Annotated in this window: 42 protein-coding genes and 1 tRNA gene; 40 read left to right on the top strand and 3 right to left on the bottom strand. The window is 63.4% G+C overall.

Annotation, left to right across the window (positions count from 1 at the left end; all coding sequences use genetic code 11):
• Positions 1-376, bottom strand: a 376-nt coding sequence (locus tag COLINT_RS06825) for a pyruvate kinase (protein WP_006723722.1), incomplete at its 3' end; no start/stop codon positions are given.
• A gap of 331 nt (positions 377-707) precedes the next feature.
• Here COLINT_RS06825 and COLINT_RS06820 point away from each other — a divergent pair.
• From COLINT_RS06820 to COLINT_RS06725, 20 genes are all read left to right on the top strand, one after another.
• On the top strand, positions 708-3,386 hold the full coding sequence (locus tag COLINT_RS06820) for a cation-translocating P-type ATPase (RefSeq protein WP_006723721.1): 2,679 nt from the start codon (positions 708-710) through the stop codon (positions 3,384-3,386).
• Between the two features lie 3 nt (positions 3,387-3,389).
• Complete coding sequence (gene rsgA, locus COLINT_RS06815) at positions 3,390-4,538, top strand: ribosome small subunit-dependent GTPase A (protein WP_006723720.1); 1,149 nt, start codon at positions 3,390-3,392, stop codon at positions 4,536-4,538.
• 404 nt (positions 4,539-4,942) lie between these two features.
• Positions 4,943-5,623: an SAF domain-containing protein gene (locus COLINT_RS06810; RefSeq protein WP_006723719.1), complete on the top strand. Its 681-nt coding sequence runs from the start codon at positions 4,943-4,945 to the stop codon at positions 5,621-5,623.
• Positions 5,624-5,631: 8 nt separating this feature from the next.
• Positions 5,632-7,113 carry a nucleotide-binding protein gene (locus COLINT_RS06805; protein ID WP_169302879.1) on the top strand — a complete coding sequence of 494 codons (1,482 nt, stop codon included), beginning with the start codon at positions 5,632-5,634 and terminating at the stop codon, positions 7,111-7,113.
• Entirely contained in the window at positions 7,110-8,477 is a 1,368-nt protein-coding gene (locus tag COLINT_RS06800; protein ID WP_039910689.1) for a CpaF family protein, read from the top strand. Before COLINT_RS06805 ends, COLINT_RS06800 begins: the two co-directional genes overlap by 4 nt.
• Positions 8,441-9,184, top strand: a complete 744-nt coding sequence (locus tag COLINT_RS06795; protein ID WP_006723716.1) for a type II secretion system F family protein — start codon at positions 8,441-8,443, stop codon at positions 9,182-9,184. The genes COLINT_RS06800 and COLINT_RS06795 overlap by 37 nt, the downstream gene beginning before the upstream one ends.
• A gap of 260 nt (positions 9,185-9,444) precedes the next feature.
• Positions 9,445-9,879: a type II secretion system F family protein gene (locus tag COLINT_RS06790; RefSeq protein WP_226803360.1), complete on the top strand. Its 435-nt coding sequence runs from the start codon at positions 9,445-9,447 to the stop codon at positions 9,877-9,879.
• Positions 9,880-9,989: 110 nt separating this feature from the next.
• Positions 9,990-10,175, top strand: a complete 186-nt coding sequence (locus COLINT_RS06785) for a Flp family type IVb pilin (protein ID WP_050750582.1) — start codon at positions 9,990-9,992, stop codon at positions 10,173-10,175.
• Between the two features lie 11 nt (positions 10,176-10,186).
• Positions 10,187-10,735: a hypothetical protein gene (locus tag COLINT_RS06780; protein ID WP_039910687.1), complete on the top strand. Its 549-nt coding sequence runs from the start codon at positions 10,187-10,189 to the stop codon at positions 10,733-10,735.
• 162 nt (positions 10,736-10,897) lie between these two features.
• The gene (locus COLINT_RS06775) at positions 10,898-11,416 is read left to right on the top strand and encodes a TadE/TadG family type IV pilus assembly protein (protein ID WP_006723711.1); all 519 of its coding nucleotides are present in this window, start codon (positions 10,898-10,900) and stop codon (positions 11,414-11,416) included.
• Between the two features lie 58 nt (positions 11,417-11,474).
• On the top strand, positions 11,475-13,544 hold the full coding sequence (locus tag COLINT_RS06770) for a hypothetical protein (RefSeq protein ID WP_006723710.1): 2,070 nt from the start codon (positions 11,475-11,477) through the stop codon (positions 13,542-13,544).
• Entirely contained in the window at positions 13,492-13,986 is a 495-nt protein-coding gene (locus COLINT_RS06765; RefSeq protein WP_006723709.1) for a hypothetical protein, read from the top strand. The genes COLINT_RS06770 and COLINT_RS06765 overlap by 53 nt, the downstream gene beginning before the upstream one ends.
• The gene (locus tag COLINT_RS08205) at positions 13,986-14,342 is read left to right on the top strand and encodes a DUF192 domain-containing protein (protein WP_006723708.1); all 357 of its coding nucleotides are present in this window, start codon (positions 13,986-13,988) and stop codon (positions 14,340-14,342) included. Before COLINT_RS06765 ends, COLINT_RS08205 begins: the two co-directional genes overlap by 1 nt.
• Positions 14,343-14,467: 125 nt before the next feature.
• Positions 14,468-14,540: transfer RNA gene (locus COLINT_RS06755), tRNA-Phe, on the top strand.
• Positions 14,541-14,687: 147 nt separating this feature from the next.
• Positions 14,688-15,752 carry a glycoside hydrolase family 5 protein gene (locus tag COLINT_RS06750; protein ID WP_006723707.1) on the top strand — a complete coding sequence of 355 codons (1,065 nt, stop codon included), beginning with the start codon at positions 14,688-14,690 and terminating at the stop codon, positions 15,750-15,752.
• Positions 15,753-15,755: 3 nt separating this feature from the next.
• Positions 15,756-16,679: a 16S rRNA (cytidine(1402)-2'-O)-methyltransferase gene (rsmI, locus tag COLINT_RS06745; protein ID WP_006723706.1), complete on the top strand. Its 924-nt coding sequence runs from the start codon at positions 15,756-15,758 to the stop codon at positions 16,677-16,679.
• Positions 16,680-16,760: 81 nt separating this feature from the next.
• Positions 16,761-18,362 carry a methionine--tRNA ligase gene (gene metG, locus COLINT_RS06740; RefSeq protein WP_039910686.1) on the top strand — a complete coding sequence of 534 codons (1,602 nt, stop codon included), beginning with the start codon at positions 16,761-16,763 and terminating at the stop codon, positions 18,360-18,362.
• 142 nt (positions 18,363-18,504) lie between these two features.
• A complete protein-coding gene (gene rsmA, locus COLINT_RS06735) occupies positions 18,505-19,389 on the top strand; it encodes a 16S rRNA (adenine(1518)-N(6)/adenine(1519)-N(6))-dimethyltransferase RsmA (RefSeq protein ID WP_039910685.1) in 885 nt (294 codons plus the stop codon).
• A gap of 5 nt (positions 19,390-19,394) precedes the next feature.
• A complete protein-coding gene (locus tag COLINT_RS06730; RefSeq protein WP_233418404.1) occupies positions 19,395-20,333 on the top strand; it encodes a TatD family hydrolase in 939 nt (312 codons plus the stop codon).
• Complete coding sequence (locus tag COLINT_RS06725; protein ID WP_006723702.1) at positions 20,326-20,685, top strand: hypothetical protein; 360 nt, start codon at positions 20,326-20,328, stop codon at positions 20,683-20,685. The genes COLINT_RS06730 and COLINT_RS06725 overlap by 8 nt, the downstream gene beginning before the upstream one ends.
• Positions 20,686-20,780: 95 nt before the next feature.
• Here the strand turns inward: COLINT_RS06725 and COLINT_RS06720 are convergent, their stop codons facing one another.
• Positions 20,781-22,130: a D-alanyl-D-alanine carboxypeptidase family protein gene (locus tag COLINT_RS06720; protein WP_006723701.1), complete on the bottom strand. Its 1,350-nt coding sequence runs from the start codon at positions 22,128-22,130 to the stop codon at positions 20,781-20,783.
• A gap of 381 nt (positions 22,131-22,511) precedes the next feature.
• On the opposite strand from COLINT_RS06720, the gene COLINT_RS06715 reads away from it, so the two are divergent.
• From COLINT_RS06715 to COLINT_RS06675, 8 genes are all read left to right on the top strand, one after another.
• A complete protein-coding gene (locus COLINT_RS06715) occupies positions 22,512-23,225 on the top strand; it encodes a response regulator transcription factor (protein WP_039910684.1) in 714 nt (237 codons plus the stop codon).
• Between the two features lie 84 nt (positions 23,226-23,309).
• The gene (locus COLINT_RS06710; protein ID WP_006723699.1) at positions 23,310-24,686 is read left to right on the top strand and encodes a sensor histidine kinase; all 1,377 of its coding nucleotides are present in this window, start codon (positions 23,310-23,312) and stop codon (positions 24,684-24,686) included.
• 173 nt (positions 24,687-24,859) lie between these two features.
• A complete protein-coding gene (pstB, locus tag COLINT_RS06700) occupies positions 24,860-25,753 on the top strand; it encodes a phosphate ABC transporter ATP-binding protein PstB (RefSeq protein ID WP_006723698.1) in 894 nt (297 codons plus the stop codon).
• 148 nt (positions 25,754-25,901) lie between these two features.
• On the top strand, positions 25,902-26,615 hold the full coding sequence (locus tag COLINT_RS06695) for a response regulator transcription factor (protein WP_006723696.1): 714 nt from the start codon (positions 25,902-25,904) through the stop codon (positions 26,613-26,615).
• Positions 26,616-26,647: 32 nt separating this feature from the next.
• A complete protein-coding gene (locus COLINT_RS06690) occupies positions 26,648-28,039 on the top strand; it encodes a sensor histidine kinase (RefSeq protein ID WP_233418402.1) in 1,392 nt (463 codons plus the stop codon).
• Positions 28,040-28,216: 177 nt separating this feature from the next.
• Positions 28,217-28,897, top strand: a complete 681-nt coding sequence (locus COLINT_RS06685; RefSeq protein ID WP_039910681.1) for a transaldolase family protein — start codon at positions 28,217-28,219, stop codon at positions 28,895-28,897.
• A 193-nt stretch (positions 28,898-29,090) separates the two neighbouring features.
• Positions 29,091-29,912, top strand: a complete 822-nt coding sequence (locus tag COLINT_RS06680; RefSeq protein ID WP_039910680.1) for a transketolase — start codon at positions 29,091-29,093, stop codon at positions 29,910-29,912.
• A 4-nt stretch (positions 29,913-29,916) separates the two neighbouring features.
• The gene (locus COLINT_RS06675) at positions 29,917-30,858 is read left to right on the top strand and encodes a transketolase family protein (protein ID WP_006723692.1); all 942 of its coding nucleotides are present in this window, start codon (positions 29,917-29,919) and stop codon (positions 30,856-30,858) included.
• 237 nt (positions 30,859-31,095) lie between these two features.
• On the opposite strand, the gene COLINT_RS06670 is transcribed toward COLINT_RS06675, so the two are convergent.
• Positions 31,096-32,061: a PDDEXK family nuclease gene (locus tag COLINT_RS06670; RefSeq protein WP_050750576.1), complete on the bottom strand. Its 966-nt coding sequence runs from the start codon at positions 32,059-32,061 to the stop codon at positions 31,096-31,098.
• A gap of 471 nt (positions 32,062-32,532) precedes the next feature.
• On the opposite strand from COLINT_RS06670, the gene htpG reads away from it, so the two are divergent.
• The 12 genes from htpG to COLINT_RS06605 form a co-directional block, all read left to right on the top strand.
• Positions 32,533-34,557 carry a molecular chaperone HtpG gene (gene htpG / locus COLINT_RS06665; protein WP_006723687.1) on the top strand — a complete coding sequence of 675 codons (2,025 nt, stop codon included), beginning with the start codon at positions 32,533-32,535 and terminating at the stop codon, positions 34,555-34,557.
• 225 nt (positions 34,558-34,782) lie between these two features.
• Complete coding sequence (locus tag COLINT_RS06660; RefSeq protein ID WP_006723686.1) at positions 34,783-37,344, top strand: YhgE/Pip domain-containing protein; 2,562 nt, start codon at positions 34,783-34,785, stop codon at positions 37,342-37,344.
• Positions 37,345-39,555, top strand: a complete 2,211-nt coding sequence (locus tag COLINT_RS06655; protein WP_006723685.1) for a YhgE/Pip domain-containing protein — start codon at positions 37,345-37,347, stop codon at positions 39,553-39,555.
• Positions 39,556-40,482: 927 nt separating this feature from the next.
• On the top strand, positions 40,483-41,787 hold the full coding sequence (locus COLINT_RS06645; RefSeq protein WP_039910679.1) for an aminotransferase class I/II-fold pyridoxal phosphate-dependent enzyme: 1,305 nt from the start codon (positions 40,483-40,485) through the stop codon (positions 41,785-41,787).
• The gene (locus COLINT_RS06640; RefSeq protein WP_006723681.1) at positions 41,788-42,585 is read left to right on the top strand and encodes a tetratricopeptide repeat protein; all 798 of its coding nucleotides are present in this window, start codon (positions 41,788-41,790) and stop codon (positions 42,583-42,585) included.
• Between the two features lie 39 nt (positions 42,586-42,624).
• Positions 42,625-42,939 carry an STAS domain-containing protein gene (locus COLINT_RS06635; RefSeq protein ID WP_039910744.1) on the top strand — a complete coding sequence of 105 codons (315 nt, stop codon included), beginning with the start codon at positions 42,625-42,627 and terminating at the stop codon, positions 42,937-42,939.
• A gap of 124 nt (positions 42,940-43,063) precedes the next feature.
• Positions 43,064-43,636, top strand: coding sequence for a Sec-independent protein translocase subunit TatA/TatB (locus tag COLINT_RS06630; RefSeq protein ID WP_039910678.1), 573 nt, complete (start codon positions 43,064-43,066; stop codon positions 43,634-43,636).
• Positions 43,636-44,430: a twin-arginine translocase subunit TatC gene (tatC, locus tag COLINT_RS06625; RefSeq protein WP_006723678.1), complete on the top strand. Its 795-nt coding sequence runs from the start codon at positions 43,636-43,638 to the stop codon at positions 44,428-44,430. Before COLINT_RS06630 ends, tatC begins: the two co-directional genes overlap by 1 nt.
• Before the next feature lie 467 nt (positions 44,431-44,897).
• Positions 44,898-47,480 (top strand): DNA topoisomerase I, encoded by a 2,583-nt coding sequence (locus COLINT_RS06620; protein ID WP_006723677.1) that lies wholly within the window; start codon positions 44,898-44,900, stop codon positions 47,478-47,480.
• A gap of 3 nt (positions 47,481-47,483) precedes the next feature.
• Positions 47,484-48,164, top strand: coding sequence for a dTMP kinase (tmk, locus tag COLINT_RS06615; RefSeq protein ID WP_006723676.1), 681 nt, complete (start codon positions 47,484-47,486; stop codon positions 48,162-48,164).
• 2 nt (positions 48,165-48,166) lie between these two features.
• A complete protein-coding gene (locus COLINT_RS06610) occupies positions 48,167-49,312 on the top strand; it encodes a DNA polymerase III subunit (protein WP_006723675.1) in 1,146 nt (381 codons plus the stop codon).
• Positions 49,303-50,463 (top strand): PSP1 domain-containing protein (locus tag COLINT_RS06605; RefSeq protein ID WP_006723674.1); only part of this gene is annotated, 1,161 nt, incomplete at its 3' end. The genes COLINT_RS06610 and COLINT_RS06605, both read left to right, overlap by 10 nt.

Genomic DNA, 50,463 nt, shown 5'->3' with positions numbered 1-50,463 from the left:
TCTCAGCCTCAGACGGGAGCTTCTCGTAGTCGAGGGAGATGTGGGAGGCGTTGCCGAGCCAGTCCTCGCTGGTGGGCTGGGCGGTGACGGTGATCTTGTCGCCGGCGTGGACCTCGACCTTGGCGTGGCCCTCGAGCAGGCCGGTGCGGACCTCGGGGCCCTTGGTGTCGAGCAGGATGCCGACGGGCTTGCCGACCTTGGCGGCGCAGCGGCGCACACGCTCGATGCGGCCCTGATGCTCCTCATAGGAGCCATGGGAGAAGTTGAAGCGGGCGACGTTCATGCCCGCCTTCAGCATCTCGCAGATAGTCTCGTCGTTGTCACAGGCAGGGCCCATGGTACAAACGATCTTGGTGCGCTTCAGTTTCTGCTGCATTCAGACCTCCATCTGATGTCAGTGATAGGCGTTGTGGGCGAATACGTATGCAAGAGTCATTATAGGAAAACCTGCGCCGCTTATCGACATGAATCAACCGTGTGCCGATTCAATTCATATTGAACTTGCTTCGAGCACTGCCTATCGTTCCGGTATGTGTGCATTGCGCCGAATCGCGTCCCCAGCTGGCATGGGGCCCGACAGCTTGGGTACCATATCGACCATTGACAAGCCCTTGCCCAGATTCCGGGAATTATAATCGGGTGTCAGACTGTTGGATTGGGGCGCGGCGCGCCTGCGTCCCGCTTGGCATACTCCGGGAGGGGTTAGATTGAAAGAGTACTTGGCTTCGGCTGAGGAGGTGCTCGAGGAGCAGTCCACGAGTGCCGCTTCCGGCCTGACGGCCGCTGAGGCGCAGTCGCGCCTGGCGAGCGTGGGCCCGAACAAGCTTGATGAGGAAGAGAAGACTCCCATGTGGAAGCGCTTCTTCGAGCAGATGGGCGACCCGATGGTCATCATGCTGCTCGTTGCGGCCGCCATCTCCGTCATCACCGGCTTCATCCAGGGCGAGCCCGAGTGGGCGGACGCCGCCATCATCCTGTCCGTCGTCATCCTGAACTCCGTCCTCGGCGTGATCCAGGAGGCCAAGTCCGAGCAGGCCCTCGAGGCGCTGCAGGAGATGTCCGCGGCCCAGTCCAAGGTCATCCGCGACGGCAAGATGGTCCATATGGCGAGCTCCGAGCTCGTCCCCGGCGACGTGGTCCTGCTCGAGGCCGGCGACTCCGTGCCTGCGGACTGCCGCGTGATCGAGAGCGCCTCCATGAAGATCGAGGAGGCCGCTCTTACCGGCGAGTCCGTCCCGGTCGAGAAGCACGCCGACGTCATCTCCCTCGCCGAGGGCACCGACGATGTGCCGCTGGGTGACCGTAAGAACATGTGCTACATGGGCTCCACCGTCGTGTACGGCCGTGGCCGTGCCGTCGTGGTGGGCACCGGCATGAACACCGAGATGGGCAAGATCGCCTCCGCGCTCACCAGTGCCAAGAAGGAGCTCACCCCGCTCCAGATGAAGCTCAACGAGCTTTCCGGCATCCTGACCAAACTCGTGCTCGCCATCTGCGTGATCATCTTCGCCGTGGATATCGTTCGCCACTTCGGCGAGCTGGGCTCCAACCCGGCCATGATGCTCGACACCTTCATGGTTGCCGTGTCCCTGGCCGTCGCCGCCATCCCCGAGGGCCTGGTCGCCGTCGTGACCATCGTTCTCTCCATGGGCGTCACCAAGATGTCCCGTCGCCAGGCCATCATCCGCAAGATGACCGCCGTCGAGACCCTCGGCTGCACCCAGATCATCTGCTCCGATAAGACCGGCACCCTCACCCAGAACAAGATGACCGTCGTCAAGCACGAGCTCGCCGCCGACGAGGACAAGTTCCTTGCAGGCATGGCCCTGTGCTCCGACGCCAAGTACGACGCCGAGAAGGGCGAGGCCGTGGGCGAGCCCACCGAGTGCGCCCTCGTCAACGACGCCGCCAAGGCTGGCATGACCGACCTCGACTCGCAGCGTCCGCGCATCGGCGAGGCCCCGTTCGATTCCGGCCGCAAGATGATGTCCGTCGTGGTCAAGGACGTCGATGGCGACTACGAGCAGTTCACCAAGGGCGCTCCCGACGTCGTCATCGGCCTGTGCACCCATGTGTACGACAACGGCCAGGTCGTGGAGCTCACCGACGAGCGCCGCGAGCAGATTCTCGCCGCCAACAAGGCCATGGCCGACCAGGCCCTGCGCGTCCTGGCCCTTGCCAACCGCACCTACGCCGAGGCCCCGACCGACTTCTCCCCTGAGGCCCTCGAGCACGATCTGGTGTTTTGCGGCCTGTCCGGCATGATCGACCCGGTCCGCCCCGAGGTCACCGCGGCCATCGTGGAGGCCAAGGAGGCCGGTATCCGTCCGGTCATGATCACCGGCGACCACATCGATACCGCCGTCGCCATCGCCAAGGACCTGGGCATCGTCGAGGACGCTTCCCAGGCCATCACCGGCGCCGAGCTCGACAAGATCTCCGATGAGGACTTCAAGACCCGCGTCACCGAGATTTCCGTCTACGCCCGCGTCCAGCCCGAGCACAAGGCCCGCATCGTCGACGCTTGGAAGAGCTTGGGCAACATCGTCGCCATGACCGGCGACGGCGTGAACGATGCTCCGTCCATCAAGCGCGCCGACATCGGCGTGGGCATGGGCATCACCGGTACCGACGTCACCAAGAACGTCGCCGACATGGTCCTTGCCGACGATAACTTCGCCACCATCATCAACGCGGTGGAGGAAGGCCGTCGTATCTACGACAACATCCGCAAGGTCATCCAGTTCCTGCTGTCTGCCAACATCGCCGAGGTTCTCTCGGTGTTCGTGGCGACGCTGATCGGCTTCACCATCTTCCAGCCGGTCCAGCTGCTGTGGATCAACCTCATCACCGACTCCCTGCCCGCGCTCGCGCTCGGTATGGAAGAGGCCGAGGGCGACGTCATGAAGCGCAAGCCGCGCAAGGCCTCCGACGGCGTTTTCGCTGGCGGCATGGGCATCGACATCGCCTTCCAGGGCGTCATCATCACCATCCTGGTGCTCGCGTCCTTCTTCGCCGGTATGTACTTCCACAACGGCGCCATCGAGCTGTCCATGCTCACCGACGGCATCGCCGACCCGGAGGGCGTCACCATGGCCTTCATCACCCTGTCCATGGTCGAGATCTTCCACTCCTTCAACATGCGCAGCCGCCGCGCCTCCATCTTCTCCATGAAGACGCAGAACAAGTGGCTGTGGGGCGCTGCCGCTCTGGCCGTCGTGCTGACGGTCGTGCCCGTCGAGGTCGACTTCCTGGCTGAGGTCTTCGGCTTCATGACCCTCGACCCGATCGCCCTGTTCACGGCCCTCGGCCTGGCCTTCCTGATCATCCCGCTGATGGAGATCTACAAGGCCGTTATGCGCCGCGTCGAGAAGAACCAGGACTAACGCGTGGCTGACGTCTTGGATCATATTCCGAGCTTTGGGGACCTGCGTGTCGATGACACGCAGGTCTCTGCGTTTGAAGCGGCGCGCTCGGAGCTTGCGGGGACGCTCGATATCCCCCTGGAAGAGATTGAGTTGGGCGCGGTCGTGCGTCTGGACCGCGGTTTTCCCATGATCGCCACGCGCAGCGGGGTCCTGTTGCGTGCCGAGCATGCGGTGGACTTCGCCAAGGGCAAACCGGGTAAGCGCGGCAAGCGCTCGAAGCGCGCCGCCGATGCCGAGGTAGCCTCTTCTGCCGGCGTGGACGGCATGTTGCCGAGCGTGGGCGACGTCGTGGCGGTCCGCGTGACCTCCGGTCACGATATGGGCGTTATCTTGCACGTTTTGCCTCGCCGGACGAGCTTTGAGCGCTGGCGCGGGAAAAACCGCGGGGAGCGTCAGGTGCTCGCCGCGAACGTCGACGTGATCTTCATCGTGCAGCCGCTGGGCGCCGAGCGCGATACCCTGCCGCTCATGCGCGACCGCGTCGCCCGCTCGCTTGTGCTCGCACGAGATTGCGGGGCCGACCCCGTCGTGGTGCTCACCAAGGTCGACCGTTGCGAGCCCGCCGAAGTGGCCAACGTGTGTGGCGCCCTGCGTCGCCTGGCAGGTACGGGTGTGCGCGTTATCGCGACGTCCTCGCTCACCGGCGAGGGCCTGGACGAGGTCCGCTCTTGCATCCCGCAGGGGAGCGTGGGCATGATTTTGGGCGAGTCCGGTGCGGGTAAGTCAACGCTGTTGAACACCCTGCTCGGCTCCGAGGCATTGGAGACCAACGCCGTGCGCGAGCGCGATGACGCCGGTCGGCATACCACGGTCGCCCGCATCATGGTGGCCCTCCCCGAGCCTTGCGGCGTGATCGCCGATTGCCCGGGCCTTCGATCGCTGCCTTTGGTGGGCCACGAGCGCGGTCTCGCTCGGAGCTTCCCCGAAATCGTCGAGGCTTCTCGTGCCTGCCGCTTCAACGACTGCACGCACCTCCACGAGCCGGGCTGCGCCGTCCGCGAGGGTGTGGAGTGTGGTGAGATCGAACAGTCGCGTTTGGATGCGTTTCTTTCGCTCGCCCGGGAGATGAGAGTGAGCGCGCAGAGCCTCGACCCCGATATCCGCCTATAGGACAATCGTCCGTGCGGATGTGCGATGAGTCTTCTGTCGTATGAGGCACCGCCGGAGATGGGGCAGGGGCGTGGTTGACGCGCCGGCGACCTACGTGGTTGTGCCTTTGGCCTGGGAAACGTCGAGCGGTCCCTTGTGACCAACGTCGTGCAACTTCAGTCGTACAACTTCATATGCCTGTTGCAACCGCCTGCCTCGTGCAGGCGGTTTGCTTTTCCACAGCCCTTTTCGGCAACGGACCGAAATCTGCCCTCATCCTGTCCGGTGCGGGCAGATTGCGAACAGCTACAAGCACAGATGACCAGGCACTTTCCCAAGTCGATCCAGGCTCCTTGCCGTGTCGCGTCGACAATCGAATCACGGCACGTGTGCGGTGCCGATTGAACTGAGGCGAGGGGGTTTGGGTGAAAAGGACCGTGAGGTTGGGGCTGAGCGCGGTGATGGGTTTGAGTGCCGCGCTGCTCGCATGGTCGGCGGTCGCCGGGGCGCATGCGGAAGCCGAGCAGGCATCGAGACGGGCGCTTGAGCGTTACGGAGGCGATGTGACGCGAGTGTGCGTTGCCCTGAGGGAGATCGAGCCCGGTGACGAGATCTCCGAGGGCAATGTGAAGGTCGTCGAATGGGTTTCGTCTCTCATGCCGGAGGATGCGCTGACGTCGATGGGTGATGCGTCCGGGCTAGTTGCGACGGCCCGCATTCCCGCCCACACCCCGCTCGCCAAGGCCCACTTCCTGCGTGATGAGAGGGTCGTGCAGGTGCCGCGCGGCACAGTGGCGATTTCGGTGGCAAGTGACGCGGAACACGCCGTGGGCGGCTCGCTCGCCCGCGGGGACGAGGTCGATGTCTATGTTGCAGACGCTTCGGTTGCGGATCGCCTGACGCGCGCCGAAGTGCTCGATACGAGTGTCTTGGCTGATGGCGGTGGCGATTTGAGCTGGGTGACGCTGGCGGTGGATGCGTCGGCTGTACGTGACGTCCTGGCGGCGACCACGCGCGGTGAAGTGACCTTGGTGTTGCCGGGGGCGTCGGCATCGCGGGAGGCGGCTCGATCCGAAAGGGCGAATAACGAGGGAAGCGAAGGGTGATGGACGTTATGTGGCTGATATGGGACGGAGGCGGCGCGGCCGCGCGCGTTCGCGAGGAAGTTCGTCTGCGCTGCCCCGACGCGCGCACCGTGTGCATCGATGATGCTGATGTGCTCGTCGAGCTTGCGCACGGACTGGGTGATGGCGTTCGGATTGCGTTGGGGGCGAGTCCCGGGAACGCTTCGGACTTGCTGCACGTCATACGTGCGGTGCGAGGCGGTTCGGCGGGGCATGCAGCGCCCGCGGTGCTCGCATGTATCGACGGGATGGACGCCGGACTCGTCTCAGAGCTCTTCGATGCCGGTGCACAGGAGGTCATCGCGACGGACGCGTCGTTGACCGGAAGCGCGGACGCGCGCGGTCAAGATGCGGAAGCGGCGCACATGGATATCGGAACGGAAGTCGCGACGCGTGGCACGGTCGCGTCCGAACGCGATGGCCTGGTTCCGGATGATCCATTCGTGCCCATGGGATATGGGGGCGATGAAGTCCCCCCGTGGAGTACGGAGACGTGGGATGCGCTGGATGAGCCGGATGGGGATGCCGTTGCCTGCATCGGCGACGTTGCGGAGCAGACCGGGGATATCGTCGATTTGGGAGATGTTGTCCGACGCGTGCGTGAGCGGGAAGTGGCCGATCACGGCGGTCCCCGTGCACCAGTAATCGCGGTCGTATCGGGTCAAGGTGGGGCGGGTAAGACGACGCTGGTGGCGGCAATGGCCGCCTGTGCGGCCCGCGCCGGCTTGCGGGCCGCCGTGATAGACGTTGACCTGATGTTTGGCGATTTGCCGTCGGTTCTGGGCGTCGATGCGTTCAGGGGCCTCGAGGGCATCGAAGCGCACGCTATGGACGGCGAGCTCGCTGAGGAGGACATCGAATCATGCGCGATGCGCGTGGGGCCGGGGCTCACCCTGTGGGGACCACTTATCGAACCGGAACGCGCGGAGCTGTACGGGGCACCGGTCGAGCGGCTCATCATCGTCCTGCGCAAGGTCGCAGACGTGATTTTCATCGACACCTCGACGCATTGGGGCGATGCTGTCGCGGCCGTGGTTGCTCTTTGTGATCGCTGCTTAGTCGTGGGCAGTGCGGGTGCGAATGCCGGTGCGTCTGCCACCCGGGTGGTTGGACTGGCCACGCGCCTGGGCGTTCCCGCGACTCGCATGACGAGTGTGTTCAATCGCCTGGGGTCCCCGGGTTGTGCGGAAGAGGATGCGTTGCGTTTCGAGATGGGGGCATCACTTGCGTCTCGTGCTCGTATTTCCTTTGGGGGCGAGGAGGTTGCCGGCCTCATCGGGTTCGGCCGATTGGATTCGCTTGTGGCTGGTGAGGGGCCGTTTTCCCATGATGTGCGCGATTTGACGGCGCGGGTGCTGACCGAGCTCGGGTGTTCCTTCGATGAGCGGCTCATGGGGCCGGCCCCTGATGATCATGAGTGGAGGCCGCGTTTCAGGCTTCCGTGGCGGCGCAAGGCCGGTGAGCATCGATGAGCGTATACGGGCGCATGCGTGCTCGAGGCGGGGGTGTCTCCTCCGGTCGCGGTGCGGCTTCGGTGGGGGCTCGTGCACGATCGGTCGGCGGCGTGATGTCCGAGGCGCGGGTGCGGGCGAAGCATGCGGTTATGGAGCGGGTGGGCTATGTCGAGGTTGCGCGCATCGTGCGTGCCGGGTCGGCTGCACAGGCGCGGATGGAGTTGCGCCCCGCACTCGAGGCGGCTCTGAATGCCGACGTGTCGCTCGGGTTGGGTTTCGACGAGCGGAATGCGCTCATCGCCGATGTGCTTGACGACATGACCGGCTTGGGGCCTCTGCAGGCGCTGCTCGAGGACGATTCGGTAACCGAAATCATGGTCAACGGTCTCGACCGGACGTATATCGAGCGAGGGGGCGTGCTCTGCCCGCTGGGCAGGATATTCGAATCTGAGGAGCAGATCAGGATTACCATCGACCGCATCATCTCTCCGTTGGGACGTCGAGTCGATGAGCGGAGCCCGATGGTCAACGCCCGTCTGCCCAACGGGTTTCGCGTGAACGCGGTTATCCCGCCCATAGCCATCGATGGGCCCACGATGACGATTCGCAAGTTTTCCGACCGCATTAGCACGCTGGCGCATCTGGTCGATTTGGGGTCGATCCCGGATTGGTACGCGCATCTGTTGGGATATGCGGTGCGGTGCAGGATGGATTTGGCGGTGGCGGGCGGAACGGGCTCGGGCAAGACGACGCTGCTCAACGCATTGTCGTGCGAAATATCGCAAGCGGAGCGAATCGTGACGATCGAGGATTCCGCCGAACTCAAGTTCTCCCGGCATCCGCATGTCGTGCGGCTCGAAGCGCGCGAGGCGTCGATCGAGGGGGCGGGTGAGGTGGCAATTCACGATCTGGTGGTAAACGCCTTGCGCATGCGCCCCGATCGGATCGTGGTGGGCGAGGTGCGCAATCGGGAGGCGATCGACATGCTCGAGGCGATGAGCACAGGTCACGATGGGTCGCTTACCACTTTGCATGCGGGAAGCGCACAAGAGGCGATTGTGCGACTCACATTGCTCGCCCGTTACGGAATCGACCTGCAGAGCGAGTTGATTGAGGAGCAGATCGCGATGGCCTTGGACGGCGTGGTCATGTCGGTGAGGAAGCCGGGCGGTAGGCGGTTCGTCTCATCATTCACCGGTGTGTCGCGCGCGGAGGGCGGTGGTGTGGCATTGACCGAGTACGTGTCGTTCGATCCGGCGAAGGAGGCATGGACCCTGATTGACGAGCCCCCGTTTATCGAGGAGGCGGTTCGGTCGGGTTTGCTCGATGAGGGGGAGGTGCGGGAATGGAGGTCGTCATGTCGGTCGGCATCGGCTTGCTAAGCGCCGCGAGCTCCCTGCTGATTCTCTCTGGTGACGGGGAGCTCAGAAGTGATTGGGATGAGCTCGGGCGCACCCGAGACCGGACGGTCACATGGGCGCGCGGTATGAGGGCCTCGATTGTCGGGCGCGCGGAAGAGCGCGGGCTAGCTCTGCCCGGTTCGCGCAAGAAGCGAGAGCGATTGGAGGGCGCGATGGTCGAGGCGTTCGGAGCGCTTGCTGCGTCCATGGCATCGGGGCTCTCGCTTGCGCAGGCGATGCGGTACGTGGGCTCTCATGCGCAAGAACCCGTTCGCACGGAGTTCTTGCGTGCCGAGGCCCAAGTCGCGTGTGGTGCCGGGATGACCGAGGCGCTTGACGAGTTGGTTGAGCGTCTTCACGCGCCGGGATTGGATTTCGTGACGCTTGCACTCAAGGTTTCGCGGCGTACGGGCGCACCGCTGTCTGATGTTCTCGGGGAGGCGACGCGTTTGGTGAGGGAGCGTGTGGAGCTGCGTCGAAAGCTGGATGTGAGGACGGCCCAGGTGCGCATGTCTGCGCGATTGGTGGCGGGGATGCCCGTTGCCATGGTCGCGTTCCTCGCGGCGGCCTCATCCGATTTTAGGGAGGGGATTGCGACGGTTCCCGGTGCGGCCTCGATAGCGGTCGCCCTTCTTTTGGATGGAATTGCCTGGTCGATCATCAAGGTGGTCATGAGGTCTATTTGCTGAGGGGCGGATGCAAGGGGAGTGTGTTGATGGAGTTTGCTGAGTTGGTGGAAATATGGGTTGCGGATACGCCTGACGCCGCTATTGCGGTGATCGGCCCCGGCGTGTTGTGTGGGCTTGCGGCGTGGTTGGGGTCGGAGGACGGGGCACTCGAAATGGCTCGCGCGTGCTGTGCCCACGTGCGTGTCGTTGGGGGATTGGCATTTCGAAAGATGCGTGCTCTCGCTCTCGAGATGCTGCGCCCGCGGAGCCGAGGGATCGGCATGGGCGAGGTGGCGGAGATGACGGACATCGTGAGGCTCGGGTTGAGCGCGGGCCTGTCTTTCGATGCGTCGCTCTCCCTGTATTGCGAGGGACGGTCGGGTGAACTCGCCCAGCTGATGGAGAAGGCGCTGTTTTGTTGGCAGGTGGGAGTGACCTCGAGGGACGAGGCCCTCGACCGCGTTGCGCAGGATGCCGGGGTGCGTGCGCTCGGATCGTTTGCCGCCGCGGTGTCCCAGGCGCTCGAGCTCGGCGCTCCGCTTGCGGAGACCCTGGAGGGCCAGGGACGTGAAATGCGCGCTGCGCACCGGGCGCACGTAGAGCGCGAGATCGAGCGCGCGCCCGTGAAGCTGCTCATTCCGACGGGCACGTTGATTCTGCCCGCATTGTTGTTGTCGATAGTCGGCCCGCTGCTCGCGGCTGCCGACATGGTGTGAAGGAGGATGCCATGGTCAAGCTCGCGGTATTTGTTGAGGAAGCACTGAGGGAGGCGCGGGAGGCGGCTCTCGGCATTGCGGCTGCATGCCCGCTGCTGTCCTATGGCCCGATGCGGGCCGTCTCTGGTGACAGGCCGGTCCGCCAGATCCTGCGCGAGGAGAGCGGCCAGGGTACGACCGAGTACGCAATCCTCGTCGGAGTGCTGGTGGTGATAGCGATTCTGGCGATCGTGGCGTTTCGAGACAAGGTCAGCTCGTTGTGGGAGGCGATTTCGCAGGGGATCAACAGCCTGTGAGGGGGAGACGCGTGGACTGGCGCCTGGCGGCGCTTCCTTTGGCGCTCACAGTGCTTTCGACCGCTTTTGTGTTCGCGACGCAGTGCGTGGTGAGCGAACGCGGGCGTTTGGAATCTGCAGAGGAGCGGGGATCTCTTCGCGATGCGGTTGTCGAGGACGCTCGCGCAAATGCGGGGAGTTCGGTTGAGGTGGCGATGGATGGCCTGATGACGGGTTTGGGCCCAGTGATGTCCGGACATGTGCGAGCCAGCTCTCTCGGTGGGTTTTTGGACGATCTCCACGCATGGCAGAAGGACGCGGTGCGCATGGGCGACGGGCCTTGCGCGTCGGTGGAGTTTGAGGAACGCGCTTCGCTGCCTGCACTTGCGGAGGACGTTCTCAAGACATATGCGCGCACGAGGACAGCTTCCCTTGTTGCGAGTGGCTATTTGGACCTGAAGGGGAACGTGTGGGGAGCGGTGCTGAGGGAAGGGACGACGTGGTGCGATGTGCTGCTGGTCACTACGGAGGACGATGCGGTCAGTCGCGTTCGGGTGACGCGCGTGTTGCCCGAGCGTTGATGCCGAGCGTGCGAGGCATCGTCAGAGAAAGAGCCGCACAGGGGACGGTGGAGTATGCATTGACGGTGCTCGCCCTGCTCGCCCTGATTTTGGGTATGGCGGCGTTATGGAGAGTGGCTGAACGGGGGTGGCTTGCCGACGCCGCCGTAAAGGCGGCATCGCATGGACTCGAAGGGGATGGCTATGTCGATATCGCACTGTATTGAGCTGTTCTTGGAATCTCGGGCACAGGCGACGGTCGAGGGCGCATTGGTGTTCCCGGCTTTACTCACGTTGCTGTTGCTGGCGTTGCAGCCGGTGTGCCTGTTGTATACGCGTTCCGTTATGGAGTCCGCCGCATCTGAGACGGCCCGGCTCATGGTTTCGGGCTCGGATGAGGTGGAGGTGTACGAACGCTTTGCATACAGGCGCCTGGCTGCTGTGCCGGATTTGGCGATCTTTCATGCAGGGGGACCGCGTTCTTGGGATATCGAGTGCGTTCCGGCTTTGAGCACGGGCGGTTCGGTTGAAGTCGCAATCGTCGGGCATGTGACTCCGCTTCCCGTGATCGGGGCGTTTGCCCGCGCGTTTGGGGAGCGGGAGGATCATGGCGATGTGCGGATGGAGGTGCGCGTTGCGTATGAGGGAAGGCCCTCGTGGGTTGAGGGCGATTATGCGGACTGGATTTCGGTGTGGGAATAGGCGGCGGCGAGGGCGTTGTGGAGCCGGGATCCTTCCTCCTCCAGGGAAAAGAGTGGGAATGGACTTGTTTATCGAGGACGGCGCCTATACGACTGTGGCGTCCGCCTGTGCGATGCTCGTGGTTCTTTCCCTACTCTTTTCGTCGTCTTTGGCGATATGGAGCGCATCTCGGGCGGGCGATGTCCAGGTTGGTGCCGACGCGACCGCGTTGGCCGGAGAGAACGTTGTGAGCTCTTATCACACCGCGGCGACGGTTCTGGACGCATGTGCGCTGAGCTTGGGGCTCGCCGGGTTCACGATGACGGGAGCGGGGATGGTTGGGCTGTTTGTTCCGGGCGGACAGGGGCTCGCTCGGGAGACGCTGGATGCCGCCATGCGCGTGTTCGATATGCGGGATTCCTTCATATCGTCGGCCTCGAGCGGGTTGAAGCGGGTCGAGGGGTCGCTGCCGTTTTTAATCGCGGCGAATGCCGCGCGTGCCTGCGATGCACAAGGATCGGAAAGCGTTGGGTATCGAGGCACCGCCTTTGCGGTTCCGACCACGTCCGCATCGGAGTTTCCGGCGATGGAGGGGGAGGGGATCGACACAGAGGGCCTGGAGCAGGCGTGCGGCGGCCTCGAGGAAACGGCAGCCGAGCTCGAGCGGATCTCGGAGGAGGCTGCGACAAGGAAGGAAGAGGCGTGGCTGGCGGATTGCGGTGCTCCTGGACGAAACATGCAGGAGCGCGCGGGGAGCCTTTCAGGGTTGTCGGCTGCTGAGAATCCCGATTTCGCCTCGAGCATCACGTGGAATCCCGAGTGTGCGCTAGCGCGCGCCCGTGCTTATTACCGTTGGAGGTGCGAGAACGATAAGCCCGAGGGAAGCAGCGTGGAGGCGCGTGCGGATGCGGCGGCCCGTCGCGCATTCTATCGATATGCGCTCGGGCATCTCGACGGCGCCCGCGTGGTTGACGACGGGGAGGAGGCGTACACCACGCTCGAATTTCTGCCGCGCAATAGCGATGAAGTGAGGGGGACGTTGCTTTACACCGAGGAGGCGTGGCCGACGAGCATGGAAGCGCACGGGAGAACGTTGCACTTCGATGAATCGTGTCCAGGCGCTCGAGGGGCTCTTAGGGCGCCCGCCTCTCTCGCCTCACTGGACAATGGGGCGATTTTGGAGTGCCCGACGTGCTGTTTCGGGGTCGATGATCTTGGCCGGGCGCCTGCCGCGTCGACGTCGATCGACAACGGGTTCGAATATCACCTGCGGGCGTTTACGAAAGCACTCCGGGAATATCTCGAAGCGAAGGGTCGCCAAAATGAGGCCGAGGCGGCTGCGCGTGGGGATGCCGAGCGGGCGGCAGATGCATTCGATCGGGCCATGGCGACGCTTGAGGGGAAGCGCCCACGCATTGCACCCCCGGGCCGTTTCGGGTGCGTCTCCTTCGTATTGTCTTCGGAGTATGCGACGCCCGATGCGCTTGAGACATCGTTTGCCGCCAGTCCTGATGTATCACGGCGAGGTGCCATGGCGGCTGCGGTTCTCGCTACGGATGGGATCTCCGAAGGCGGTGGCGTACTGTCCGGGTTCTTCTCGTCGCTTCAAGAGCGTGTTGGATCCGACGGAGTGGTCGGACTGATGGACGGGGTTCTGGACCTGTGGGGAAAGTTGCTGGTTTCTTATGGGGACGCTGGTCGGGGGCTGGAAGAGGCATTTGACGAGCTCATGCGAGGCCTTGATAGCCAGGGGCTGGGTTCTGTTGGGAGCTGGCTGGGCGATCGGTTGACGGGCGTGGTGCGTGCACTTGACATGCAGCCGGTTGACATGCGACCTCGCAAGCCGGTCCTTGTTGACAGCTCAGACGTGCTCGCACGCTCCGATGTACCGGCCCTGGTGGATGGTCAGACCGCATTGCGCGAGCTGTCGAAGGTCGATCTCGATTTCGAAGGAATGGCACGGGCTGTTGGCTATGACCTGGGGGAGCGGATGACCTCGCTTGAAATCATCTTGGCCGAAGTGCGGCTGCCAAGCGGAAGGGTCGTGCCCATTACGCTGCGGGTACGCGATCTGTTGGAAGGAAGGGGGATGGGGAATGTCGGCACGGAAGGGGGTCGTGTGCGAAGAAGGGGCCCAGGCGACAGTTGAGCTTGCGGTGGTGGCGCCGGTTCTTGTCGTGTTGGCGTTGATCTCCTACAACATGATGGTCTTCGTATCCGCAACGGCGAGATTTGACCGCGTGGCTCCCGATATCGTCTTGGCGCACGGAAGCTCTCCGCCGGCATCTGAATCCGATGCGGGGGCGGGGACGTGGGGTGTGGCCGATGCCGTGGCAGGGGAGCTGGAGCGTGCGATGGAAGGCTATGAGGTGGAGATCGAGGTGGAGGTTTCCGAGGGAGGCCGGGGTGGGCTCGATGGCTCAGGGGTACTCGGGCTTGTGGGCCCGCTGAGAGACGTTACCTGCGTGATGCGATACCGACCATGGCCTCAGGGGTGGTCGATTGCGGGTGTCGAACTCGGTGCACCGCTATTCATGGAGCATGAGCGGTGCGTGACGATCGATCCGTGGCGTTCGGGGGTGATTGTGTGATGGTGCCGATGGATGTGGGCTCATTCGACTTCCATGCGGTGGAGAGGGCAATCGAGGCGCTGGGATGGTCGGGCGAGGTGAGATGGGCCTGCACATTTTTCGATCGCCTTTGGGGTTTTGGCCGTTCCGATTTCAGCGGGGAAGGGAGCGAATCGTGTGTGCTGGTGTTTCCGCATTGCGGGTCCGTGCATACCTGCGGCATGAGATTCGACCTTGATATCGCCTTTGCCGATGGTGACGGCAGAATCGCGAAGTGCGTCGAAGGTGTGGACGGGTGGCGTGTTGTCAGCTGCCCCGGAGCGCGGTTTGCGCTGGAGCGCCGGTCGCCCGTGCGTGAAGTGAGTCGGATGAGCTGAATGGCGGGTGCAAAGGGGCATTGGTTGCGTGGCGGAAAGGGATTGCCCAAACTATTTTCAAAAGTTGCTTGACCGAGTTTTTCAATTTGGTATAGTAATCACCGCTGTCAGCGACAGTATGACTTGGCTCGGTAGCTCAGTTGGTAGAGCAGAGGACTGAAAATCCTCGTGTCAGGGGTTCGATTCCCTTCCGCGCCACCCTCGTCATTGAAGAGACCTCCTGGAAACAGGAGGTCTTTTTTGTATCAGTTCCACGCCCGTCCGATCGCGACGAGTTGGCTTGGGGTATTAGGATTGTATTGCGGCGACTCTTGCCGCGTCGACCGAGACTCGAGGGGAGCACCGATGTCAGACAGGATCCGCGGTGTCAATTTGTCCGGCTGGTTCATCTTGGAACCATGGGTCACACCGTCGTTATTTGCCGCCACCGGCGCTTCAAATGACGGGGAGCTCCAGCAGGTGCTGGGTGCGGTCGCCTATAACGAGCGCGTCCGTGAGCACTATGAGACCTTTATCTCCGAAGCTGATTTCAAGCGTATGTCCGCCATGGGCCTCAACGCGGCGCGCATCCCCTTGCCGTGGCACGTTTTTGGTTCGCAGACCGATCGCGAGTCCTATATTTCTTGTATCGACTACATCGACCGCGCATTGGAGTGGGCGGAGAAGTACGAGATGCGCGTCCTGCTCGATTTGGCGACCGTTCCCGGTGGGCAGGGCGACGCGAATGGGTCTTCCGTGACCCCCGATATCGTCGGCGATTGGCACTCGTCTGTGAGCGGCCGCGCCGTCGCGCTCGAGACGCTCGAGCGCTTGGCGGAGCGCTATGGCGAGCGGGACGGCTTGCTCGGTATTGAGTTGCTCGACTCGCCCGTGATGAGCGTCCGCAAAAACCTGTTCACTGTGACCGAGGGCATTCCCAGCCATTACCTACGCAATTTCTATCGCGATGCGTATGAGGCGATTCGCCGTCACATGCCCTCTCGCAAGGTCATCGTCTTTTCGGATTCTGGCCATCCTGGCGCCTGGAAGCGCTTCATGGCCGGCGACCGATACCAGAACGTCGTGATGGATTTGCACCTATATCACTTCCGCGACGAGACCGCGCAAGACATCACCACTCCGAGGGGCCTTGCCGCTGCGCTTGGGCGCAACAAGGATTTGATTCGCCGAGCGACCGATCTTGGGTTCCCGGTGTTCGTCGGCGAGTGGTCGGGCGCTGCGGTGCTGGCCGGATCTTCCCTGACACCCGAGGGACGCCGTGCGTATGAGCGCGTGTTCGTCTCCAATCAGCTCGCGACATTCGACGATGCGGACGGATGGTTCTTCCAAACCTGGAAGACGGAGCGCCGCATTGCGGCATGGGATGCCCGTGTGGCCTTGGCGCCGCTCGAGCGTGCGATGATGGAGTAGCGGATGACGGAGAACAACACGGAGCGCCTTGTCGCCGGCGCGGAGGGCGTGCTCTCCATGGTCGGCACCCCGATCGGCAATCTGGGAGATCTTGCCCCGCGGGCGGCGCAGGCTTTTCGCGACGCAGATGTGATTTGCTGCGAGGACACGCGCGTGACCTCGAAGCTCCTGGCATATCTGGGTATTTCAAAGCCGCTTGTTCGCTGTGACGAGAACGTGATCGCGCGGCGCGCTCCCGAGCTCGTGGATCGGCTGCTCGCCGGTGAGCGTATCGCCTTTGCCTCGGATGCCGGCATGCCGAGCGTTTCTGATCCCGGCCAGGTTCTGGTCGACGCGGCTCGCGAGGCGGGCGCGCGTGTCGAAGTCCTGCCGGGCCCGTCCGCGTGTGTGACGGCGCTCGTGCTTTCCGGTATTCCGTGCGACCAGTTTTTCTTCGAGGGCTTTTTGCCGCGCAAACATGGAGAACGGGTAAAGCGTCTGCGTCGCCTCGCATCCATCCCCGGCGCGTTGCTGTTCTACGAGTCCCCGCATCGGGCTGAGGCGTCCCTCGAGGCGATCGCCGAGGTGTTTCCGGGGCGCGTGGTTGCGTTGTGCCGTGAGCTCACCAAGCTTCACGAGGAAGTTTTGCGTGATGAGGCGCCGGTTCTGCTCGAGCGGCTGCGCGAGCGTGGCGAGCTCAAGGGCGAGATGGTCATCGTGGTGGCACCACCGAGTGAGGAGGAGCTGGAGCGCCTTCAGGCCGTTCTTTCGTCTGGTGTCGATGAGGGCGCTGCCGCCAATCCCGAGGAGCTGTTGCGTTCGGATATCGCCGAGGGCCTCGCCGCCGGCGATTCGGCAAACGCGCTGGCCAAGCGCTTGGCGCAGAAGTACTCGCGCAAGAAACGCGACGTGTACAACTTGGTGCTCGAAGCGCAGCAAGAGGCATAAAGGCCGGGTGGCGGTTCATGCGCCCAACCTGCTAATATGAAGCATTGCATCAAAACCAAAGAGGGAAGGAAGCCGCGCGTCATGAGCTCGAAGCCGTCCTACTACATCACCACACCCATCTACTACGTGAACGCCGACCCGCACCTGGGCACCGCGTACTCTACGATCATCGCCGACGTCCAGGCGCGCTACCGCCGTGCCGCCGGCTACAACGTCAAATTTCTCACCGGCATGGACGAGCACGGCCAGAAGGTCGCCGAGGCCGCCGAAAAGCACGGTATGACCCCGCAGGAGTGGTGCGACTCTCAGGCTCCTCACTTCCATGAGCTGTGGGAGGAGCTGGAGATCTCGAACGACGACTTCATCCGCACCACCGAGCCCCGCCAGAAGCGCGCCGTGCAGTACCTGTGGGAGCGCATGCAGGAGGCCGGCTACATCTACAAGGGCAGCTACGATGGCTGGTACTGCGTGCCGGATGAGACCTTCTTCACCGAGACCCAGGTCGACAAGGCCGACGAGGCCCGCGGCACCAAGGGCGAGCACCTCTGCCCCGACTGCGATCGCCCGCTCGAGCGCGTCAAGGAGGAGAGCTGGTTCTTCAAGCTCTCCGCGTTCCAGGACAAGCTGCTCGCGCTCTATGACGAGCATCCCGATTTCGTCCAGCCCGATTTTCGCATGAACGAGGTTCGCTCCTTTGTCGAGGGCGGTCTGAACGACCTGTCCGTCTCCCGCACTTCCTTCGACTGGGGCATTGAGGTTCCCTTCGACGACGAGCATGTCACCTACGTGTGGTTCGACGCGCTCATCAACTACATGACCGCCGTGGGCTATGGCGCCGAGGGCGACGAGGCCGCTGCCGACTTCGCCTACCGCTGGCCCGCTCAGACTCACATCGTGGGTAAGGACATCATTCGTTTCCACTGCGTGATCTGGCCCGCCATGCTCATGGCGCTGGGCGAGGCCCTTCCCGAGCATGTTTTTGCCCATGGCTTCCTTACCGTCAAGAACGAGGAGACCGGCAAGGCCGAGAAGATGTCCAAGTCCCGCGGCAACGCCATCGCCCCGCGCGAGGTCATCGAGAAGCTCGGCGTCGAGGGCTATCGCTACTACTTCATGACCGACGTCACCCCCGGTACCGACGGCGCCATCAGCTTCGGCCGTATGGAGCAGGTCTATAACGCCGATCTGGCCAACAGCTGGGGCAACCTCATCTCGCGTTCGACCAACATGTGCATCAAGTACTTTGAGGGCGCCACGCCCGAGCGCGCCGCCGATGCCGCCGGCTACGCCGAGAACCCGCTGGCCTCGGCCGCCGAGGGCATCTTCGAGCGCTATGCCGCCAAGATGGAGGCATTCGCCTACGGGGATGCAGCCAAGGAGATCATGGACCTGATCCATGCCGCCAACCACTACATCGAGGATTCCGAGCCCTGGACGCTGGCCAAGGATCCGGCTAAGGCCGGCGAGCTCGCCAACGTGATTTGGAACCTGCTGGAGGCTATCCGCATTTCTGCCCACCTGCTCATGCCGCTCATGCCGAGCACCAGCGCCGAGGCCCTGCGCCGCATCGGCTGTGAGGGTGAGGCCGCGACTGACGACATGGACGCATCTTGCGTCTGGGGCCAGCTGGCCGCTGGCCTGCCGGTCGAGAAGGGCGAGGCCCTCTTCCCCCGTCTGGGTTAATGAACCCGACCGACCACCTGAGGCGCCCGACCTTGCCGCCTGATCGCCGCTTGCGTGCCTTATGCACGCTGCGCCCCTCTTACGGCAATCTCGGGCACTTTGGGCGGTCGGTTTCTTTGCTGAGCTTTTGAATGGAGCGCGTATGACCACATCCCCGCTTGCGAACCCCACGGCAACGCGCGAGATGCTCGAAGCGTTCGGCCTGGCGACCAAGCACCGCTTGGGTCAGAACTTCCTTATCGACAATCATGTCATCGAGCGCATTATGGCGTTGGCTGAGCTCACGGGCTCCGAGCGCGTGCTCGAGGTGGGGCCGGGCATTGGCACGTTGACGCTCGCACTTGTGCAGGAAGCTGCCCGCGTGACGTCCATCGAGATGGACACCGAACTCGAGCCGGTTCTCTCGGCGCACGCCATGGACCACTCCAACTTCCGTTTCATCATGGGGGACGCGCTCGCGGTGCCGCCTGTGGCGATCGCCGAGGCGCTGGACGGCGAGCCCGAGCTGCTCGTGGCGAACCTGCCCTACAACGTGGCTGCCACGATCATCCTGCAGTTCTTCCAGACCATGCCGTCGCTTCGCCGTGCCGTTGTCATGGTTCAAAAGGAGGTTGCCGATCGTATCGCCGCGGCGCCGGGGACCAAGGCCTATGGCGCTTACACGGTGAAGCTCTCGCTGTACGGCGAGGTCACGGGGCGCTTCGAGGTTCCTCCACGCTGCTTTATGCCTGCGCCGCATGTGGACTCCGCTGTTGTGAGAATCGACCGCGTGGATGTTTCTGATGCCGAGGGCGAGGGAGCGGCCCCCGCCGATGCAGCAGCCGTGGCGCGTGTGGTCGATGCTGCCTTCGCGCAGCGCCGCAAGACCATCCGCAACTCCATGAGCTCGAACGGCTTTGACAAAGACGCGCTCGACGCCGCCTTCGAAGCGTGCGGAATCTCGCCGACCGCCCGAGCCGAGGCGCTTACCACGGAAGATTTCATCGCGCTCGCCGCCTCGCTGACGAGCGCGCCGAGCGGGGAGTGAGGCTCGTGGCGATCTCGTTCACCAAGAAGAACAAGGTGTTCACGCTGCCGCCAGTGCATGCGCCTCTGTTCGACACCCATGCTCACCTGCGATCGTTTTGGGGTGAGGATAAAGATCCCGTCGAAGTGCTCGTCCGCGCGCACGAATCGGGCGTGCGCGAGTTGATGACCATCTTCGACCCCATCGCTGATAAATCGGAGGAGACTCCCGACGCCCTGGCGTTCTCCCGTTGGTTGCATGGGGTGATCGATGCCGCCGCCGATCGTGGTGCCGAGGTACGCGTTCGCTACTTGGTGGGCGTCCATCCCTACGGGACGCTCGATTATGCCGACGAGTTGCATGCACAGGTCGCAGCCGCGCTGGATGACCCTCTGTGCGCGGGTATCGGTGAGATCGGCCTGGATTATCACTTTGATGCAGATGACCAGATCGAGGCGGCTCCGCACGCTGCGCAGATGAACGTCATGGCGCGTCAGCTCTCGCTTGCCGTCGAGCGCAACGTTCCTGTTGAGCTGCATCTGCGCAACGACTACGGCGATGAGGCTCGCACGGCCCATGCCGATGCGATCTCCGTGCTCGAGCGCGTGGGCGTGCCCACCGCGGGCTGCGTGCTGCATTGCTTTGGCGAGGATCGAGCGACTATGGAGCGTTTTCTTGCGCTTGGGTGCCATATCGCCTTCGGCGGTGCCGCGACGTTCAAACGCAACGACGCCGTGCGGGAGGCGTTCGCCGCTTGTCCGCTTGACCGCCTGCTGTTGGAGACCGATTGCCCCTATATGGCGCCCGAACCCATTCGCGGCCTGGAGTGCGAGCCGGCGATGATTGCCCAGACTGCCGATGTCCTCATATATGACCGCGCCGACCGCACGGGCGAGTTGCCCGACGCGGTCGCCACCGCGATTTGGAATACCTCGAACGCCCTATTTGGAGGTCGCCATGAGTAGGAAATCGAAACGCGATATGACCCCCGAGGAGCTCGCCGAGCTCAAGGCAGAGGACGAGCGCGCGATGGAAGTCGCCCGGGAGCTGCGTGCCCGCCGCGAGGCGGTGCAGGGCCCGGCGCCCATCGATCGGGATATCCACGCCTCCTTGCCGCTCACGCGCGTGTTCTACCCGCTGCTTGGTTGCACAATCGTGGCGTTCATGGTGTCGCGATTCGCGGCGAGCATGGGGATGCCGGAGCTCGAAACGGTGACGAGCACGGCCGCCACGCTGTTGTTCCTCACCTCGTTCATCGTGTGGTTCGTCTCGCGTCATCAGGCCAAGAAGCTCACGAGGGAAGCGCGCGGCGAGTAAGTTCGCTTGCCGAATCTTCTTCATGCACGGGCCGGCCGGGGATGTTCGTTCCCTGGCCGGCCCGCTTGTTGAAAGGTATGGGCGCCGTTGCCCTGTTACGCGTTCCATCCGTCGATGGAGAGCGGGTCAGGCATGGTGGCGTATATGCGCTCCTCAGCTGTGGGCGGCTTGCCCTCGAAGAGGCGCACGAGGCGATCGAGTTGGACGGCAAGCCACTCGAGAAGATTGGGGGGTTCGAGTTCGTTGGTCGTTGTGAGCTCGACGGACCCGATGGTCTCGCCGTTTTGGGTGTAGGTGACCGACCCCGCGGCAGTTCCCGCCGCGTGTTTGCCGCGGAGCTCGTCGACTTCGACCTTCTGTTCGATGGGTCCGCCGAGCGTGAATACGCGCGCGGCTGCGTCTGCGTCGGCGAAGGTGAGGTCCATGAGTTTATCGGACCAATCGACGCAGGCCGCCTCGGCGGCCAGGGGCACGCCCCCGACCTGCTTGGGGCTGGTGGCAAAGGGAAGGTTGGCAAAGTGCCCATAGTACCAGTTCGCGAGGGTCAGCGTATCGTTGAAGCGCCCCTCGTCGCCCTTTGACCCGAAGAGCGCGATATACACCTCGCCCTCGGGCTCGCGCGAGAACGTGCACACGAAGCACTCGCCCGCCTCGTAGGTGCTGCCTGTCTTGCCTCCAAGGTTGCCATCGCGCCCGAGGATCTTGTTGCGCACGGTGAGGGGCAAGGAACGCGCGCTGCCGTCGGCTGAGGTGACGTGCATCTCGGTGGCGTCGCTGCAGGCAAAGGAGCGGAAGGCCTCATTGTGCCATGCTTCGGCCCAGATGCGCGTGACGTCGTGCGCGGTGCTGTGCAGATTGCCGACCCAGGCGCCGAAGTCGAGGCCGTGGGGGTTCTCGAACAGCGTATCGGTGCAGCCGAGTTGGGCGGCGCGGTCGTTCATGGCCTTGATGAAGGTCCCGTACGGGTCGGCGCTGGCGGGGTCGATCTTGCCGCCGACGTGCGTGGCGATGGCGGTGGCCACGTCGTTGCCGCTCATGACCATGAGGCCGGTAAGCGCCTGTTCGAGCGTGAGGGTGTCGCCTTCTTTGAGGCCCACGCAGGATTCGCCCACCGTCGCGGCGGCGTGATCGACGGTGAGGGTCTCGGATGGATCGCAGTGGTCGAGTGCGACGAGCGCGGTCATGACCTTGGTGGTCGAGGCGATCTTGATGGGGGAATCGGCTTCGCGCTCGTAATACACGGATCCATCGGGGCGCATGATGATGGCGTGGGTTGCCAAGATGTCGGGCATCTCCTCGATGGCGAGCCCGCGCTCTTGCGCCGAAGTTCCTAGGACCAGGTCGGTCAAGAGGGCATCGGCGTATGCGGGTTCGACGAGGATTGCGAATAGGACGAATGCGGCGGTGAGGACTGTCCCGAGCGCGGCTGGAAGAGCTTTGTTCATGTGTTCCTTCTGTCTGGGGAATTGAATGCAGTATACGCCTCGTGCCGTTGGGACATCGTTTCGAGTCATGTGGTGCCTCGATTTTTACGACTGTGGTCAAAAACTTAATCCATACAGTATGTGGGGCTGTATGCGAGTGACTTGGGACGTCGATTTGCGGGGTGCCGCGTTGCATAAGGGGGCGGAGTTGCGCCTTTGCGGCCGCGGCGAACGCAAGTTGAGAGCTCAGGGTTCGTCACCTTAAGACAGTGCGACTGTATGAAGTTGAATTATGACCATCCATTCGATGAGAGAGTACTTATCTTATGCTTAACGCGGTTGCAAGGAGGTGCGTCGGCGTGGTCTTTTCGCCATAATGGACGAGACGGAAAGGAGCACATCGTGGATACGCCTCGTATTCTCGTCGTGGACGACGAGAAGACCATCACCGACCTCGTGGGGATTTACCTGCGTAATGAGGGATTCGATGTGACGCTGGCGTATAACGGCGCCGATGCCGCCCGTCTCATCTTGGAGCGGGAGTTCGATCTCGCCGTGCTCGATATCATGCTTCCCGATGTAGACGGCTTCGAGTTGCTCCGCACCATCCGCACCGAGCGCACCTATCCCGTCATCATGCTCACCGCCCGCGACAGCCAGTCCGATAAGATCGAGGGCCTTACCCTTGGCGCGGACGACTACATGGTCAAGCCCTTCCGCCCGCTCGAGCTCGTGGCGCGTTGCAAGGCGCAGTTGCGCAGGTACACGCGGTACGGTAGCCGCGAGCAAGCGGCCCCCGTTGAGGATGCGGGTCCGATCATCTCCTTCAACGGGCTCGAGATCAATCGCGATGCCCGCACGGTCACCGTGGACGAGAAGTCCGTGCGCTGCACTCCGCTCGAATACTCCATTTTGCTGTACCTCGCTGAGCATCGCGGCCATGTGGTGCCAGTCGAGGAGCTGTTCCGGGCTGTGTGGGACGAGGAATTCATGGCGGGTTCGAACAACACCGTCATGGTGCACATCCGCCACCTGCGCGAAAAGCTGGGGGATGACGCCCAGAACCCGCGCTTCATCAAGAACATCTGGGGCGTCGGGTACACCATCGAGAAGTGAGTTCCGATTGGGGGCTACCGCTTCGCGGATAATCGTCGTGCCCGTATCCCGAGACATCTCAAAATCGAGGCGAAAGCAGGGTAGATGAACACTGAGAAAAAGAGATCGGCGCACCAGCAGCACGCGCCGGTGAACCCCATGACGGGGCTGCCCAATGACCGTTCGGAAGCGCCGCGACAGGCGGGCGCCGCGGATGCCCCCAATATCGATGCCTCGGCTGCCCCTGCTGTCGGAGAGCGCTTCTTCACGACCTCGAACGATTCGATCGACGAGGTCATCGCCAAGCTGCGAATCCTGCTCGACAGCCGCCTGCTTTCCTTGGTCGTGTTGGTGCTTCTCTCATTTGCGGTCATCGCGCGTGAGAGCTTTATCGCGTTCCTCATCGCGATTGTCGTGGGCTACATGCTTACGGACCGCTTTGTGACGGTCCGCCGCGCGGTGACGCTCGGCGGCTCCGCTTGGTTCTCCGTGATTTTCTTCGGATCCCTGCTCACGGCTCGTGCACGACCGTTGTTTGTCGATATAGATTACCTGTTCATGTTCTGCGGCTTCTTGCTTGCATGCGCGGTGTGCGGCGTCTTCTTTGTGGGGCGTGCGCTGTATTATGCCGGCTACGACCGCGGGCAGGCTGCCGCGGATCGAGTCATCGCCGGCCACCTTGTTGACCGCCTGATCGACAACCCGCAGGATGTGGATAACCTCGACGGAACCTTCCTGGAGGTGGAGGGTGCGATCAGCCGCGTGCGCGACCAGGAGCGCCAGGTCGCCGACGCCCTGCGCGATGAGGCGCGCCGCAAGGACGATTTGGTCACCTACCTCGCCCACGATCTCAAGACGCCGCTCGCCAGCGTGGTGGGTTACCTCTCCCTGTTGCAGGAGGCTCCCGACCTGCCTGTGGAGCAGCGCTCTCGCTTCACCGGCATCGCGCTCGACAAGGCGCATCGCCTCGACGCGCTCATCGAGGAATTCTTCGACATTACGCGTTTCGACTTCCACGACATCGTGCTCACGCGTGGCTACGTGGACCTTTCCCTGCTTCTCGCGCAGGTTGCGGACGAGTTCTATCCCACCCTCGCCGAACAGGGCAAGCACGTCGAGGTCGACGCGCCGCTGAATCTCACGGTCCTCGTCGACGGCGACAAGATGGCCCGCGTTTTCAACAACGTGATGAAGAATGCGATCGCCTACAGTTACGAGGGCTCGACGATCCACATCGAAGCCGTGCGCGGGGAGGGCTCGGTGACCGTGCGCTTCGAGAACCAGGGCGACCCGATTCCCGCCGCCAAGCTTGGGACGATTTTCGAGAAGTTCTATCGCCTCGATGCGGCGCGCGCGACCAACCGCGGCGGCGCCGGCCTGGGCCTCGCCATCGCCAAGGAGATCGTGACCGCACATGGCGGAACCATTGCGTGCGAGTCCACCCCCGAGTGCACCGTGTTCACCATCGTCGTGCCCGCGTGACAAAAGCCCAATTGCGAAACCTCAATTTGGGGACTGTCCCTCAAATGAGGGGTTGCTTTGTCAGCGTTTGATATGCCGGCGCCGTTTGATGAGTTCGGGCTTACACGCACCTTACATGTGGTTCACGGGTGCCTGAAGTGCGGGTCGTACCATGCTGAGAGCTATGAGCAAGAATGCGAGGAGGCTCGAAGGTGGACTACACGCCCGAGGATAGCGCCCAGACGATGGCGCGCGCGGCCGAGGAGGCTGCCTTGCGCGAGCGGGGTGACGTGCCCATGGTCCCCGCCGGTGCGGGGAGCGAGGTCGCCCCTGTGCACAAGACGCGTATCTCCGTCGAGAACGTGAACCTGTACTATGGCGACCATCATGCGCTGAAGGACGTTTCGATCGATATTCCCGAGCGCGAGATCACCTCGTTCATCGGGCCGTCCGGCTGCGGCAAGTCGACCTTGCTGCGTTGCCTGAACCGTATGAACGATTACGTGAAGGACTGCCGTGTCGAGGGCTCCATCAAGCTCGACGGCCGTGACATTTACGCCGATTACAACACCACGCTGCTGCGCCAGCGCGTGGGCATGGTGTTCCAGCATCCCAATCCGTTCCCCATGAGCATCTACGACAACGTCGCCTACGGACCGCGCGGCGCCGGCGTGAAGAGCCGCAGCGAGCTCGATGCGCTGGTGGAGGATTCCCTGCGTCGCGCCGCCCTGTGGGACGAGGTCAAGGACAAGCTCAAGGATTCCGGTCTGAGCCTGTCCGGCGGCCAGCAGCAGCGCCTGTGCATCGCCCGCGCCATCGCGGTACAGCCCGAGGTCTTGCTTATGGACGAGCCCACCTCTGCGCTCGACCCGATCTCGACGGTCCAGGTCGAGCAGCTCGCCATGGAGCTCAAGCGCGACTACACGCTCGTGGTGGTTACCCATAATATGCAGCAGGCCTCGCGCATCTCCGACTCCGTGGCATTCTTCCTGCTGGGCGAGCTCGTCGAGCACGCGCCCACCACGCAGATGTTCAAGGCTCCGCGCGATCAGCGCACCGCCGATTACCTTACCGGTCGTTTCGGTTAATCGAGCAGACCGGACGTGCGTCCCGCATCCGGTGCCCTGGTGCCGCGCGCGGGGCGTACACCGTTGTATCGGCGCGGGACGGTCAAGACCCTCAGCGGTGCCGTCCAGTGGGTAGAATTGTCGAAACGGTCGAGGAGGTATCGTTCGCATGATTTATTACGTCGAAGATGATGACAACATCAGGGGCCTGACCCTGTACGCCTTGCGCCAGCAGGGTATCGAGGCAGAGGGTTTCAGCTGCGACAGCGAGTTCAAGGCCGCCGTCGCCCGCCGTGTGCCCGACGCCGTGCTCCTCGACATCATGCTTCCCGATACCGACGGCCTCGAGATCATGCGCCGCTTGCGTGCCGACCAGGCGACCGCGACGGTGCCCATCATGATGCTCACCGCGAAGGACTCGGAGCTCGATAAGGTCGTCGCCCTCGACGGCGGCGCCGACGACTACCTCGCAAAGCCCTTCTCCCTCATGGAGCTCACGAGCCGCTGCCGCGCCCTGCTGCGCCGCGGCGGCATGATGAGCCGTCCCGCCCCCGAGATGCTGAGCGTGGGTGGCATCGAGCTCTCGCCGAGCCACCGCGAGGTTCGCGTGGATGGCCGTGAGCTCAAGCTCACCCTGCGAGAGTTCGATTTGCTTGAGTACCTCATGCGCAAGCCCGGTGTCGTCTTCACGCGTGAGTCGCTGCTCCAGAGCGTGTGGGGTTGGGATTTCGATGGCGGTTCGCGCACCGTCGATGTGCACGTCCAGACCCTGCGCCAGAAACTCGGTTCGCATGCCGATCGCATCGAGACGGTTCGCGGCGTGGGCTATCGCCTGGTCGATCGTGCCGCGGCCGATGAGGCCGTTGCGGATTCCGCCGAATGAGCAGCCATCAGTCGCTGTCGAGGCGCGTATTCGTGACCATCCTGGGGATGTCGCTCACGACCATCATCGTGTTCGCCCTCGCCCTTACCTTGATCGTACAGCAGCGCCTCGTCCATGCGACGAGCGCCGAGCTCGCCGACGAGGCCCGTGTGGTCGCGGCTTCGCTCAACAGCGCCCCCAGCCATCTCACCATGCTGCGTCGACTGCATTTGGAGAACATCCGCGTCACCCTGGTCGATCCCGATGGCGATGTCCTGTTCGACAGCGATACCGACGCGAGCAAGATGGAGGACCATGCCGACCGTCCCGAGATCGAGCAGGCAATCTCGACAGGCTACGGTTCCGCCGAGCGTTCGAGCACGACGCTGGGCGAGGTCATGCTCTACCAGGCGGTGCGCCTTGCCGACGGCAGTGTGGTGCGCATTGCCGAGGGAGAAGCGGGATACCTGGCCATCCTGGGAACGCTGTCTTTGCCCGTCGTCCTCATGGTCGTCGGTGGCGCCGTTGTTGCCGTCGTCGTTGCGCGGCGCGAATCGCATCGCATCATCGAGCCCTTGCTCGAGGTCGATCTCGATCATCCGCGCCGCAATGTCCAAAACGCCTATTCCGAGATGGAGCCCATGTTGGAGCGTATCGAGAGCCAGCGTCAGGAGCTCAAGCGCCAGATGCGCGTGCTGGCCGATAACGACCGCATGCGCCGCGAGTTCACCGCCAACATCACGCACGAACTCAAGACTCCGCTTACCACGGTCTCGGGATATGCCGAGCTCATCGCCAACGGTCTCGTGACCGACGAGGCGGATTTGCGCGACTTCGGACGCCGCATCTACAGTGAGGCGGGGCGTCTCACCTCGCTGGTGAACGACATCCTCACTCTTTCCAACCTCGACGAGGCCGAGCGTTCCGAAGGAGACTCGGCTGCGGCGGCCCTCGGCGCATGGGAGCCCATCGACCTCCCGCTCATGCTCGACGGAATCGTCCAGCGTCTCGAACAGGTCGCATCGCGTTCGGAGATCGATTTGGATCTGGATTGCGCGCCGGCCATGGTGACCGGTGTGCCCCGCCTGGTCGACGAACTCGCCTACAACCTGACGAGCAACGCCATTCGATACAACCACCCGGGTGGGTCGGTGACCCTCTCGTGCGGTGTCGAGGCTACGCCGGATTGTGATTTCCCCACGCCTTACATCCGGGTTGCCGACACGGGGATCGGCATCGCACCCGAGGAGCAGGAGAAGATCTTCGAGCGCTTCTACCGGGTTGACAAGAGCCGTTCCAAGGCGCGCGGCGGTACTGGCCTGGGCCTTGCCATCGTGAAACACGCCGCGTCGTACCACGGCGCCCGCATCGAGCTCGAGAGCGAGCTCGGCTGTGGCACCACGATCACCGTGCGGTTCCCTGCCCAGGAGCAGATCGAGGTTTAAGCCGGTGCGCGGGAGTGTTGCCCGTCCCGGGGGCTCGTTCATACCGCTTGCGCGCGGGTTGCTACCGTTGGGTGGCGGCTAACACGTTTCAGCTCGAAGCCCTTACCCGCCCGATGCGGTCCCTTGCGACTCCGTGCGTATACTGGCGCTGTGGCACAGCGTGAGAAAGGGTCTGCCTTGAAGTTCTTCATCGATACCGCGAACCTGGAAGAGATCGCCGAGGCGAAGAGCTGGGGATGCCTGGCCGGCGTCACCACCAATCCGAGCCTGTACGCCAAGACGGGCGGCGCCCTCGCCGACTTCGAGCCCCACATGCAAAAGATCGCCGAGCTCTGCAAGGGTCTGCCGGTGTCGGCTGAGACCACGGCGACGACGGTCGATGGCATGGTCGCCGATGGACGACGGCTCGCCGCGCTCGCCCCGAATATCGTCATCAAGCTGCCCATCTGCGAGGCCGGTCTGGCAGCATGCCGAATCCTGGCCGATGAGGGCATTCGCGTGAATATGACGCTCATCTTCTCCGCGACTCAGGCGTTGCTGGCCGCCAATGCCGGCGCCCGCTATATCTCGCCGTTCGTTGGTCGCTACGACGATATCGCGCTTGATGGCATCTCACAGCTCGCGGACGTGATCACGTGCATCAAGAACTACGATTGGTCCGGCAAGAACCCGGACGGCGTGGTCGAGATCATCACCGCCTCGGTGCGCACGGCCAACCATGTGGTCCAAGCTGCCCTGTTGGGCGCCGATATCGCCACCGTCCCCATGAAGGCGCTCAAGAAATGCCTCCATCATCCCCTCACCGATGCCGGCATTGCGACCTTCGAGGCCGATTGGGAGCGCGTCGCAAACGCGTGAGACGAGGGGTCGGTAAAGCGTCTCGCCGGTTTGGCGACCCAGTTGTGGTAAAGCGCTTTATCGCAGGTAAACACCCTTGTCTGCGAAAAAAATAGTTTTGAATTTACCGTCTGCGAGCGCCCTGTTCGCCGATTGTCCCGCTATGATTGTCGCGTACATTTATGCACCGCTCACCCACAAGGAGGCATCGTCCATGAGCGATGAGGAACTCATCCAGGTTGCCAATGAGGTCAGGAAGGGGGTCGTGATCGGCACGCACGCAGCGAAGTCCGGGCACCCCGGTGGTTCGCTCGGCGCCGCCGACATCATCACCTACCTCTACTTCGAGGAGATGAACGTCGACCCGGCAGACCCGCGCCGCGCCGACCGCGACCGTTTCGTGCTCTCCAAGGGCCACTGTGCTCCCGCTTTGTATGCGGCCCTCGCCGAGCGCGGCTTCTTCCCCAAGGAGGACCTCGAGTCCCTGCGCCATGTCGGCTGCCACCTTCAGGGCCACCCCAACATGAACGACACCCCGGGTGTCGACATGTCCACCGGCTCCCTGGGCCAGGGCATCTCGGCTGCCGTGGGCATGGCGCTCGCCGCCAAGCACTGGGGCGACGCCTATCGCACCTACTGCCTGCTCGGTGACGGCGAGATCGAGGAGGGCCAGGTCTGGGAGGCCGCCATGTTCGCGGGCAACCAGCAGCTGGACAACCTCTGCCTGATCGTCGACCACAACGGCCTGCAGATCGACGGCAGCATCGAGGAGGTCAACTCCGCGATGCCCATCGCCGACAAGTTCGCCGCGTTCAAGTTCCATGTGATCGAGCTGGCAGACGGCAATGACATGGCTCAGGTCCGTGCGGCCTTCGAGGAGGCCCGCTCCGTCACCGGCAAGCCGGTGTGCATCGTGGCCGAGACGGTCAAGGGCAAGGGTGTCTCCTTCATGGAGGGCCAGGTGGGCTGGCACGGTAAGGCCCCCAACGACGAGCAGTTCGAGCAGGCCATGGCCGAGCTCGCGAAGGAGGCTTAAAGCTATGGCAGACGAGAAGAGAATCGCCACCCGCGTGAGCTACGGCGAGACCCTGGTCGAGCTTGGCGCAGAGCACGACGACTTCCTGGTCTTCGACGCCGACCTTGCGGCTGCGACCCAGACGGCCAAGTTCAAGGCCGCCTTCCCCGATCGCTTCTACAACGCCGGCATCGCCGAGGGCAACATGATGGGCCTCGCCGCGGGCGTCGCAACCACCGGTCGCGTCGCCTTTGCGAGCACTTTTGCCATGTTCGCCGCCGGCCGCGCCTACGAGCAGATTCGCAATTCCATCGGCTATCCGCACCTCAACGTGAAGATCGGCGCGACTCATGCCGGCATTTCCGTGGGCGAGGACGGCGCGACGCACCAGTGCAACGAGGACATCGCCCTCATGCGCACCATCCCCGGCATGACGGTGGTCGTCCCCGCCGACGATGTGGAGGCCCGTGCTGCGACGCGTTGCGCCTACGCCACCGACGGCCCGTTCTACCTGCGTCTTGGTCGCTTGGCCGCGCCGGTGATCAACGATCCCGAGAACTATGAGTTCGAACTCGGCCGCGCCATCGTGATGCGCGAGGGCACCGACGCGACCGTCGTCGCCTGTGGCCTCATGGTCTCCGCTGCGCTCGAGGCGGCCGACGCGCTCGCCGCTGAGGGCATCTCCGTCGAGGTCGTCAACATGCACACCGTCAAGCCGCTCGACGAGGACACCCTGCTTGCCTCCGCGGCCAAGACCGGCCATGTGGTCACGGTCGAGGAGCATTCCGTCATCGGCGGATTGGGGGAGGCCTGCGCCGCCGTTCTGTGCGAGAAGAGCCCCGTCCCCATGCGTCGCGTGGGCGTGCAGGATGTGTACGGCGAGTCCGGTCCCGCACTCGAGCTGCTGGACAAGTACGGCCTGAACGCCGAGGGCATCGCCGCCGCCGTTCGCGAGGTGCTGGCCTAGCGGCTTCTTCAGTTTGTTCGCGGTATGCAATGCAACGCGGCGTCGCTCTGATCGCGACGCCGCGTTTTTCATAGGGTGAAAGCATTGCGTTCGCGGCAGCACGCCGGATCTGCCGATGGGGTGCGGTGGCTTTGGGACAGGCGGCTTTGGGGCAGGCGGGCGGCCTTGGGGCGGGCGGCCTTCGATGGGCTTTTGGCGCGATTGGCTCCAGGTGCTCGGTGGCTTTTTGCACGATTGTTAGAACTCGTTGCTGCCGTATGCTTTGATGGCGGGCATGAGTTGCATGCGCAGTAGCTTTTGAAGCGTGTGGTATCCGGTGACCCGAATGCGCTTCCGGATTCCCAATGCGCGAAACAGATCGGTGACGAGTTGCTGGAAGAGATGCTCATCAATTAGGTCTTCATACCAAACGTTCAGTATCGTGAAGCCCGATCCGACGATCTTATTCTGCCTTCGCGCGTCGCGTCCCGCCGCTTCGATCGAGTGGAATTCCTTGCCTTGATACTCCAGTCCGACACGCTGTCTGGGGAAGCCGATGTCGACGCGTCTTTGCCCTACGGGGGTTGCAACAGGGTGGTTCAGGGAGATGGGGCCAAGGCCAAGACCGCCCTTCGTTGTCGGCAGGGAAACGAGCATGGCCAGAATGGTTTCCATGGGGGAATTCGATAGGTCGTGTACATGCTTTATCAGGTTTCTAGCCCGTTTGATTCCGGGGACTCTATGGATGGAATTGATGAGTCTGCCGATTTTCTCGGTTGATGTGAGAGGCTCATCGATGCACGTGAGGCCGTCCCATGAATCGTCGAGAACGTAGGTTCCACAAAGCTCATATCCCAAGCAAATGATGTCGAAATCGCTCAGATCTTCATCTGCGCAAATCTGAATGAAGGTGAACTCGGGGCTCGTTACCCAAAAACCTTTGTCGATTTTAATGAGCGATCGAGGCGGAAGCGGGTGATAGCAAGCGACGGCATGGATGTCCCGCCGTGGGTTGTATCCGTGGTTGCCATCGACCAGGACATGGTAGGGTTGCTTGGCGACGCCGCGTGCGGTCATGTCGTCTTCCAGTAATTGTCGCGGCGGGACCATGAGTCCGGCGACCTTGCCGGTCCTCGGCTTATCGAGCAGCGTCGGGATGAGGCGCTTGCTCGACCGATATAGCTCAAGTGCGGAGGCGCCGCACGCGCAAACAATTCCTTCCATGCATAGACGATACATCCTTTTGGCCATGCTGGCCGATAATTGTAAGAGTGGTCAAAAAGAAGCCTTATACAGTGCTTGGTGCGGCGAATAGGGGGAAACGCGCCGAGCGCATCGGGGTGAAAGTCGCCTTATGCCGCTCATGGATGTCATAGTTTTGCCGAGAGTTGCGATTCGTGGGGGAATGCGCCCGCACGCAGGAGGTTTCACAAGATCAGACTACTGTATGAATGACTTATTTGACCGAAGTCGCCGAAATGAATAGTTGGCAGAAGGGTTTGCGGCCTGCGCGGTCGACAACTTGTGGAATGACTCATGAAAAACAATTGTGTCATCTGAATCTAAGTGATTATGACTTAGGTTTTATGAGTGCAATTGTGGGTACCATGGAAGTCGTTCAATAACGATGCGCCGGTCTTGGGCGTATCGGTCGGCGCGAGTCGGCCCGCAAACGGCAGAAAGGGCATTTCGAGCATGCAGCAATTCAAAACGGAGAGCAAGAAGCTCCTGGACCTCATGATCAACTCGATCTACACCAACAAGGAGATTTTCCTGCGCGAGCTCATCTCCAACGCTTCGGACGCGGTGGACAAGCTCAATTTTAAGAGCCTTTCCGACTCGAGCATTCAGCTGGACGACGAGGACCTCGCCATTCGCGTTTCTTTCGATCGCGATGCCCGCACCCTCACCGTATCTGACAACGGTATTGGCATGACCGCCGAGGACCTGGAGAACAACCTCGGCACCATTGCTCATTCCGGCAGCCAGGAGTTCAAGCAGGCCAACGCCGAGCACCAGGGTTCCGACGTGGACATCATCGGTCAGTTCGGCGTGGGCTTCTACTCCGCGTTCATGGTCGCATCGCGCGTTCGCGTTGTCAGCCGCGCCTTTGGCGAGGACGTCGCACACGTGTGGGAGTCCGATGGCCTCGAGGGCTACACCATCGAGGAAGGCGAGCGCTCCGAGCATGGTACCGACGTCATCCTAACCATTCGCGAGAACATCGAGGGCGAGAATGGCGAGCCCGGCGAGAACTACGATACCTTCCTGTCCGAGTGGGGCCTGAAGGACCTCATCAAGCGCTATAGCAACTACGTGCGCTACCCGGTTCAGATGATGGTCACCAAGAGTCGTGAGAAGGAGCGCCCCGAGGATGCCGGCGATGACTATACGCCGGAGTATGAGGACTACGAGGAGCTCGATACCATCAACTCCATGACCCCGATTTGGAAGAAGCGCAGCTCCGACGTGTCCGACGAGGACTACAACGAGTTCTACAAATCGACCTTCCATGACTTCGAGGACCCGGCCCGCACAGTGAGCTTCCATGCCGAGGGCACGCTCGAGTATGACGCGTTGCTGTTCATCCCCAGCCGCGCCCCGTTCGACCTGTACAGCAAGGATTACGAGAAGGGTCTCGCGCTCTACAGCTCCAACGTCTTGATCCAGGACAAGTGCGCCGAGCTGCTGCCCGATTACTACAACTTCGTGCGCGGCGTGGTGGACTCCCAGGACGTCTCGCTCAATATCTCCCGCGAGACCTTGCAGCACGATCGACAGCTCAAGGCCATCGCCAAGCGCATCGAGAAGCGCGTGACGAGCGAGCTCGAGAAGATGCGCGACAACGATCGCGAGAACTACGAGACCTTCTTCGAGAACTTCGGCCGCGGCCTCAAGTTCGGCATCTACTCCAGCTACGGCATGAAGGCCGACGAGCTGGGCGATCTGCTGCTGTTCTGGAGCGCGCGCGAGAACAAGATGGTGACGCTCGCCGAGTACGCCGCCGCCATGCCCGAGGGCCAGAAGGCCATCTACTACGCCGCCGGCGACGACCGCGACCGCCTCGCCAAGATGCCCGTGGTCAAGGGCGTGCTCGATCGCGGTTATGACGTGCTGCTGCTCACGACGGACGTGGATGAGTTCACCTTCCAGGCAATGCGTGGGTACACCGCCAAGAACTGCCCTAAGGTTTACGAGGACGACGCCGCCCGCGAAGCTGCCGCCAAGGCCGTGGCCGATGGTGCCGAGCCGGAGACTGAGGACCGTTTCCTCGAGCTCAAGAACGTGGCGACCGGCGATCTCGACCTGGCGACCGAGGACGAGAAGAAGGATGCCGAACAGGCCACCAAGGAGCATGGCGACCTGTTCGACGCCATGAAGGAGGCGCTGGGCGACAAGGTCGAGAAAGTCGCGGTTTCTGCTCGCCTGACCGACGCGCCCGCCTGTATCACCACCGAGGGCCCGCTGTCGCTCGAGATGGAGAAGGTCCTCGCTCGCGGCCCCGAGGCCGATCGCGGTGAGATGCCCAAGACCCAGCGCGTACTCGAGCTCAACGCCAAGCACGCCGTGTTCGACAAGCTCGTGGCCGCACATGATGCCGGCGACAAGGACAAGCTCGTGCTGTACGCCGGCTTGCTCTACGATCAGGCTCTGCTCGTCGAGGGCATTCTGCCGGCCGATCCAGTTGCCTTCGCCCAGAGCGTCTGCGAACTCATGTAGGCGAGCTCGAAAACGATATGCCGGCCCATATGCCGGCCGATCCGCCGGGGTGCTCCAGACGGGGCGCCCCGGCTTTTTCATGGTGGGGACTCATGACGGATTCCTGGTAGTTTGCAGAAAGTATTAAGACGTACGTCAGATACCGTTACAACTGTTGTTTTACTAACGTGCGTAGTATAGTTCTGCACCGAACAATAAATCTCGAGGTCAAAGGATGAGACAAGCGTGAGAAAAGCATGGGAGATCTTCAAGCGCGATGTGCTTCGCTTGTTGCACAATCCAGTGGCGATGGTCATCACCATCGGTGTGTGCATCATTCCGTCCCTGTACGCCTGGTACAACATCGAGGCGAACTGGGACCCCTACGGTAGCACCGAGGGCGTCAAGATCGCAGTCGCCAACGAGGATGCGGGCGTGGAGACCGAACTCACGGGCAAACTCAACGCCGGCGAGCAGACGATCGACAAACTCAAGGAGAACCACGACCTGGGCTGGGTCTTCACGGATGCGAAGAAGGCCGAGGAGGGCGTGCGGCGTGGTGATTACTACGCCGCCATCGTGATTCCGCACGACTTCAGCGAGAAGCTCACGAGCATGCTCACGGGCGATTTCGAGCAGCCCGAACTCACGTATTACGTGAACGAGAAGAAAAACGCCATCGCCCCGAAGGTGACCGATACCGGTGCCGAGACCATCGAGACCCAGCTCAACGAGACCTTTGTGGGCACGGTCACGAGCACGCTCGTGACCGAGGCGAAGAAACTCGGCGTGGATATCGATGCGGCGGGGGAGAGCGCGCACGTTGGCGTGATGGCCGATGTGGCCCATTCGGTGGATGCGCTCGACCGGGTTCGTTCGGGCCTGTCCGATATGAACGCCACGATCGACGCGGCCAAGAAGGCCGCCGCCGATGCGAAGTCGGCCCTCGCCGGCATGGACGAGGAGGCCCCCTCGCTTGTCGAGGCGCTTCAGCGTGGCGACGCCTTGTTGGGAACCACGCGCTCTGCCGCCCGCGATTTTCACACGGCGCTTTCGAGCGCGCTTTCAAACGGTGCCATGCATCTGGGCACTGCGGCTTCCGACGCGAACAGCGCGGTGGGCGCGATCGCCGGCGCGGCGAGCTCGGCAAAAACCAAGATCGACATCTCCCTCATCGACTTCCAATCCGTGATCGACTCCAATACGCGCGCCATCGAGGCGCTGCGCAAGATCAACGGTCAGCTGGGCAACAGCGGCGACATCGAGATCGCGATTCGCGAGCTCGAGCGCCAGAACCAGGGGCTGCAGCAGGTCAAAGACGGCCTGCAGGGCCAAAGTGATGCCCTGGGCAACGACGCCGCGGCTTTCGATAAGGCCTCGGGTGCCATGAACGATGCCATTCAGGGAAGCGTCGAGGGACTCGGCAAGACCCAGAGGCGCATCAACGAAGAGGTCATGCCTCGCCTGAGCGACGGCTTGGATGCGTTTTCAAGCGTCTCCGGCGACCTCGTCGGCGTGGTGCGGAGCCTGACGCCGACCATCGGCCAGTCAATCTCGATGCTCGACCAGCTCGACGCCATGCTCGACCAGACCCGTCAGGCGCTTGCCAGCTCCGATAAGACCCTGGCCGATTTGCAGACGACGCTCGGAAGCGTCGCGACCGACCTCTCCGCTCTCCGCAGCTCCGAGGCAACGGCCGATCTCGCCACCATTCTCGACATGGATCCGGAGGACATGTCTGATTTCATGTCCGCTCCCGTGACGTTGCGCACGGAGCCGGTCTACCCGGTTGCCAATTACGGTTCCGGCGTAACGCCCTTCTACACCAATCTCGCGCTGTGGGTTGGCGGCTTCGTGCTCATCGCCATCTTCAAGCTCGAGGTCGATGACGAGGGCTTGGGTCGCTTCACGGCGAACCAGGGCTACTTCGGTCGTTGGATGCTCATGGTCCTGCTCGGCTTTGTCCAGTCGATCATCGTGTGCGCGGGCGACCTCGTCCTCGGCATCCAGTGCGAGCATCCGGCGTTGTTCATGCTCGCCGGCGTATTCACCTCGTTCGTGTACGTGAACATCATTTACGCCCTGGCCATCTCGTTCAAACATATCGGCAAGGCCATCGGAGTCATCCTCGTGATCGTGCAGATCCCGGGTTCCTCGGGCATGTACCCCATTGAGATGATGCCCGGCTTCTTCCAGGCGCTGCATCCTCTGCTGCCTTTTACGTATGGCATTAACGCGATGCGCGAGACCATCGGCGGCATGTACGGCATGGATTACCTGATGAACCTCGTCGCCCTCGGTGTATTTTTGCTGATCGCCCTGTTCGTGGGCGTGTGGCTGAGGCCCAAGCTGCTCAATCTCAACCTGCTCTTCGACCGCGAGCTCACGGGTACGGGCGTGATGATCTGCGAGCACGATGATATGGCGCGCGAGCACTTCTCGCTCCGCTCCACCGTGCGCGCACTGTTGGATACCGAGGCGTATCGCCGCGACGTGGTCGAGCGCGCCGCGCGTTTCGAGCGTCGCTATCCCACCCTCATCAAGACGGGTTTCTGCCTCGTGTTCGGCCTGCCCATCCTGTTGTTCATCCTTACGGCAACGCTCGATTTGGACATCGACGGCAAGCTCGTGATGCTGCTGCTGTGGATCGTCGCCGTGATCGGTGCCGACGCGTACATGATCTTCGTCGAATACCTGCGCCGGAGTTTGAGGGACCAGGTGCATATGAGCGGCCTGCCCGCCGATGAGATGCGCCGTGAGCTGGGCCGCACCATGCCCTGCGTGCATGAGGAAGGAGGCGAGGAGTAGATGAGGAACATCATTGCCATTTTCAAGCGGGATCTCTCCCGCATTCGTGGAAGCGTGGTCGCGCTCATCGTGGCGGTCGGTCTGGTGATCGTTCCCACGCTGTACGCGTGGTTCAACATCGCCGGCAGCTGGGACCCCTACGGCAACACCGGCAACCTCAAGGTGGCCGTGGCAAACTCCGACGATGGGTACATGAGCGACCTCATCCCGGTGCGCGTGAACATCGGAGACACGGTGGTGTCCGCCCTGCGCGAGAACGACCAGTTGGACTGGAGGTTCGTGAGCGAATCCGACGCCGTGGAGGGCGTCCGCTCGGGCGAGTACTACGCCGCGGTGGTTATCCCCGAGAATTTCAGCTCGCGCATGATGACCGTGTTCTCCAGCGATGCAGAGCATGCCGAGATCGTGTACTACGAGAATCAGAAGGCGAACGCGATTGCTCCGCGCGTGACCGATAAGGCTGCGAGCACCGTGCGCCAGCAGATCGATGAGACCTTCGCAAAGACCATCAGCGATGTTGGCCTGGCAACTACTTCGAGCTTGCTTGAGTTCATGGATGGCGATCAGATCGCGGCCTACGCCGGCAACCTGTCGGGCACGTTGGCCGGTGCCATCACGACCTTGCGCGACGCTTCTGGAAGCGTGGACGAGTTCGCGGGACTGCTGCAGTCCTCCACCGGCCTGCTCGATTCGACGAGCGATTTGCTGGCAAGCGCTGGTACGGCGAGCAAGGATGCCGAGGCCCTTGTGGGCGATGCGAAAACGGGCTTGAGCGGCATGCATGATGCGCTGGATGCCGCGGTTGCGGCCATCAACCAGTCCCTTAAGGATAGCGCGGGCGATTACGACGCCGCCGCCAAGGCCATCGACGAGGCCTTTGGCGCCGCCGACGCGCACGTGTCTTTGACGGTCACCCAGCTGCGCGATGCATCCGCAGACATGGCCAAGCGGGCTTCCGACATACGTGACGTGCAAGACAACATCCTCGCTGTCGAGCGTGATGTCGAGGGGTCCAACCTGCCTGAGAAGCTCAAGGCCGAGCTGGTGCAGAAGATCGATATCGTCGCCAATACCGTGGGCAACGTCGCCAACCAGCAAGAGTTGCTCGCCAAACACCTCTCCGATGCGGCTGCGTCGCTCGAGACGGGAGCCGCCGATGCGCGGGCGAAGGCGCAGGCCGTGAAGGACGGCATCGCCGAGGCGAAGGGGAGCATCGGCGGCGTCAAGGATTCCTATAATGCGACTCTCAAGCAGCAGATCAGCGATCTTTCCGATGCCGTGGCCGATGTCGCCCGTCGCGGCTCCGATATGGCCGACGACCTGGGCGCGACTGTGACCGACCTGTCCCATGCCGCATCGGCGCTCTCCGGTGACCTGGCCGGGGCCCATGAGGTTCTCGCCGGTGCGTCTGCCGATCTCGTGTCCGCCGCCGATGACCTGCAGCGTCTGAAGGAGGGCCTGGACACCGCAGTGACCTCAGGCGACCTCGACCGCGTGCGCGAGCTCATCGGTTCCGACCCTGCGGCCCTCGCCGACGCCCTCGCCGCGCCGGTGGCCCTCGACCGTCAGGCCGTGTATCACATCAAGAACTACGGCAGCGCGATGGCTCCGTTCTACACCACGCTTTCGATTTGGGTCGCGGGTATCGTCTTGGCGGCCATGCTCAAGGCCAATGTCGATGAGGCCGACGTCAAGGCCCTTGGCAACCCGCGCCTGCACGAGATCTACCTCGGTCGCTATGCGTTCTTCGCGCTGTTGGCATTTGCGCAGGCCACACTTGTGTGCGCCGGCGACCTGCTGTTCTTCGGCATCCAATGTGAGCATCCCTTCCAGTTCATGCTCGTCGGCTGGCTCGCCGGGTTCGTGTTCAGCAACATGATCTACACGCTCACGGTGAGCTTCGGCGATATCGGCAAGGCCATTGCGGTCGTGCTGCTGGTCATGCAGGTCGCGGGTTCGGGCGGTACCTTCCCGATTGAGATGACCGCCGACTTCTTCCAGGCTGTTTACCCGTTCCTGCCGTTCACGCACGCCATCAACGCCATGCATGCCGCCATGGCGGGGGCGTACGGCATGGAATTCTGGATCGAGCTCGGCACGCTTTCGCTGTACCTCATCCCGTCTTTGGCCCTGGGCCTGGTGTTCCGCCGCCCGGTGATTCGCGCCAACCGCTGGATCATCGAGAAGCTCGAGGAAACCAAGCTCATGTAGCGTCTCAATTGGGGACAGGTACAAATTGCTCCCCCTTGGGATTCGGGCGCCCGTCTGCGCAGATGCGCTGGCGGGCGCCTGCTTTTGTGCGGGGCGTTCAAGACGAGTGCGGCGAATCGCGACATGGAAAGGGCCTCCTTGCGGAGGCCCTTTCGCCGAGTCTGTTTGTTGGTGCTGCGGTTATGCCGTGGACTGCTGCAATTGCGGCACGTCGAGGGCGTCGAGCAGGTCGTTGTACGAGCGAAGGAGGTTGACTCGCTGGTTGCTCGACCGTGTACGGGTGGTGGGTTCGAGGAGGCCCTTTCTCTGTGTCGGGGGGAAGGAGAAATGGTTCGCACATCTGAGCTGCGGCCGGGGGGTCCGGGCGCGCTGGACATCGTAAAACGACGGCATGCTCGGGCCTCCTCGTCATCCACCGGTACGGGCGCCTTTGGGCCTCGCTGCTGGCCCTCGGGTGCTGTCATCATTATTGCCAGTGCGGCCCGTCTTATCCGCATAAGAAAGTCTTACGAGACTTTGCCCGAGCGATGAAATAGGAGGTCAGAAGCAATAAATGGGGAAATTGGCCCCCATGGACTCCGTCGCGTCTTACGTACACCTTAAGAAATCGACCGTTCACCATGGTGCTTCTGTGGCAGCCCTGTTGTGGAATTGTGAAGCGACGGGGAGGCGCTCCAATTGGGATGGGTGCAAACCGAGGCTTTGCCCGGGCCTGCCGTCGGCCCGGCATCGAAGGTGCCCAATTCGTACCTGACCCCATTTGAGACCCTGGCCCCATTTGAGACGGGCATGAGACTCTACACATTCTGTGCGGCTATGGAGTGGGGCCTGGTAAACCACGTATACTGTTTCGATGCGAAGCGATGCAGCGTAGCGGGGTCGTCGCGGTGACGCCCCTCTCGTTTCGCGATGAGAAAGGGAACCGTCATGCAGACGATGTATCAAACGATGAACGACGCCGAGCTGGCCGCCGCCATCGACGATCTCGAGGCGCGCGTCGCCGAGGTCAAGGCGCGCGAGCTCAAGCTCGATATGGCTCGCGGCAAGCCGTCGCCCGAGCAGGTGGCCATCTCCCGCCCCATGCTCGACCTGCTCAGCGCTGACTCCGACCTTACCGACGGCGGCGTGGACTGCAGCAACTACGGTTGCTTCGAGGGCATCCCCTCCGCCCGCGCGCTCGCCGGGGAGTTTTTGGGCGTCGATCCGTCCCAGACGCTCGTGCTCGGTAGCTCCAGTTTGCTGATCGAGCATGATTCCGTGGCCATGTGCTGGCTCAAGGGCACGTGCGGCCATGCTCCGTGGTCCGAGTTCTCCGCCGCGCACGACGGCGCGCGCGTCAAGTTCCTCTGTCCCGCGCCCGGCTACGATCGCCACTTCGGCATCACCGAGGATCTGGGCATCGAGAACGTTCCCGTGCGCATGACCGAGAACGGTCCGGACATGGACGAGGTTGAGCGCCTCGTCGCGGCCGATGAGGGCATCAAGGGCATCTGGTGCGTCCCCAAGTACTCCAACCCCACGGGCGACACCTACTCCGACGAGACGGTCCGTCGACTCACCTCGATGAAGACGGCCGCCCCCGATTTCCGTATCTTCTGGGACAACGCCTACTGCGTGCATGACCTGTATGACGAGGGCGACGAGCTCCTTAACGTCTTCGACGCCGCGCGCGAGGTCGGCAACGAGGACCGCGTGATCGCCTTCGCCTCCACCTCCAAGATCACCTTCCCCGGTGCTGGCGTGGGTTTTGTTGCCGCCTCTCCCGTGGTCATCAAGGAGATCGCGCACCATCTGCAGGCCGGTCTTATCAGCGCCGACAAGCTCAACCAGCTGCGTCACGTGCGCTTCCTGCCCGACCTGGACGCCGTGCGCGCCCATATGCGTCGTCATGCCGAGTTCATGCGCCCGCGCTTCGAGTGCGTCGATGCCAAGCTGCATGAGGGCTTGGACGGCACCGGTTGCGCCACCTGGACGCATCCGCGCGGCGGCTATTTCGTGAGTTTCGACGGCCCCGAGGGCTCCGCCAAGCGTGTGGGCGCCCTGTGCCGCGAGATGGGCGTCACCCTCACCCCGGCAGGCGCCACCTGGCCCTATGGCGAGGACCCGCACGATACCAACATCCGTATCGCCCCGAGCTACCCCAGCGTTGAGGATCTTTCTTCCGCGCTCGAGGTGCTCGTGTTGGCTGTCAAGCTCGTGAGCGCCCAGCTCGCGCTCGAGGAGCGTGCCTAAATGACCGACGATTTCGACGAGTTCTTCGACGACGAGCTGGCTGAGGCGGAGTCCGTGCCCGAGCCCGCATCCGATAACGTCGCCGAGGCGGATGCGCGTCACCCGTCTGCCGAGCCCGCCGCTCCGGCCAACTCCGATCCCGCCCGCCCGCAGCGTCAGTCCCCGCCGTTTTGGATGGTGCTCGCCATCGCCGGCATCTCGCTGGTGCTCGGCGTGGTGATCGGCTACCTCGTGGGCACCACGGTGACCATCAACGAGTTGGGCTCGCGCGAGCCCGAGGCCGCCTCCGAGGATGCTTCGGTCGAGATGCCCGAGGGTCATCCCGACATCGAGCTTGATGAGGAGGGTAACGCCAAGGTGGTCGACGGTTCCGCCGCCCCCGTATCAAATGACCCGCTCACGCTGGCCAACAACTTCTTCGATATGGGCATGTCCGCCATGAACGGCGCCAAGAGCGAGGAGGACCAGCTGAAGGCCCGGGACGTCTTCAAGCAGGCCATCGTCCACTACGACGAGTACCTTGCGAACAACGCCTCTCCGGCGGCCGAGGTGGATCGCGCCATCTGCGTGTTCTACGCCGGTGAGCATGAGCAGGCCATCGCGGACCTCGAGGCTTTCGTCGCGCGCGACGCCACGTTCGCGCCCGCATGGGCGAACCTCGGCATGTTCTACGAATCCCACGGCGATGCGGGCAAGGCCGAGAAGGCCTATCGCAAGGCCGTCGACACCGCCGCCGAGGACGATACCTACGGTGTGGGCGATTACGCCCGCGAGCGCCTCGAGGCGCTGAGCAAGTAAACGATCGCGCCGAGCGCGACTCAATCGAAAGGCATGGATATGGAACTCGCCATCACCACGCATCCCAGTGCAGAGCGCTACCTCATCGTCGTCGAGGGCGAGATCGACATCTCGAACGCCGACAAGCTCCGCAACGCAATCGATCTGGCCCTTGAGCAGCCCACTGAGCGCGTCGAGCTTGATTTCTCCCAGGTTCCCTATATCGATTCCACGGGCATCGGCGTGCTGGTCGGCGCCGCCCGCCGCGCCTCTGAGCGTGAACGCGCCCTGTCGATCACGGGCGCCCAGCCGAACGTCCTGCGCGTCGCGCAGCTTTTGGGCGTCGATAAGGACATCAGCATCAGCGCAGCGTAAGGCTTTATCCGTACGGCGACTCGTCGCGGGGCGTGGCGTACGGCGGCGCTATACTTGGAATATTGCCGCTTTGGACGGCGCACGGAGCGCCGCATGGACATTTGAGGAAACTGGGAGGTATCCCGTGCTAGGAATTGGATCGACCGAGCTGGTCATCATCCTGGTCTTTGGCTTCTTGCTGTTCGGTCCCGACAAGCTGCCGCAGATGGGCCGCACCATCGGCCGTGCCTTGCGTCAGTTCCGTGAGACGCAGGAGAAGCTGACCGCCGTCGTCCAGACCGAGGTCGTGGACCCCATGGCCGCCGCTGCCAAGGCCCCCAAGGTGGCTGTTGCCGCAAAGGACGAGGATACCGACGCCGAGGGCTCCGCTTCAACTGAGGAGGCCCCGGTGCGCAAGGAGACCTTTGCCGAGCGCCGTGCCCGCCTGGCCGCGGAGCGCGCCGCCAAGGAGGCCGAGGCCGCTGCGGACGACGCCGAGGGCGGCAAGAGCGCTCCCGCCGAGGATGCTCCTGCAGGCGATGCTCCCGCTGCCGAGCCTGAGCCCGAGTCCGAGCAGGTGGCCGCGGAGGCTCCCGAACCCGAGGTGCTGACCACCGAGGACCTGTACGCCCGCCGTCCGCGCAAGCGCACCGCGGCTCCTGCTGTGGAGGCCGAGGCCGCATCTGTCGAGGATGAGTCGAAGGGAGGGGAGCAGTAATGCCCATTGGACCCGCGCGCATGCCGCTCATGGACCATCTCGGTGAGCTGCGCCGTCGCCTCACCATCGTCGTCGTGTCGGTGCTCGCCGCCACCGTCTTCATGTATTTTGCAGCCCCCACGCTGGTTGATATCCTCAAGGACCCGATCAACGGTTCCCTGCAGCCCGGCGAGCAGCTCTCCGTCATGACCTCGCTCGGCGGCTTCTCCATCAAGTTCAACATCGCCATCAAGGTCGCGCTCGCCATGTGCACGCCCATGATCATCTGGCAGATTCTTGCGTTCTTCCTGCCGGCCCTGCGCCCCAATGAGCGCCGCTGGGTTGTCCCCACGGTGCTGGTCGCCACCATGCTGTTCTTCGCCGGCGTCATCTTCTGCTATGCCTTCATCGCGCCGGCCGCCTTTGAGTGGCTGCTCGAGGAGACCCGCTCCATCGGCGCGGCCATGCCGATGCTCGAGGACTTCATCAACACCGAGCTTCTGCTCATGATCGGCTTCGGCGTGTCGTTCGAGCTTCCGCTCATCGTGTTTTACCTCGCCGTGTTCCACATCGTGCCCTATGCCAGCTTCCGTGCGGCATGGCGCTACGTCTACGTGATCATGCTCGTGGTCTCCGCGTCCATCACGCCCGATGCCTCGCCCGTGACGCTGATCTTCATGTATGCGGTCATGCTGTCTCTGTACGAGGTCTCGCTCATGATCACCCGCTTTGTGGTTGTGGCGCGCGACGGCAAGGCCGGCCTCACCGAGAGTCGCCTGGGCCTCTTCGGCGACGACGAGGACGACGACGAGTAGTCGCACGGCGCGCGCCCAGGCGGGTGGCATATGCCCTGATGGGCAGGATGCACCCGGGCACGTGGCGCGCCCCCAACCGAACGGTCCAAGCTCGACCGAAGCACAATCGCAATGATGCCAAGTACCCGGGATGAGGATCCCGGGTACTTTCTTTTCCGTGCTCGAAATGTAACCGAAGTCACAACTCGAAATGCAGTCGAAGTTACAGCTCGAAATGTAACCAAAGTCACAAAATCGGGTGCTCGATCGTGACTTTGGTTGTATCTCAGCGACGCGGGGGCGGCCGAGCAATGCGAAGGCGGCCGATGGGGGCAAAGGTAGCCGAGCGAGGGCGTTCGCGAGTGGTACGAGGTGGATCCCTCTGCCGCAGCGTGGGCTTTTAGCGTGAACGGTAGAACTCGTGTACACTGACCCACACTATATATAAATACGTCTGGCGCACCCGCGCCGTACAAAAAGGAGCCCTTGTGAAGCTCGTCGTTGCAGAGAAGAACATCGCTGCGCAAAAGATCGCACAGCTGCTGGCTGACGCCGGCGCGCCGAAGAACGACAAGGTCTATAACACGCAGGTCTACCGTTTCAAGGTCGGCGGCGAGGACTGGGTCTCAATGGGCCTGGCCGGCCATATCCTCGCGCCGGATTTTCCCGACGAGATCCTGTTCGATAAGAAGATGGGCTGGTACAGCCTGACCGAGGACGGCGAGGTCCTGCCCGCCGGCGTGCCCGACGGCCTTGCCCGCCCGCCGTACGACACCAAGCGCAAGCCCTTTCTTGCCAACGGCATCAACATCAAGGGCTGGAAGGTCGAGAGCCTGCCGTACCTCACGTGGTCGCCGATCATCAAGAACCCCGCGGAGAAGGAGATCATCCGCGTTCTCAAGAACCTCGCCAAAAAGGCCGACGAGGTCATCATCGCCACGGACTTCGACCGCGAGGGCGAGCTCATCGGTTCTGACGCCCTCAACATGATTCGCGAGGTGGCCCCTGAGCTGCCAGCGCGCCGCGCCCGCTACTCCGCCCTCATCAAGGGTGAGGTTACCGAGGCCTTCGCCAACCTGGTCGAGCTCGACCAGGATTTGGCCGACGCCGGCGAGTCCCGCCAGTACATCGACCTCATTTGGGGCGCGGTCCTCACGCGCTATCTCACGCTCGCCAAGTTCGGCGGCTTTGGCAACGTGCGCTCCGCCGGCCGCGTACAGACTCCTACGCTCGCCCTGGTGGTTGAGCGCGAGCGTGAGCGCATGGCCTTTGTGCCTGAGGATTACTGGCAGATCCGAGGGCTTGGCGAGGCTTCCGACCAAGAGTTCAAAGTCGCCCACACCACGGCGCGCTTCACGGACAAGGCGGCGGCTGAGGCGGCGTTCTCGCACGTCGAGGGCGAGACCACCGGCACCGTCACCGCTGTGGCCAAGCGCAGTCGCAAGCAGCAGCCTCCGGTGCCGTTCAACACCACCGCGCTGCAGGCGGCAGCGGCGGCCGAGGGCATCAGCCCCGCGCGCACCATGCGCATCGCCGAGTCCCTCTACATGAGCGGTTTCATCTCCTATCCCCGTGTCGATAACACGGTGTATCCCAAGACGCTGGACATCGAGGGCATCGTGCGTGGCCTGGCCTCCGGCACCCCGGCGCTCGCGCCCGTGTGCAAGAAGATCCTCGCCGGCCCGCTCACACCTACGCGCGGCAAGGTCGAGACCACCGACCACCCGCCGATCCATCCCACCGGCCAGGGCGATCCCACCACGCTCGACGGCGGCCAGCTCAAGCTCTATAACCTCATCGCCCGCCGTTTCCTGGCGACGCTCATGGGGCCCGCCACCATCGAGAACACCAAGCTGTCCATCGATGTCGGCGGCGAGCCGTTTGCCGCCAGCGGTGATGTGCTGGTGGAGGCCGGCTTCCGCGAGGCCTACCCGTATGGCCTCAAGCGCGACGAGCAGCTGCCCGCGCTGGCCGAGGGCGACGTCATCGACGTGCGCGACATTAAGCTCGAGGCCAAGCAGACCGAGCCGCCCGCGCGCTACAGCCAGGGCAAGCTCGTCCAGGAGATGGAAAAGCGCGGCCTGGGCACCAAGTCGACGCGCGCGAGTATCATCGAGCGCCTCTATGCGGTGCGCTACCTCAAGAACGATCCCATCGAGCCGAGTCAGCTCGGCATCGCCATCATCGACGCGCTCTCGGAGTTCGCGCCTCGCGTCACCACGCCCGACATGACCGCCGAGCTCGATGCCGACATGACCAAGGTCGCCGAGGGCGCCGACACGCAGGAGCACGTCGTGGACCACTCCCGCGCCCTGCTCGCCGGCATGCTCGACGCGCTCATCGAGCACAAGGACGATCTGGGTGAGGCGATCTCGGACGCCGTCACCGCCGACGCCCGCGTGGGCGCCTGTCCCACGTGCGGCAAAGACCTCGTCATGAAGACGAGCGCCAAGACGCGCGGTAGCTTTATCGGCTGCATGGGTTGGCCCGACTGCGATGTAACCTATCCAGTGCCCTCCGGCGTGAAGGTGAGCCCGCTCGAGGGCGAGGCCGCCGTATGCCCCGAGTGCGGCGCGCCGCGCATCAAGTGCCAGCCGTTCCGCCAAAAGGCCTACGAGCAGTGCGTGAATCCCAAGTGCCCCACCAACTACGAGCCCGACCTCAAGGTGGGCGAGTGCTCCGTGTGCGCCGAGGCGGGTCGTCATGGCGATCTAATCGCGCATAAGAGTGAGAAGAGCGGCAAACGCTTCATCCGTTGCACCAACTACGACGACTGCGGTGTGAGCTACCCGCTGCCCGCTCGTGGCAAGCTTTCCGCCACCGGCGAGGTCTGCGAGCACTGCGGCGCGCCCGTTGTGGTGGTCGAGACGGCCCGCGGCCCATGGCGCATCTGCGTGAATATGGACTGCCCCGGCAAGGAGAAGAAGCCCGCCCGCGGCAAGGCCGCGTCGAAGCCGGGCGCGAAGAAGACGGCTTCGACGGCCAAGAAGACCACTGCCAAGAAGGCGACTGCGAAGAAGACGACGGCGAAGAAGGCTGCCGCCGAGAAGACCGCGACCGAGAAGGCGTAAAACATGAGTTCGCGAGGCCTGTTCATAACGGTTGAGGGGATCGACGGCTGCGGGAAGTCCACGCAGGCGCGGCTCATCGCGGCGGCGCTCGAGGCTGCGGGCCACGACGTCTTGCGCCTGCGCGAACCGGGCGGCGTCAAGATCTCTGAGCAGATCCGCGAGATCCTGCTCGACCCCGCAAACGTCGAGATGGGCGATGTGTGCGAGCTGCTGCTGTATGAGGCCGCCCGCGCCCAGCTCGTGCATCAGGTGATCAGGCCGGCGCTCGCCGCCGGCAAGACGGTGGTCTGCGACCGCTTCTACGATTCCACCACGGCGTACCAGGCCTTTGCCGATGGTTTGGACCGCAACATGGTGTCTCAGGCAAACGAGCTCGCGGTGGACGGTTGCCGTCCCGACCTCACGCTCGTGTTCGACCTGCCGGTCGAGGACGCCCTGCGCCGCCGTTCCGGCCGTGAAGCCGAGGACCGCCTCGAACTCAAGGGCCTGGAATTCCAAGAGCGCGTTGCCGCGGGTTTCCGCGCGGTTGCCGTCGATGAGCCAGATCGCGTGAAGCTGATCGATGCCGGCGGGTCCATTGCCGAGGTGTTCTCCGGCGTTGCTGCCGAGCTCCGATCGGCCGGCCTGTCCATGTCCGAGGATGATGTTGCCGCGGCGCTGCAGGCGTGTCAGGGGAAGTGCTAGCCATGCCCGACCGCCTCGCCCCCAACAGCCTGCTCGCCAAGCTCGATACGCAGCCGCGTGTGCGCGACTTTCTCGCCCGTGCGGTGACGAGCGGTCGTGCGAGCCACGCCTATCTGTTCCTCGGCTCGCCGGGCTCCGGCAAGCTCGATGCCGCTTGGGCGCTGGCCCAGGCGCTTCTGTGCGGCGAAGATGGCGTCTCAGGTGCCTGTGCCTCCTGTGATGACTGCGGCCGTGTTGCCCGCCGCACCCATCCGGACGTGCATTACTTCGCGCCCGAATCCGCCACGGGCTACCTTATCGCGCAGACGCGCGAGCTGCTCGAGGATGTGGCGCTCGCGCCCATCCGCGCCAAGGCTAAGGTCTATATCGTCGACCGCGCCGAGCAGCTGCGTGCGAACACCGCTAACGCGTTGCTCAAGACGCTTGAGGAGCCGCCCGCCGGAGTGACGTTCATCCTGCTCGGCTCGAGTGCCGATGCCATGTTGCCCACGATCGTGTCGCGCTGCCAGTGCGTGCCGTTCCGCCCGCTCTCGCTCGAAGACGCCGCCACGGCCGTCGAGCACGCCACCGGCCTGCCCGCGGGCAAATGCCGTATGGCCGTCGCGGTTGCCGGCAGTCCCGCCCGCGCGGTCGAGTTCCTCAAGAGCGGCGACCGCCAGACAGCCCGCCGTGCCATGGTGCGCGCCGTGGACTTGCTCGCCCATGCCGACGAGGCCGACATCCTGGCCGCCGCCAAGGACCTCATGGGTGCGATCAAGGCGCCGCTCGCCGAGGTTAAATCGACCCAGCAGGCGGTCCTGGAGCAAAATCAGGACTATCTCTCCCGTGGTGCTTTAAAGCAGCTGGAAGACCGCAACAAGCGCGAACTGAACGCCCGTGAGCGTTCGGGTATCATGGAGGCTCTGGCGAGCGTTCGCTCCCTGCTGCGCGATGCCCTGGTTCGCCTCGCATCTGAGTCGGAGCCCGTCGTGAACGAGGACGTTTCCGACGTCGTCGAGCGCATCGCCGCCCGTGTCACGGTTACCGGCGTCACCCGTGCGCTCGATGCCGTTTCGAGCGCCGAGGCTCGCATCGCCAGAAACGTCACACCCCAGCTGGCCATCGAGGTCATGCTGTTCGATATCAGGAAGGCACTGCAATGCCCGTAGTCGTACCCGTCAAATTTGCGTTCGCTGCGCACGAGCTGTGGTTCGATCCGCGCGACCTGGACATCCTCGCCGGCGATCACGCCATCTGCACCACCGAGCGCGGCACCGAGATCGGCCTCGTGACGGCCGATCCGTTCGAGGTGCATCCCGAGGAGCTCGCCGCCCCGCTCAAGCCCGTCGTGCGCATTGCCACCGACGCCGACCTCGATCGCGCTGACGACCTGGCCGACGCCGGCGAGGACGCCATGTTCGATTTCCGCCGTCTGGTGGAGAAGAACGGTCTGGACATGAAGCCTGTGGGCGTCGAGTACCTGTTCGGCGGGGAGAAGGCCGTCTTCTACTTTGCCGCTGAGGACCGCGTGGACTTCCGCCAGCTCGTCAAGGACCTGTCCGCCCACTTCCACGTCCGCGTCGACATGCGCCAGATCGGCGTGCGCGACGAGACCCGCCTGCAGGGCGGCTACGCGACCTGCGGCCAGGAGCTGTGCTGTACCCGTTTCGGCGGGCAGTTCGAGCCCGTCTCCATCCGCATGGCCAAGGAGCAGGACCTGCCGCTGAACTCCGCCAAGATCTCGGGCGTGTGCGGTCGTCTCATGTGCTGCCTGCGCTATGAGTTCGAGGCCTACAAGGATTTCAAGAGCCGCGCCCCCAAGAAAAAGACCCTTATCGACACGCCGCTGGGCAAGGCCCGCATCGTGGAGTACAACACCCCGCGCGAGCAGCTGGTGCTGCGCCTGGAGAACGGCAAGGTCTTCCGCGTCGACCTCGCCGATATGACGAGCACCGAGGAGAACAGGCAGCGCTGCGAGGCGCAAGGGTGTTCCTGCCGTCCCGACTGCGTGACGCGCGACGTCCTCGAACGTCTCGAGTCGCCCGAGCTCGCACTCGCCCTCATGGAGCTCGACCGCAAGAACGGCGTCGACGTGGGCGACGGCCTGGACACGGCCGATCGCATCGTCGCCTCCGGCCCCACGCCGCGCCGCAAGCGCATGCGCGAGGAAGAGGCCGCCAAGTTCGAGCAGGGCGGCTCCGGCCGTCGTGGTCGCAAGGGCGCTTCCTCCAAGGGCCGTTCTCAGGAGGTTGAGGAGGAGCAGGCGCCGCAGCAGTCGCGTCGTCGCCGTCGCCGCTCCGGCGCTGCCGAGCAGGCGGTG

The organism is Collinsella intestinalis DSM 13280 (genome assembly GCF_000156175.1).
Lineage (GTDB): Bacteria > Actinomycetota > Coriobacteriia > Coriobacteriales > Coriobacteriaceae > Collinsella > Collinsella intestinalis.
This window is presented reverse-complemented; position numbering and strand designations above follow the sequence as displayed.

Coding starts and splice junctions, on each gene's coding strand:
- COLINT_RS06800 (WP_039910689.1), top strand. CDS start 7,110: ATGAGCGTATACGGGCGCATGCGTGCTCGAGGCGGGGGTGTCTCCTCC.
- COLINT_RS06795 (WP_006723716.1), top strand. CDS start 8,441: ATGGAGGTCGTCATGTCGGTCGGCATCGGCTTGCTAAGCGCCGCGAGC.
- COLINT_RS06640 (WP_006723681.1), top strand. CDS start 41,788: ATGACCGACGATTTCGACGAGTTCTTCGACGACGAGCTGGCTGAGGCG.
- tatC (WP_006723678.1), top strand. CDS start 43,636: ATGCCCATTGGACCCGCGCGCATGCCGCTCATGGACCATCTCGGTGAG.
- rsmI (WP_006723706.1), top strand. CDS start 15,756: ATGACGGAGAACAACACGGAGCGCCTTGTCGCCGGCGCGGAGGGCGTG.
- metG (WP_039910686.1), top strand. CDS start 16,761: ATGAGCTCGAAGCCGTCCTACTACATCACCACACCCATCTACTACGTG.
- COLINT_RS06765 (WP_006723709.1), top strand. CDS start 13,492: ATGTCGGCACGGAAGGGGGTCGTGTGCGAAGAAGGGGCCCAGGCGACA.
- COLINT_RS06675 (WP_006723692.1), top strand. CDS start 29,917: ATGGCAGACGAGAAGAGAATCGCCACCCGCGTGAGCTACGGCGAGACC.
- rsmA (WP_039910685.1), top strand. CDS start 18,505: ATGACCACATCCCCGCTTGCGAACCCCACGGCAACGCGCGAGATGCTC.
- COLINT_RS06695 (WP_006723696.1), top strand. CDS start 25,902: ATGATTTATTACGTCGAAGATGATGACAACATCAGGGGCCTGACCCTG.
- tmk (WP_006723676.1), top strand. CDS start 47,484: ATGAGTTCGCGAGGCCTGTTCATAACGGTTGAGGGGATCGACGGCTGC.
- COLINT_RS06785 (WP_050750582.1), top strand. CDS start 9,990: ATGCGGGCCGTCTCTGGTGACAGGCCGGTCCGCCAGATCCTGCGCGAG.
- htpG (WP_006723687.1), top strand. CDS start 32,533: ATGCAGCAATTCAAAACGGAGAGCAAGAAGCTCCTGGACCTCATGATC.
- COLINT_RS06720 (WP_006723701.1), bottom strand. CDS start 22,130: ATGAACAAAGCTCTTCCAGCCGCGCTCGGGACAGTCCTCACCGCCGCA.
- COLINT_RS06770 (WP_006723710.1), top strand. CDS start 11,475: ATGGACTTGTTTATCGAGGACGGCGCCTATACGACTGTGGCGTCCGCC.
- COLINT_RS06635 (WP_039910744.1), top strand. CDS start 42,625: ATGGAACTCGCCATCACCACGCATCCCAGTGCAGAGCGCTACCTCATC.
- pstB (WP_006723698.1), top strand. CDS start 24,860: ATGCGAGGAGGCTCGAAGGTGGACTACACGCCCGAGGATAGCGCCCAG.
- COLINT_RS06725 (WP_006723702.1), top strand. CDS start 20,326: ATGAGTAGGAAATCGAAACGCGATATGACCCCCGAGGAGCTCGCCGAG.
- COLINT_RS06645 (WP_039910679.1), top strand. CDS start 40,483: ATGCAGACGATGTATCAAACGATGAACGACGCCGAGCTGGCCGCCGCC.
- COLINT_RS06670 (WP_050750576.1), bottom strand. CDS start 32,061: ATGGAAGGAATTGTTTGCGCGTGCGGCGCCTCCGCACTTGAGCTATAT.
- COLINT_RS08205 (WP_006723708.1), top strand. CDS start 13,986: ATGGTGCCGATGGATGTGGGCTCATTCGACTTCCATGCGGTGGAGAGG.
- COLINT_RS06805 (WP_169302879.1), top strand. CDS start 5,632: ATGTGGCTGATATGGGACGGAGGCGGCGCGGCCGCGCGCGTTCGCGAG.
- COLINT_RS06610 (WP_006723675.1), top strand. CDS start 48,167: ATGCCCGACCGCCTCGCCCCCAACAGCCTGCTCGCCAAGCTCGATACG.
- COLINT_RS06790 (WP_226803360.1), top strand. CDS start 9,445: ATGGGCGAGGTGGCGGAGATGACGGACATCGTGAGGCTCGGGTTGAGC.
- COLINT_RS06750 (WP_006723707.1), top strand. CDS start 14,688: ATGTCAGACAGGATCCGCGGTGTCAATTTGTCCGGCTGGTTCATCTTG.
- COLINT_RS06775 (WP_006723711.1), top strand. CDS start 10,898: ATGGACTCGAAGGGGATGGCTATGTCGATATCGCACTGTATTGAGCTG.
- COLINT_RS06710 (WP_006723699.1), top strand. CDS start 23,310: ATGAACACTGAGAAAAAGAGATCGGCGCACCAGCAGCACGCGCCGGTG.
- COLINT_RS06680 (WP_039910680.1), top strand. CDS start 29,091: ATGAGCGATGAGGAACTCATCCAGGTTGCCAATGAGGTCAGGAAGGGG.
- COLINT_RS06655 (WP_006723685.1), top strand. CDS start 37,345: ATGAGGAACATCATTGCCATTTTCAAGCGGGATCTCTCCCGCATTCGT.